Source organism: Pseudomonas sp. A014, assembly GCF_052378495.1.
Lineage (GTDB): Bacteria > Pseudomonadota > Gammaproteobacteria > Pseudomonadales > Pseudomonadaceae > Aquipseudomonas > Aquipseudomonas machongensis.
The window spans coordinates 1,802,047-1,859,717 of record NZ_CP199001.1 but is presented as its reverse complement, the minus strand read 5'-3'; the positions used below and the strand labels follow the sequence as shown (position 1 = coordinate 1,859,717).

The window sequence follows — 57,671 nt, the reverse complement described above, 5'->3', positions numbered from 1 at the left end:
TTGAGATCGAGCAGGCGCTTGGCCGAGATCAGGCCGAGGCGGTTGTCGATGTCGGCGCTGGCGACGATCAGCACGTCGCCGCCCAGCATCTGCCCGCCGCTGTTGAGCAGCCCGGCGGTGGTGATGTCGAGGCGATCGGCCTTGAGCTTGCCGCCGTTCTGGTTGTCCAGCAGCGCGCGGGTGGTCAGCTTTGCCTGCTTGTCGCTGCCGATCAGACCGTTGGCGCGGTTGTCCACCTGGGCGGCGGTGACCTGCAGATCCCCCTGGCCGACCACACGACCGCCACGGTTGTCGAGGTTGCCGGTGATATTCACCACGGCCTGGCCCTTGCCTTGCAGCAGGCCTTGCTCACGGTTGTCGATCGTACCGCCCGTGGCTTTCAGGGTGTCGTCGGCCAGCACCTGGCCTTTGCGGTTGTCCAGCAGGCCTGCGGTCAGCGTGGTGTTGCGGCCCTTGAGGCTGCCACCCTGGTTGTCGAGCGTGGCGCTGCTGTCGATCTCGAGGTTGCGGTTGGCGACCACGCTACCGCGGTTGTGCAGGGTCTGGCCCTTGAGGCTCACGTCGCCCTGGGCGTTGCGGCTGTTGTCTGGCTCCACGCCGGCTTCGATGATGCCCTGGTTGTCGATCCGCGCGCCCTGCACGCTGATGCTGCCCTTGGCGGCGAGGCTCTGGCCGACAGTCACATCGTCACGCACACGCACGGTGGCGCTGCCGGCGGTGTAGGTCTTGCCGGTCAGCTCGGCGCTTTGCGCGGCAATCTTCAGGTCGCCGGCGCTGGAGGTCTGTGCAAGCGTCACCTTGCCGTTGGCGTCCACCTGAATATCGCCGGTGGTAGCGGCCATGTTTCCAGCCAGCTTGACGCCCACGCCCTGCTCGGTGCCGACCAGGCGGATGGTGTTGGCATACATGCCGCCCAGCGCCGAGCTGTCGATGGCCAGCAGGGGCTTTTCGCTGCCGTCATCGGCACGCGGGGTGGCCTGCAGGGTATCGGCCTGGACGTCGTTGCGCCCGGTGACGATGTTCAACTGCTTGGCATGCAGCTCGGTATTGAGCTTGGCACTGCGGGTGATCAGGTCGAACTGGTCGAGGTTGGTGGCGTTGAGCGCATCGCCCTCGATGGCGATGTCGCCGCCATCGACCTGGAAGCGGTCCAGGCGCTCGCCGTCCATGATCGGCTTGCCGGTGGTGAGGGTCGCCCGTGGCGTGTTGATGAAGCCGCAGCCGTTGCAGGTGATGCCGTGGGGGTTGGCGACGATGACCCGGGCCGCCTGGCCCGCCACCTCGGTGTAGCCTTGCAGGGTACTGCGGTTGCCGCCGGTGACCTGATTGAGGATGACCTGGGCCGCCTGCCCCCTGAGATTGGGGTTGCCGACGATGATGCCGCCCAGTTGAGTCGACTGGGTCTTGCCGGTGGCGTTGTTGAGGATCAGCCCGTTGCTGCCGACGTTGTAGTCACGGAAGGTGTTGCTCGACAGGCCGCTGCCGTTGGGGGTGGCGATATTGACGATCGGCACCCCGTTGCCGGCCTGGTTGATGCTGGTGTTGGCATTGGCCGCCGCATCGACGGTCAGCTGTGCAGCCGTGCTGACGATGGGGTTGAGAAACATCACGCCAGCAACGATCAGGGCGATGCACTGGTTCAGTGGGGTGCGGATATCCATGTCGAACAAACTCCAGTCGCAGCTCAGGCCAGTTGCCGGCCTGCCCCGCAAGGGGCAGCGATGTCACGGGTAATGGGTAGGGGCGACGCTCAGAAGAAGGCGTCGACGCGGAAATAGATCGGGTGCTCGCGGCGGGTCACCGCATCGGGGCGCTCCAGCGAACGGGCAAAGGTTGCGCTGGCAGCGAAGTACTGGCCGCGCACATTGAACTCCAGGGCATTGCCGCTCAGGCGCCCATGGTCCTTGCCGTTGCCATGCTGGCCCTTGATCACACCGGCGTCGTAGGCGAACGCCATGCCGTATTCGCGCAGCCAGGGCTGCAGCGCAGCCCAGGTGACCGGCCGACGCCAGCGCAACTGGTTGCGCCAGTAGCCGCCGCTGTCGCCGGTGAGGGTCTGATCCTTGAAGCCACGCACCGAGGTCAGCCCGCCGACACTGATGCGCTGGGCACTGTAGAGCGCGTCCTCGCTGCGCTGGCCGGTGGCCAGGCTGTCGAAGCTGAACTGTTCGCCCCACAGCTGGAACGGCTGCAGGTAGCTCAGGGTCAGGGTGTACTTGTTGTAGCGCGACACCGGTTCGTTGCCGTGGGGGTCGCCTGCGCCCTGGGCGTCGAGCGCGCCGATGCCCTGCTGCCAGCCGGCATCGAGGTTGACGAAGGCATTGCCGATGCGTCGGCCGTGGTTGACGCCAAGCTGACGCTCGGTGATGCGGGTGCTGGAGACATCGATCAGGGTGTCGTCAAGGTAGTTGCGCGCACGCAAGTGGCTCACCCCGATATTCACCGCCGTCTTGCTCAGGCTGTCGCGGTGGATCACCCGTTCGGCCTGGAACTGGTGCACGCTGTTGTCGCCGTCGAGCTTGAAGGGAAAGCCGCTGGAGGTGTCGCGGGTGCGGTAGTAGTTGTGGTTGTAGCTGTAGTTGAAGGTCCACCAGCCCCACGGCAGGCTGTAGTTCAGGCCATGGCTGTCGGAATGGCGCCAGTGGTCGCTGACCACATCACGCCCGCCCCTGAGGCTCAGCTGATCGGCCAGGCCCAACGGGCTGTCCCACTCCAGGCCCAGGTTCATCTGCTGCTCGCCGCTGCTGGCATCACCATTGTTGTGGCGGCTGGCCGAGACTCGCCAGGGTTTGTCACGCTGGCCCTTGAGCTGCACGCGGCTACCGCCCACTTCCTGGCCTGGCACCAGCTCGACTTCGACCTGACGCGACGGCAAGCGACCAAGCTGGTCGACCATCTGCTCCATGTCGCGCAGGTTGAGCACTTCGGAGACCTGGCCGGGGAAGGTCATGGCCATTTCCCGTGGGCTGGCAAGCGCTGAGCTGTCCAGGCCTTCCAGGCGCCCTTCGACGATGATGATCTGCAGGATGCCCGAACCCAGATCCTGCTGCGGCAGGTAGGCACGGGTGGTCAGGTAGCCACGGTCGATGTAGTGATCGGTGATGCGCTTGAGCAGGCCGTTGAGCTCCCCCACTTGCAGGCACTTGCCTTCATAGTCCTCGACCAGTGCCTGGCGTTGCCGCTCGCTGAGCTGGGTCGCACCTTGCAGCTCGACGCTGCGGATCTGGAAGCACCGCCCTTGCTCCGCGGGCGCCACAGGGGCCTGTGGGGCCTGCTTGCCGGGTAATTGCTGCAGTTCCTCAAGGCGCTTGCGCTGCTCTTGCAGAAGGTTTTCCTGACGATCACGAATCAGGTCGCGGTCGCCGGGAGACTGGAAGGGGGCGGCACTGGCAAGCAGCGGCAGGAGCGCAAAGCCGGTCGCCAGCGCACGGAGGAAGAGGGACATGCAAGTAATCCGTCACTTGAGAACTGATCGCATCACTGCGAAAGGGTGCGCAGGATACAAGAGCAGAACCACGCCATCAACGCGCCACTCAGTGCTTTGCGACGAACGCTGATACGTTTCCATGCCTGGAATAGCGGAGGGATGCGGGACTGGGGGATCGGGCGGGGTTTCGGACAATTGCTACAGAATGAAAAAAGCCCGCCAGTGTGATAGCGGGCAAGGACCTACGAAGATTCTTCTAGCGACCAACTAGCTCCCACGATAGGTCGAATAGCTGTACGGCGAGATCAGCAACGGCACGTGATAGTGCTCCTGCCCTTCATCGATGCCGAAGCGCAGCACCACGACATCGAGAAACGCCTGGTCAGGCAGTGCAACACCTTTGGCCCGGTAGTAGTCCCCGGCGGCGAACTGCAACTGGTAGACACCAGTACGGTAGTCATCGCCCTGCAACAAAGGTGCATCGACGCGGCCATCGCTGTTGGTCAGTGCGCTGTTCACCAGCTCCAGTTGCTGGCCTTCGACACGGTACAGCTCGACCTTGATCGAGCTGCCCGGGCAGCCGTGAGCGGCATCCAGTACGTGTGTGGTCAAACGTCCCATTTGCTTGTCGCCTCTTGTCGTTTGCATGGGCAGAAAATACACGGCATGCACCAACACGAGGCTGACGAAATGCCGGAATGGGCTCATTAAGACACTTTCGATTCAGATTGTACACAATTTTTTGAACCCCGCTGCGCACCGCTCATGGCAGGCCTTGCGAGCACGAGCATCCGTCGCAAATACAGGGCCTGTGCAGCAGGCCGAGGTATTATCTGACCGATCAGGCAGGTTTCTTGCAGTGCTTTTCCAGCCTGAGTTTGAGGCGACAAGTGGGAAGAAATGCGGAAAAACGGGCTTACAAATGGTCAAATAAGTTGTATACAATCACCCCATCCGGTGCGTGCGACAACCCGCCGCGGTCCACCCACCACCCGCACCTACGAACATAAGGAAGACTGCAGTGAGCGCTGACTACCCTCGCGACCTGATCGGTTACGGCAACAACCCACCTCACCCGCAATGGCCGGGCAACGCCCGCATTGCCCTGTCTTTCGTGCTCAACTACGAAGAAGGTGGCGAGCGCAACATCCTGCACGGTGACAAGGAGTCCGAAGCCTTCCTCTCTGAAATGGTGGCTGCCCAGCCGCTGCAGGGCGTGCGCAACATGAGCATGGAGTCGCTCTACGAATACGGCAGCCGCGCCGGGGTGTGGCGCCTGCTCAAGCTGTTCAAGGACACCGGCGTACCGCTGACCGTGTTCGCCGTGGCCATGGCCGCCCAGCGCCACCCGGACGTGATCCGCGCCATGGTCGAGGCCGGCCATGAGATCTGCAGCCACGGCTACCGCTGGATCGACTACCAGTACATGGACGAGGCGCAGGAGCGCGAGCACATGCTCGAGGCCATCCGCATCCTCACCGAACTGACCGGCGAGCGTCCGCTGGGCTGGTACACCGGTCGCACTGGCCCGAACACCCGGCGCCTGGTGATGGAGGAAGGCGGCTTCCTCTATGACAGCGACACCTACGACGACGACCTGCCCTACTGGGAACCGAACAACCCCACCGACAAGCCGCACCTGGTGATCCCCTACACCCTGGACACCAACGACATGCGCTTCACCCAGGTGCAGGGCTTCAACTGCGGCGAGCAGTTCTTCCAGTACCTCAAGGACGCCTTCGACGTGCTCTACGAAGAAGGCGAGCACGCGCCGAAGATGCTCTCCATCGGCCTGCACTGCCGCCTGGTCGGCCGCCCCGCGCGCCTGGCCGCGCTCAAGCGCTTCGTCGAGTACGCCAAGAGCCACGAGCAGGTCTGGTTCGCCCGTCGCGTGGACATCGCCCGCCATTGGCACGCCACCCATCCGTACAAGAAAGAGAACGCCTGATGACCGCTTTCAACACCCTCAAGCCCTCGAGCCTCGGCCGTGACGCCTTCGTCGCGGCCTTCGCCGACATCTACGAGCACTCGCCGTGGGTCGCCGAAAAAGCCTACGCGCTGGGCAACCTGAGCGAGCTGGACGAGATCGAGGTGCTGCACCAGCGCATGAGCGACATCCTGCTCAGCGCCAGCCACGCCGAGCAACTGGCGCTGATCAACGCTCACCCGGACCTGGCCGGCAAGGCGGCGGTGCAGGGCGAACTGACCGAATCGAGCACCAACGAACAGGCCGGCGCCGGCATTCACCAGTGCACTGCCGAAGAGTTCGCACGTTTCACCGAACTCAACGACGCCTACAAGGCAAAATTCCAGTTTCCGTTCATCATGGCGGTCAAGGGCAGCAACCGGCACCAGATCCTGGCCTCCTTCGAAAAGCGCATCCACAACGACACCGATGCCGAATTCAAGGAAGCGCTGGCGCAGATCAACCTGATCGCCCTGTTCCGCCTGCTGCAGCTTTGAGGACCAAACCCGGACTGGCCCGAGTGCGTGACGCGACCGCACCCAGGGCCTGCCCGAACGAGGTCCGCCCTACATACCGATAACGAATACAGAAGAGATAACCGCATGCGCACCCTGATGATCGAGCCCCTGACCAAAGAAGCCTTCGCCCAGTTCGGTGACGTGATCGAAACCGATGGCAGCGACCACTTCATGATCAACAACGGCTCGACCATGCGCTTCCACAAGCTCGCCACGGTCGAGACCGCCGAGCCGGAAGACAAGGCGATCATCAGCATCTTCCGCGCCGACGCGCTGGAGATGCCGCTGACCGTACGCATGCTGGAGCGCCATCCGCTGGGCAGCCAGGCTTTCATTCCGCTGCTCGGCAACCCCTTTCTGATCGTGGTCGCGCCAGTTGGCGATGCACCTGTATCAGGTTTGGTCCGAGCCTTCCGCAGCAACGGCAGGCAGGGCGTTAATTACCATCGCGGCGTCTGGCACCACCCGGTGCTGACGATCGAAAAGCGGGATGACTTCCTGGTGGTTGATCGCAGTGGTTCCGGCAACAACTGCGACGAGCATTACTTCACCGAGGAACAGATGTTGATCCTCAATCCCCACCAATAAGAAAAGGTCGGTCATCCCGGGTCTCGGCCTGTCGGTGATCGGCAGAGGTACATACTGTGGAAGCACACCTTCACGAATGGCTGAACCTGAGCATTCGCTGGGTTCACATGATCACCGGCGTGGCCTGGATCGGTGCATCGTTCTACTTCGTCTGGCTGGAGAACCACCTGAATCGAAGCAACCCGCGCGATGGGTTGTCAGGTGACCTCTGGGCCATCCATGGCGGTGGTATCTACCACCTGGAGAAATACAAGCTCGCACCACCGAAAATGCCCGAGAACCTGCACTGGTTCAAATGGGAAGCCTACTTCACCTGGATGTCCGGGATCGCCTTGCTGTGCGTGGTGTTCTACTGGAACCCAACCCTGTACCTGCTGGCACCTGGCAGCACCCTGAGCGGCGCCGAAGGCGTGGCCATCGGCATCGGCTCACTGGTCGTCGGCTGGTTCGTCTACGACTTCCTCTGCGACTCACCACTGGGCAAGCGCCCCGCCCTGCTCGGCGCCGTGCTGTTCGTGCTGATCATCGCGGCATGCTGGGGCTTCAGCCTGGTGTTCAGCGGTCGTGGCGCGTACCTGCACACCGGCGCGATCATCGGCACCATCATGGTGGGCAACGTGTTCCGCATCATCATGCCGGCCCAGCGCCAGCTGGTGGCGGCGATCGAGAACAACCAGACCCCTGATCCGGTACTGCCGGCCAAGGGCCTGCTGCGCTCGCGACACAACAACTACTTCACCCTGCCGGTGCTGTTCATCATGATCAGCAACCACTTCCCGAGCACCTACGGCAGCCAGTACAACTGGCTGATCCTGGCCGGGATCGCAGTGGCTGCGGTACTGATCCGTCACTATTTCAACACCCGCCACGACAGCAACAAGTACGCCTGGACCCTCCCTGTAGGTGCCCTGGCGATGATCTGCCTGGCCTATGTGACCGGTCCCAAGCCGCTGCCGACCTCGCCCGAGCAGGCTGCTGCGAAGATCGAGTACCAGCCATTGCCCGCCACTGCAGTCGGCGGCAAGACCGCTGCCGAGCTGCGCGCCGAGGAAGCTGCCAAGGCTGCCCAGGCACCTGCCGAAGCGCCGGCCCAGGCCACCGCCCAGGCTGCGCCCGGCAACTTCGAGAAGATCCACAACGTCATCCAGGAACGCTGCACCGTGTGCCATTCGTCGAAACCGACCAGCCCACTGTTCAGCACCGCCCCGGGCGGCGTGATGTTCGACACCCCGCAGCAGATCCAGGCCCAGGCCGCGCGCATCCAGGCGCAGGCTGTCGCCAGCCAGATCATGCCGCTGGGCAACATCACCCAGATGACCGTCGAGGAACGCAAGCTGGTCGGCGACTGGATCGCCAAGGGTGCCCCGGTCAACTGACACCCCACATCCTGTTTGTGGGAGCGGGCTTGCCCGCGTAGAGGCCGGTGTTGCCGGCCTCGCTTCCAATGAAACACCGTAACAAGCAAGCATCGAGCGTACGGCTCCATCCGGAAACCCCAGGTCCTTCAACCGAAGCGCCTGCCGCCTGGAGCCGCCCGCTTGGATCCGAGAATAAAAACAAAACTCGAGGTGCTGCATGTCCGAGTCACCCAAGGCGTACATCCCCGTTGCGCCGCCACGACAGCCCCTGCCCCTGTTCCAGCTGATCCTGGTGGGCCTGCAACATGTCCTGCTGATGTACGGCGGCGCCATCGCCGTGCCGCTGATCATCGGCCAGGCCGCCGGGCTGTCCCGTGAAGAAGTCGCCTTCCTGATCAACGCCGACCTGCTCGTGGCCGGTGTCGCTACCATCATCCAGTCGTTCGGCATCGGCCCGGTGGGCATCCGCATGCCGGTGATGATGGGCGCAAGCTTCGCCGCCGTCGGCAGCATGGTGGCCATGGCCGGCATGCCCGGTGTGGGTTTGCAAGGGATCTTCGGCGCGACCATCGCCGCCGGGTTCTTCGGCATGCTGATCGCGCCGTTCATGTCCAAGGTGGTGCGCTTCTTCCCGCCGCTGGTCACAGGTACCGTGATCACCTCCATCGGCCTGTCGCTGTTCCCGGTCGCGGTCAACTGGGCCGGCGGCGGGCAACAGGCGGAAACCTTCGGCTCGCCGATCTACCTGATGGTCGCAGGCCTGGTGCTGGCCGTGATCCTGCTGATCAATCGCTTCATGCGTGGCTTCTGGGTCAACGTGTCGGTGCTGGTGGGCATGGGCCTGGGTTATGTGCTGGCCGGTTCCATCGGCATGGTCGACCTGTCGGGCCTGAACGAAGCGCCGTGGCTGCAGGTGGTCACGCCACTGCACTTCGGCATGCCGACCTTCAGCCTCGCGCCGATCCTGTCGATGTGCCTGGTGGTGGTGATCATCTTCGTCGAGTCCACCGGCATGTTCCTGGCCCTGGGCAAGGTGACCGACCGCGAAGTGACACCCGGCATGCTGCGTCGCGGCCTGCTGTGCGATGCCGGCGCCTCGTTCGTGGCCGGTTTCTTCAACACCTTCACCCATTCCTCCTTCGCCCAGAACATCGGCCTGGTGCAGATGACCGGGGTGCGCTGCCGCTATGTCACGGTGGTCGCGGGCGCGCTGCTGATCCTGCTCAGCCTGCTGCCCAAGGCGGCCTTCCTGATCGCCTCGATCCCGCCTGCGGTACTGGGCGGCGCATCCATTGCCATGTTCGGGATGGTCACCGCCACCGGCATCAAGATCCTCCAGGAGGCCGACATCAGTGATCGGCGCAACCAGTTGCTGGTCGCAGTCAGCGTCGGCTTCGGGCTGATCCCGGTGGTGCGTCCGGAGTTCTTCGCGCAGATGCCCCAGTGGATGGAGCCCATCACCCACAGCGGCATCGCCATGGCCACGCTCAGCGCCCTGATACTGAACGTGCTGTTCAACATCCTCGGGGGCGCCGAACGCGCGGCCCACAACGAGGCCTGTCACCCGCACTGAGTCAGCGGGCGGCGCCCTGGCCGCCCGTCTCGTCCAAGCAGTGAAACGCAGTACCGGCGGCCCACGGGAGCGGGCCGTCCGGGGCGCCTGCGCGCCGAAGAAACCTCGAACAACAACAAGAACACGGGAATTCGCACATGAAGCGCACCACCTCGTCCCTGCTGCTGGGCAGCAGCCTGCTGGCCACCCTCCCCGCGTTCGCGGGCGACTGGCTGCAATGGCACGGCGAAAGCCTGACCTACCTCTACGGCAAGGATTTCAAGGTCAACCCGGACATCCAGCAGACCATCACCTTCGAGCACGCCAACAAGTGGAAGTACGGTGACACCTTCCTGTTCATCGACAAGATCTTCTACAACGGCAAGACCGACGCCAGCAAAGGCGTGAACACCTACTACGGCGAGTTCAGCCCGCGCCTGTCGTTCGGCAAGATCCTCGACCGAAAACTGGCCTTCGGCCCGGTCAAGGACGTGCTGCTGGCCATGACCTACGAGCGTGGCGAAGGGTTGAACGCCGCCTACCTGATCGGCCCCGGGTTCGACCTGGACATCCCTGGCTTCAACTATTTCTACCTCAACATCTACCTGCGCAACACCGAGGGCAGTCGCCCCGGCGACAACGTCTGGCAGTTCACTCCTGGCTGGTCGTACACCATTCCCCTGGGCCGCTCCGACCTTCTGATCGACGGCTACATGGACTGGGTGACCGACAACGACCAGACCCGCCGCGGCACCTACCACGCCAACCTGCACTTCAACCCGCAGGTCAAGTACGACCTGGGCAAGGCCCTCAACCTGGGCGCCAAGCAGTTGTATGTCGGGTTCGAGTACAGCTACTGGAAGGACAAGTACGGCATCGACAGCCGCGGCAATCTGCAGAGCAACCAGAGCGTGGCCAGTGCGCTGGTCAAGGTGCATTTCTAAGAACCTGACCGAACGCCCAATTTTGTATCACCGCGCTCCAGGACGGAGCACTTGAGGACCGGCGCGCAAGCCAGTAATCTGCGCGCCCCCTCGCTCAGGGCAGGCCGGATCCTGCCCGCGTTTACTGACCGCTCAGTCAATGAATTCGGGCGGTTGGTCGATGTTTCGCCAGCCAGAAACACCCTTTTCATCCGTTCAGAACGACGTCGAGCAGGATGGTTGTGACCAACCCGGAAAGTTGGCGCAGCACTTGCCAGAGAGCTGTGGCCAACCCGAAAAAACTGACCCGAAAGACAAGAAAGGCGCCGACACGAGCGCTGACAGCAACATCCAATCAAGGGAGCGACACACGCAATGCGCATCATCAACAGCCTGATCCTCGCCGGCGGCCTGCTCGCCTGCGGCACCAGCTTCGCCGACGACCTGCTGCAGTGGCAGACCAACAGCCTGACCTACCTCTGGGGCAAGAACTTCAAGGTCAACCCCGAGACCCAGCAGACCGTCACCTTCGAGCACGCAGATGCCTGGAAGTACGGCGACAACTTCATCTTCGTCGACAAGATCTTCTACCAGGGCAAGAAAGACGCGAACAACGGCCCGAACACCTACTACGGCGAGATCAGCCCGCGCCTGTCGTTCGGCAAGATTTTCGACCAGAAGCTGGAGTTCGGCCCGGTCAAGGATGTGCTGCTGGCCATGACCTACGAGTTCGGCGAGGGTGATACCGAGTCCTACCTGATCGGCCCTGGCTTCGACCTGGCGATTCCTGGCTTCGACTATTTCCAGCTGAACTTCTACCACCGCACCACCGATGGCAGCCGCCCGGGTGATCACGTCTGGCAGATCACTCCAGTGTGGTCCTACACCATTCCCGTGGGCTCATCGGATGTGCTGATCGACGGCTTCATGGACTGGGTGGTGGACAACGACGAGAACAGCCGTGGCAGCTACCACGCCAACCTGCACTTCAACCCGCAGGTCAAATATGACCTGGGCAAGGCATTGCACCTGGGTGAGAAGCAGTTGTACGTCGGTATCGAGTACGACTACTGGAGCGACAAGTACGGGATCAAGGACAGCGATGCCTTCACCACCGACCAGAACACCATGAGTTTCCTGGTCAAGGTGCACTTCTGATCTGAGCGGTGGGTCTGCTTAGCGGGTAAAACCGCGAAGCAGAGTCACCGATGATCACGCTGCTGGCCGCAGCACCCGCCACAACTTGCCAACCACACTCACCACTGCCAGCACCGCCGCCCCGGCTACCACTCCCAGCACACCGTTGATCAACGCCCCGGTCAGTGCCCCGCCACGTCCGTCGGCAAAGGCCTCGATGGCATGGTGCAGCGGCGCGATGCCGTGCACGAGAATGCCGCCACCGACCAGGAACATGGCCGCGGTGCCGATCACCGACAGACTCTTCATCATGTAGGGGGCCGCACGCAGGATGCCATTGCCGACCGCTTGTGCCAGGCTCGAGCCCTTGCGGGTCAGCCACAGCCCCAGGTCATCGAGCTTGACGATTCCGGCCACCAGCCCGTACACACCCAATGTCATGACCACGGCAATGCCTGACAGCACGATGATCTGCTGGCTCAGCGGCGCATCGGCCACCGTACCGAGGGTGATGGCGATGATTTCGGCGGAGAGGATGAAGTCCGTGCGCACTGCGCCCTTGATCTTGTTCTTCTCGAAGGCGACCAAGTCGACATTCGCATCGGCCACGGCCTCCTTGCGCGCCGTGTGCTGCGCCTGATCCTCCTCCTTGCTGTGCAGGAACTTGTGCGCCAGCTTCTCGAAGCCCTCGAAGCACAGGTAGGCACCCCCAAGCATCAGCAACGGCGTGACCGCCCAGGGGATGAATGCACTGATTAACAGGGCAGCCGGCACCAGGATCGCCTTGTTCAGCAGCGAACCCTTGGCCACCGCCCAGACCACCGGGATCTCCCGCTCGGCCCGTACCCCGGTCACCTGCTGGGCGTTGAGCGCCAGGTCATCGCCCAGCACGCCTGCGGTCTTCTTCGCCGCGACCTTGGTCATCAGCGAAACATCGTCCAGCACCGTGGCGATGTCGTCGATCAACACCAGTAAGCTGCTTCCTGCCATGTCGTTGTGTTTCCAATGATTGCAAAGGTCCGATTCTAGCCCAATGCCGTCGCCTTGAGCCGCTCTCTGGGCCGGTGCTACCATGCCCGACGCTCTCAGGGTCTGTATGAAAAGCCTTGAGACGAAGGTCAGGCAAGGCGAAAACAGCCGAGGAAGCGGAGTTTACGGATTTGTAAATGAGCATTCCGAGGCTGTTTTCAACGCAGCATCACCGAGTATCAAGGCTTTTCGTACAGAGCCTAGAGGCGGCCAGTCACAGGAAGATCCATAGACCATGAGCACGATTCGCGAGCGCAACAAGGAACTGATCCTGCGCGCGGCCAGCGAGGAATTCGCCGACAAAGGCTTCGCCGCCACCAAGACCAGCGATATCGCTGCCAAGGCCGGTCTGCCCAAGCCGAACGTCTACTACTACTTCAAGTCGAAAGAGAACCTCTACCGCGAGGTGCTCGAGAGCATCATCGCGCCGATCATGCAGGCGTCCACGCCGTTCAACGCCGATGGCGATCCCAAAGAAGTGCTCAGCGGCTACATCCGCTCGAAGATTCGCATCTCCCGCGACCTGCCCCATGCCTCCAAGGTGTTCGCCAGCGAGATCATGCACGGCGCCCCGCACCTCTCGCCTGGGCAGGTCGAGCAGCTCAACGAGCAGGCGCGTCACAACATCGAGTGCATCCAGCGCTGGATCGAACGCGGCCAGATCGCCCCGGTCGATCCACATCACCTGATGTTCAGCATCTGGGCGGCGACGCAAACCTACGCCGACTTCGATTGGCAGATTGCCGTGGTGACCGGCAAGGCCAAGCTCGCCGACAGCGATTACGACGCCGCCGCCGAAACCATCATCCGCCTGGTGCTCAAGGGGTGTGAGCCCGAGGCGGCCTGACGGTCGGCGTACACCGCTCCCACCCGTGGCCGACGGGCCTTGGCGGGAGCGCAGGCCAGCGCAGTATCAGACAGCTACCCCAGCATCAGCCGTAAGCCCCAGCGCCTCGATGGCAGTGATTGCGCACTGCTCGTCGATGTCCGACGTGTCCCCGCTGATCCCCACCGCACCCAGCACTTTCCCCGCCTGATCACGGATCAGCACCCCACCTGGTGCGGGTACCACCGACCGCTCGCCCAAGCCGTTCAACGCCGCGAAAAACGCCGGTCGCTGCTGTGCATCCAGCGCCAGCAGGCGTGACCCCTTGCCCAGGGCCACAGCCCCCCAGGCCTTGCCCATCGCCACTTGCGGACGTAACAGACTGGCACCGTCCTCGCGTTGCAAGGCCAGCAGATGGCCGCCGGCATCCAGCACCGCCACCGTCAGCGGTGCGGCGTCGATCTTGCGCCCGGCGGCAAGGGCGGCGGCGACCAAGGTGTTGGCGACGTTGAGCGTCATTGCGTTCATGGAAAGGTCCTCTTCTTGTTGTGAGAAGCCCTGATGGGCAGTTGAAAACCGATAAGCAAATAGAACACAACAGAAAGATTTTTTGTATACAATATTTTTGAACGATCGTACTCCAACTGATAGAACGCCTTTTCTGTGGGGTTTCCAGCGAAAGCCAATCGACCCGATGAAAATGCATTGACCTGAAGCTCAGAGCGTGAATACACTTTGGCGCAAAGCAAGTTGTATACAATTACAAAATCGATGAGGCACAAATCATGAGCAAAATGAGAGCAATCGATGCAGCCGTTCTGGTCATGCGCCGTGAAGGCGTAGAGACGGCATTCGGCATTCCCGGGGCTGCCATCAACCCGCTGTACTCGGCCCTGAAGAAAGTCGGCGGCATCGATCACGTCCTCGCTCGCCACGTCGAAGGTGCCTCGCACATGGCCGAGGGCTACACCCGCGCCAACCCAGGCAACATCGGTGTGTGCATCGGCACCTCCGGCCCAGCCGGCACCGACATGGTCACCGGCCTGTACAGCGCCTCGGCCGACTCCATCCCGATCCTGTGCATCACCGGCCAGGCCCCCCGCGCCCGCCTGCACAAGGAAGACTTCCAGGCCGTCGACATCACCAGCATCGTCAAGCCGGTGACCAAGTGGGCCACCACTGTGCTGGAGCCGGGCCAGGTGCCCTACGCCTTCCAGAAAGCCTTCTACGAGATGCGTACCGGCCGCCCAGGCCCGGTGCTGATCGACCTGCCATTCGACGTGCAGATGGCCGAAATCGAATTCGACATCGACGCCTACGCGCCACTGCCGGTACACAAGCCTTCGGCCACGCGTATCCAGGCCGAGAAAGCCCTGGCCCTGCTCAATGACGCCGAACGTCCGCTGCTGGTTGCAGGTGGCGGCATCATCAATGCCGACGCCAGCGACAAGCTGGTCGAGTTCGCCGAACTGACCGGCGTGCCAGTGATCCCGACCCTGATGGGCTGGGGCACCATCCCTGACGACCACGAACTGATGGTCGGCATGGTCGGCCTGCAGACCTCGCACCGCTATGGCAACGCTACCCTGCTCAAGTCCGACCTGGTGTTCGGCATCGGCAACCGCTGGGCCAACCGCCACACCGGCTCCGTCGATGTCTACACCGAAGGCCGCAAGTTCGTGCATGTCGACATCGAACCGACCCAGATCGGCCGTGTGTTCACCCCTGACCTGGGCATCGTCTCCGACGCCGGCGCTGCGCTGGACGCCTTCCTGGAAGTGGCCCGCGAGTGGAAAGCGGCCGGCAAGCTCAAGTGCCGCAAGGCCTGGCTGGAAGATTGCCAGCAGCGCAAGTCGAGCCTGCAGCGCAAGACTCACTTCGACAACGTGCCGGTCAAGCCGCAGCGCGTATACGAAGAAATGAACCAGGTATTCGGCAAGGACACCTGCTACGTCAGCACCATCGGCCTGTCGCAGATTGCCGGCGCGCAGTTCCTCCACGTGTACAAGCCGCGCCACTGGATCAACTGCGGCCAGGCCGGCCCGCTGGGCTGGACCATCCCGGCGGCCCTCGGCGTGGTCAAGGCCGACCCGAAACGCAAGGTGGTGGCGCTGTCGGGTGACTACGACTTCCAGTTCATGATCGAGGAGCTGGCGGTCGGTGCGCAGTTCAACCTGCCCTACGTCCATGTGCTGGTGAACAACGCCTACCTCGGCCTGATCCGCCAGGCCCAGCGTGGCTTCGACATGGATTACTGTGTACAACTGGCGTTCGAGAACATCAACTCCAGCGAAGCCGGTAGCTACGGCGTGGATCACGTCGCCGTGGTCGAGGGCCTGGGCTGCAAGGCGCTGCGCGTGTTCGAGCCGGGCGAGATCGCCCCTGCCCTGCTCAAGGCGCAGAAAATGGCCGAAGAGTTCCGCGTGCCGGTGGTGGTCGAGGTGATTCTCGAGCGCGTCACCAACATTTCCATGGGTACCGAGATCAACGCGGTCAACGAGTTCGAAGACCTCGCGCTGGTCGGCAACGACGCGCCGACTGCCATCTCGCTGCTCGACTGATTGCCGACGCCCCCGCGCAGGCTGCCGGGGGCTTTCATCTGCAAGGAGACAACCATGCCTCGCTTCGCTGCCAACCTGTCCATGCTGTTCACCGAACAGGACTTCCTGGCCCGCTTCAAAGCCGCCGCAGATGCGGGCTTCAGCGGTGTCGAATACCTCTTCCCGTACGATTTCAGCGCCAGCGAGATCAAGCAGCAGCTCGATGCCCACGGCCTGACCCAGGTGCTGTTCAATCTGCCTGCAGGCGACTGGGCCAAAGGTGAACGCGGCATCACCTGCCACCCCGACCGCATCGAAGAGTTCCGCGCCGGCGTCGACAAGGCCATCGAATACGCCAAGGTGCTGGGCAACAAGCAGGTCAACGCCCTGGCCGGTATCCGCCCACAAGGCCTGCAGTGCGCCGAGGTGCGCAAGACCTTCGTCGACAACCTCAAGTACGCCGCCGACAAGCTCGAAGCCGCCGGGATCCGCCTGGTCATGGAGATGATCAACACCCGCGACATCCCAGGCTTCTACCTGAACACCACCGCCCAGGCCCTGGAGATCCAGGCCGAGGTGGGCAGCGCCAACCTGTTCCTGCAGTACGACATCTACCACATGCAGATCATGGAGGGTGACCTGGCGCGGACCCTGGAAACCCACCTCAAGCAGATCAACCACATCCAGCTCGCCGACAACCCCGGCCGTCACGAGCCGGGCACTGGCGAGATCAACTACCGCTTCCTGTTCGAGCACCTGGACCGCATCGGTTACCAGGGCTGGGTGGGTGCGGAGTACAAGCCCAAGACCACCACCGAGGCCGGGCTCGCCTGGCTGAAAACCCATAACGCGATCTAACGAACACAGTCGCTCCCTGTAGGAGCGGGCTTGTCCCGCGATGGCGCCCGCAAGGACACCTCCGTCGGCTGACCTGCCGCATTCGCGGGCAAGCCCGCTCCCACAAGGCGCTCAGTTCGCTTGAGATATCACAAATACAAAGAGGCACATTCTCATGGCTAAAATCGGTTTCATCGGCACCGGCATCATGGGCAAGCCCATGGCCCAGAACCTGCAGAAAGCAGGTCACAGCCTGTTCGTCTCCACCCACCACGACGCCGCTCCTGCCGACCTGGTCGCCGCAGGTGCCGTGGCCCTGGCCAACCCTAAAGAGGTGGCGCAGGAAGCCGAATTCATCATCGTGATGGTGCCCGACACCCCGCAGGTCGAGAGCGTGCTGTTCGGTGAAAATGGCGTCGGTGAAGGCGTCGGCCCGAACAAGGTGGTGATCGACATGAGCTCGATCTCCCCCACCGCGACCAAGGCCTTCGCCGAGAAAATCAAGGCAACTGGCGCCACCTACCTGGACGCCCCGGTATCCGGCGGTGAAGTCGGCGCCAAGGCCGCAACCCTGAGCATCATGGTCGGCGGCTGCCCGAAAGCCTTCGAGCGCGCCCTGCCGCTGTTCGAAGCCATGGGCAAGAACATCACGCGCGTCGGTGGCAACGGCGATGGCCAGACCGCCAAGGTGGCCAACCAGATCATCGTCGCCCTGAACATCCAGGCCGTCAGCGAAGCGCTGCTGTTCGCCGCCAAGAACGGCGCCGACCCGGCCAAGGTGCGCGAAGCGCTGATGGGCGGTTTCGCCTCCTCGAAGATCCTCGAAGTCCATGCCGAGCGCATGATCAAGGGCACCTTCGACCCGGGCTTCCGTATCAGCCTGCACCAGAAAGACCTCAACCTGGCCCTGCAGGGTGCCAAGGAGCTGGGCATCAACCTGCCCAACACCTCCAATGCCCAGCAGGTGTTCAACACCTGCGCGGCCCTGGGTGGCAGCAACTGGGACCACTCGGCACTGATCAAGGGGCTGGAGCACATGGCCAACTTCTCGATTCGTGACGACAAGTGATCTTGATGTAACCCTCAAGGGCCTCTTCGCGGGTAAACCCGCTCCCACAGGTACTCCACAGGCCTGAGGGCTGCGGTAATCCTGTGGGAGCGGGTTCACCCGCGAAGAAGCCTGCCCCGATGAGCCTGCGACCACAGGTTCATCAGGTGACACCGAGCAACACCCGCCCCTGGTTCGGCCTGCACGGAGGCAGTTCCAGGGGCGTTTTCGATTCTGCAGAACAACAAGAATTTTGGGAGCCTGCCATGTCGGTCGATCCACAGAAACTCCTGCGCGAGCTGTTCGACACAGCCATCGCCGCCGCCCATCCCCGTCAGGTCCTCGAACCTCACCTGCCCGCCGATCGCAGCGGCCGGGTCATCGTCATCGGCGCTGGCAAGGCCGCCGCCGCCATGGCCGAAGTGGTCGAGAAGAGCTGGCAGGGCGAAGTCTCGGGCCTGGTCGTGACCCGCTACGGCCATGGCGCCAATTGCCAGAAGATCGAGGTGGTCGAAGCCGCCCACCCGGTCCCCGACGCCGCCGGCCTTGCGGTCGCCAAGCGCGTGCTGCAACTGGTCAGCAACCTCGATGAAGACGACCGCGTCATCTTCCTGCTCTCCGGCGGCGGCTCGGCCCTGCTGGCACTGCCCGCCGAGGGCCTCACACTGGCCGACAAGCAGCAGATCAACAAGGCGCTGCTCAAGTCCGGCGCCACCATCGGCGAGATGAACTGCGTGCGCAAGCACCTCTCGGCGATCAAGGGCGGACGCCTGGCCAAGGCCTGCTGGCCCGCCACCGTCTATACCTACGCCATTTCCGATGTGCCGGGCGATCTGGCTACCGTCATCGCCTCCGGCCCCACCGTGGCCGACCCGAGCACCTCGGCCGATGCCCTGGCGATCCTCAAGCGCTACGACATCGAGGCGCCCAAGGCGGTCATCGACTGGCTGAACAACCCGGCATCGGAAACCGTCAAGGCCGATGACCCGGCCCTGGCGCGCAGCCACTTCACACTGATCGCCAAACCCCAGCAATCGCTCGAGGCTGCCGCGGTGAAAGCCCGCCAGGCCGGTTTCAGCCCACTGATCCTGGGGGATCTGGAAGGTGAATCGCGCGAAGTGGCCAAGGTGCACGCCGGCATCACCCGGCAGATCGTCCTGCATGGCCAGCCGCTGAAGGCCCCTTGCGTGATCCTGTCCGGCGGCGAGACCACCGTCACCGTGCGCGGCGATGGCCGTGGCGGGCGCAACGCCGAGTTCCTGCTCAGCCTCACCGAAAGCCTCAAGGGCCTGCCTGGCGTATACGCACTGGCCGGCGACACCGACGGCATCGACGGCTCCGAAGAAAACGCCGGTGCGCTGATGACCCCGGACAGCTTCAGCCGCGCACAGGCCTTGGGCCTGTCGGCCAGTGACGAGCTGGACAACAACAACGGCTATGGCTACTTCGCCGCGCTCGATGCCTTGATCGTCACCGAGCCAACCCGCACCAACGTCAACGACTTCCGCGCCATCCTGATCCTCGAGACCTCGCAATCATGACGCCCGATAAAAAAGTGAAAATCCTCGCCACCCTGGGGCCGGCGATCAACGGCATCGATGACATCCGCCAGCTGGTCGAAGCCGGGGTGAATATCTTCCGCCTCAACTTCAGCCACGGCGAACACGCCGACCACGCCCTGCGCTACCAGTGGATCCGTGAGGTCGAGCAGCAACTGAACTACCCGCTGGGCATCCTCATGGACCTGCAGGGGCCGAAACTGCGTGTCGGCCGTTTCGCCGAAGGCAAGGTGCAGTTGCAGCGTGGCCAGGCCCTGCGCCTGGACCTGGACAAGGCCCCCGGCGACAGCCGCCGGGTCAACCTGCCGCACCCGGAAATCATCGACGCGCTGGAGCCCGGCATGGACCTGCTGCTCGATGATGGCAAGCTGCGCCTGCGGGTAACCGCCAAGCACGCCGACGCCATCGACACCGAAGTGCTGGCCGGCGGCGAGCTGTCCGACCGCAAGGGCGTCAACGTCCCTCAAGCTGTGCTGGACCTCTCCCCGCTCACCGAGAAAGACCGCCGCGACCTGGCCTTCGGCCTGGAACTGGGCGTGGACTGGGTGGCGCTGTCGTTCGTCCAGCGGCCAGAAGACATCGTCGAGGCGCGCCAGTTGATCGGCGAACGTGCCTACCTGATGGCCAAGATCGAGAAGCCCTCGGCGGTCGAGCAACTACTGGCCATCGCCGAGCTGTCCGATGCGATCATGGTCGCCCGTGGCGACCTGGGCGTGGAAGTGCCGGCTGAAAGCGTGCCGCAGATCCAGAAGCGCATCATCAGTACCTGCCGCCAACTGGGCAAGCCGGTGGTGGTGGCGACGCAGATGCTCGAGTCGATGCGCTTCTCGCCTGCTCCGACCCGCGCCGAGGTCACCGACGTGGCCAATGCCGTGGCCGAAGGCGCCGACGCGGTGATGCTGTCGGCCGAGACCGCCTCCGGCGACTACCCACTGGAGGCGGTGCAGATGATGAGCAAGATCATCCGCCAGGTGGAAAACGGCCCGGACTACCAGGCCCAGCTCGACGTCGGCCGCCCCAAGGCCGAGGCCACGGTTTCGGATGCCATCAGCTGCGCGATTCGGCGCATCAGCGGCATTCTGCCGGTGGCGGTGCTGGTCAACTACAGCGAGTCAGGGGCCTCGACCTTGCGCGCCGCCCGCGAGCGGCCACGGGCCCCCATCCTCAACCTGACGCCGAACCTCAAGACCGCGCGCCGACTCAGCGTCACCTGGGGTGTGCATTCGGTGGTCAACGACCGCCTGCGCCAGGTCGATGAGATCTGCTCGACTGCGCTGGAGATCGCCCAGGCACAAGGCATGGCCAGCCGTGGCGACACCCTGCTGATCACCGCGGGGGTGCCGTTCGGCCAGCCGGGGAGCACCAATACCTTGCGGATCGAGACCTTGATCTGAAGACCGGCCCTGCAATTTTGTAGAAGCAACTGTCTTGTTCGAAATCTAAAGGCCAGCCCAATCCCTGTGGGAGCGGGCTTGTCCCGCGAACACGGGCGTAGCCCGTGCCAGGCAGCGCGGTGTCTTTTTCGCGGGCAAGCCCGCTCCTACAGAGCGCGCAGAGCCAATCCAATGGCGCACAACCGAGGCCCGAAGAGGCCCAGCGCCTTTCACTCACCTTGCCGACTGCCCATGTACACCAAGAATTTCATCAACCCGTGCCCCGACTGGGCCACGGCGCTGCTCAACGGCTTCAGCCAGGTGCTGCTGCTGCGCGATCCCCTGTGCGGCCTGTGCTGCCTGCTGGCCATCCTGCTCACCGCCCCGGACCTGGTCGGCGGCGCGCTGCTTGGCGCCCTCGCCGGCCTGCTCACGGCGCAGCGCCGCGGCTATGCCCGCGCTGATCGCCAGGCCGGCCTTTACAGCTACAACGGTGTGCTGATCGGCCTGCTGATCAGTGCGCTGGTGCCTTGGTCGGCGATCGTGCCTGCGCTGATCCTTGCTGCAGGCGGCCTGTCGAGCATCATCACCCACCAGTGGCGCAAGCGCGGCGGCCCTCTGCTGTTGGCCTACACCGCGCCTTTCGTGCTGCTGGGCTGGATCATGCTGCTGATCATCGAGCCCGGCGTCAGCGGCCAGGTCGAAGCCAGCCACGTGCACGGGGTGCTGCGTGGGGTCGGCCAGGTGTTTCTGCTCGATGCACCGCTGGCGGGCCTGCTGATCGTCGCCGGCATGTTCTTCGCCCATCCTCGTGCTGCGTGCTGGGCCCTGATCGGCTCAGCCATCGGTGGCGGTGCGGCCTTGCTCGCTGACCAGGCAGCTGCGGCCTGGATGGGCTTGTATGGTTTCAACACCACACTGGCCGCACTGGCCTTCAGCCGCCAGGGCGAACGCCCCTGGGTCCCGCTGCTGGCCATCGCCCTGGCCCTGCTGCTGCAGGCGCTGTCCAGTCTGTGGCCGCTGCCAGCGCTCACCGCGCCCTTCGTCCTCGCTTGCTGGTTGATGCACCTGGGCGGCCACCTCGTCCAGCAAGCCCGACAGCGCAGCGCGCAGCGCTTGCACGGCTGAGAGCCAGCCCCTAGGCTCTCACCGGCAACGTATAACGGAACGAGCCCATGGACACCCCTTCGAGCCTGCGCGAGCGGCTCTATGTGATCGTCTTCCAGACCGACACCGTCGCTGGAAGACGCTTTGACAAGATCCTTCTGCTGATCATCCTGGCCAGCCTGGTCACCGTCATCCTCGACAGCATCGACGATGTGCACCGCAATTATTCCGGCCTGCTGGCCGGCATCGAGTGGGCCTTCACGGCGATCTTCCTCGCCGAGTACCTCACCCGCCTGTACTGCTCGCCAAAGCCGCTGCGCTACGCGTTCAGCTTCTACGGCCTGGTCGACCTGCTGGCCATCGTGCCGGGGATCATCGCCCTGTACTACAGCGACGCCCAGTACCTGCTGATCATTCGGGTGATCCGCATGCTGCGGATCTTTCGCGTGCTCAAGCTCAGCCCCTACCTCAAGCAGGCGCACTATCTGCTCGAGGCGTTGCGCGGCAGCAAACAGAAGATCATCGTGTTCCTGGTCAGCGTTTCGACCCTGGTCACCGTGTTCGGTACGCTGATGTACGTGATCGAAGGGCCCGAGCACGGGTTTACCAGCATTCCCAAGGGCATCTACTGGGCCATCGTCACCCTGACCACGGTCGGCTTCGGCGACATCGTGCCCAAGACGCCGTTGGGCCAGGTACTGTCATCGCTGGTGATGATCATCGGCTACTCGATCATCGCCGTGCCCACCGGGATCTTCACTGCCGAGCTGGCCAACGCCATGCGCGGCGAACAGTTGCGCCACGATTGCCCGACCTGCGCCAAGAAAACCCATGAGCCGACGGCAGCATTCTGTTCGCGCTGTGGCAATGCGCTGTTTCCCAAGGCAGCGACCAAGCAGGCATAAGCAAAGTCTGTTTTGATCTTTAATGGCTCAAGAACCAAAGGTTATAGTTACTGGCACATTGCCAAACTTTCACTCACAACAAGGAACGCCTCTGTGAAAAAACTCTTCAGCGCCTCGCTGCTCGCCGCAGGCCTGGCCCTCGGCAACCTGGCCCAGGCCGCGCCGACCCTGCTGAACGTCTCGTATGACGTGATGCGCGACTTCTACAAGGACTACAACCCGGCGTTCCAGAAGCATTGGGAAGAAGAGCACAAGGAAAAGGTCAATGTGCAGATGTCCTTCGGCGGCTCGAGCAAGCAGGCGCGTGCCGTGATCGATGGCCTGCCGGCCGATGTCATCACCATGAACATGGCCACCGACATCAATGCCCTGGTCGACAACGGCAAGCTGGTGCCGGACAACTGGGTTACCCGCCTGCCGAACAACAGCGCGCCGTTCACCTCGGCCACCGTGTTCATCGTGCGCAAGGGCAACCCGAAGGCGCTGAAAGACTGGCCGGATCTGCTCAAGGATGGCGTGCAGGTGATCGTGCCCAACCCCAAGACCTCGGGTAACGGCCGCTACACCTACCTCTCGGCCTGGGGCTACGTACTCAAGCAAGGCGGCGACGAAGCCAAGGCCCGTGATTTCGTCGGCAAGCTGTTCAAGCAGGCACCGGTGCTCGACACTGGCGGTCGCGCTGCCACCACGACCTTCATGACCAACCAGATCGGCGACGTGCTGGTCACCTTCGAGAACGAAGCCGAGATGATCGCCCGCGAGTTCGGTCGTGATCAGTTCGAAGTGGTCTATCCGAGCGTGTCGGCGGAAGCCGAGCCACCGGTGAGCGTGGTCGACAAGGTGGTCGAGAAGAAGCAGACCCGCGCCGTGGCCGAGGAATACCTCAAATACCTGTGGTCGCCGGCGGCCCAGGAAATCGCTGCGCAGAACTACCTGCGCCCGCGTGATGCCACCGTCCTGGCCAAGTACACCGACCGTTTCCCGAAAGTCGACTTCCTCTCGGTGGAGAAGACCTTCGGTGACTGGCGCACCGTGCAGAAGACCCACTTCAACGACGGCGGCGTGTTCGATCAGATCTACACCAACAAGTAACTGGCTTGGGGCGCGCTGCGCGCCCCAATCACACCGACCACCCCATCTGTATCTTCAGGAGCGGCGGTTCGCCGCTGCGACTTGTCCCGCGAACACGGGCGTAGCCCGTGCCAAGCAGCGCGGTGTCTTTTTCGCGGGTAAACCCGCTCCCACAGGTACCGCACCGGTGCTGAGGGCCGTGCGCCGGCTGCCCCAACGCTTACAGCGAGATAGGACGGCGCCCGGCAAAGGCATGCGCAAGCGTGCCACCGTCCACCAGCTCCAACTCCCCACCCAGCGGTACGCCATGGGCGATACGCGAGGCAGTCAGGCACTTCTCGGCCAGCAACTGGGCGATGTAGTGCGCTGTCGCCTCGCCTTCCACCGTGGGATTGGTCGCCAGGATCACCTCGCTGAAGGTGCCCTGCTCCTCGATCCGCGCCATCAGTTGTGGAATACCGATCGCCTCGGGGCCCAGGCCGTCGAGCGGAGACAGGTGCCCCTTGAGCACGAAGTAACGGCCACGGTAGCCGGTCTGCTCTACCGCATACACATCCATCGGCCCTTCCACCACGCACAGTTGCGTGTCGTCGCGGCGTGGATCGGCACACTGCGGGCACAGCTCCTGCTCGGTCAGGGTGCGGCACTGGCGGCAATGGCCAACACCTTCCATGGCCTGGCTCAGGGCCTGTGCCAGGCGCGTGCCTCCGCTGCGGTCGCGCTCGAGCAACTGCAGGGCCATGCGCTGGGCGGTTTTCTGGCCGACACCCGGGAGCACACGCAGGGCATCGATCAGTTGGCGGATCAGGGGACTGAAGCTCATGTAGGCAGGCCTGTCAGTGGTACAGAATGAAGAAGGGAGCAGCGATCAGTCGATCGTGCTCCCCATGTGCTGCAAACCGTCGATCAGAACGGCATCTTGAAACCAGGCGGCAGCTGCATGCCGGCAGTCATGCTGCCCATCTTGTCCTGGCTGTTCTGCTCGACCTTGCGCACGGCGTCGTTGAGTGCCGCGGCGATCAAGTCCTCGAGCACTTCCTTGTCGTCCGGATCGGTCGACATCAGGCTGGCGTCGATGTTGACGCGCTTGACATCATGACGACCGGTCATCACCACGCTGACCAGACCTGCACCGGACTGGCCGGTGACTTCTGCATTGGCCAGCTCTTCCTGCATCTTGGCCATTTTTTCCTGCATCTGCTGAGCCTGCTTCATCAGGCCGGCCATGCCACCTTTCATCATGGGAGAATCCTCGATTGGGTCATGTATGCGGCCGGCACGAGGCCGGGCGCAAGGGGTTCGCTTCACTGCCCCGGGGTTGCCAGGGCCGCGTCTACAGGTTCGATTGTATCGTGCCGCACCCGGGCGCCGAACTGCTTGATCATCTGCTGGATGAGCGGGTCCTGCTCGATCGACAGCTCCGCGTCATGCTGGCGCTCGGCGCGCTTGCGCGCGGCGGCCTGCGCGGGGGTTTCCTGCTCGGGGCGGATCAGCTCGATCTGCAGGCGTAGCGTACGCCCCAGATGCTGGTTGAGCGCCTCGTTGAGTCGACGTTGCTGGGTGCTGTTGAACAACGCACCCTGGCCTGGGTCCAGGTGCAGCAGCCAGTCATCGCCATCGGCGCTGATCAGCGTACAGTTCGCGGCGATGTTGCCTGTCATACCGGAGACAGGCAACTGTGGGAATAATTCCAGCCATTGCAGGGCCAGGCCCGTGGCCGGCTGCGCCGCAGGCAGAGGCTCGGGCGCCGCCGCAGGCGCGTCCTCCTGGATATGCTCGGCGAGCTCGTCCAGGTAGCTGAAACCTGTCGGATCGGCTTGCGGCACGTAGTAATCGTCATCCGCACCGTCGTCGTCGCGCTCCATGCCGACCGACGCATACGCCGACGGATCGAAGGGAGGTTCGTCGTAGTCCGGCTGATCGTCAGGCGGCTGCGCGACGACGGCCGGGATGACCGGCGCCGAGGGCGCGACCGTTGGGGAAGGCTCTTCCCACGGCAGATCGACGACTGTCTCTGGCGGTGCAACGGCGTGCACGGGCTCGGGCTCGATCGAAGGCACCGCTTCCGGAGCCACGGCGGACGCAGCAGCAGCGACCGGCTCGACGGCGGGTGCCTTATCGACCACAGGTGCGGGCGGCGCAACAGGCTCAGGCGCAGCGGCAACCACGGAGGGCTCGGCCACCACGGTCGCAGCTGCCACCGGTCTGGCTGGATCAGCTGTGGCCTGGCTGATCCCCACCGGCTTTAGCGCAGGTTTCGGCGCGTCATCCGTGTCGGCCGGGCGGAAGGCGAGCATGCGCAGCAGGACCATCTCGAAGCCGCCCCGCGGATCCGGCGCCAGCGGCAGGTCGCGCCGACCGATCAGGCCCATCTGGTAGTAGAACTGCACATCCTCGGCCGGCAACGCAGCCGCCAGCGCGAGCACCTTGTCGCGATCGCCCTGGCCGTTGTCCACCGCCTCCGGCAAGGCCTGGGCGATGGCGACCCGGTGCAGCACGTTGAGCATCTCGGACAATACGCCATTCCAGTCAGGCCCCTGCTCGGCCAGGGCGCGCACCGCCTCGAGCAGCGCCCGGGCGTCACCTTCGAGCAAGGCCTGCAGCACACCGTACACCTGGCCATGATCGAGCGTACCGAGCATGGCCCGCACATCGGCGGCCAGTACCTTGCCCTCGCCGAAGGCGATGGCCTGGTCGGTCAGGCTCATGGCGTCGCGCATCGAGCCGTCGGCGGCGCGGCCCAGCAGCCACAGGGCATCTTCCTCGAATGGCACGTTTTCGGCGCCGAGCACGTGGGTAAGGTGCTCGACCACCCGCTCCGGGCTCATGTTCTTCAGCGAGAACTGCAGGCAGCGCGAGAGAATGGTTGCCGGCAACTTCTGCGGATCGGTGGTGGCGAGGATGAATTTGACGTAGGGTGGCGGCTCTTCCAGCGTCTTGAGCAAGGCGTTGAAGGAGTGGGTGGACAGCATGTGCACTTCGTCGATCAGGTAGACCTTGAAGCGTCCGCGGCTGGGCGCGTACTGCACGTTGTCGAGCAGTTCGCGGGTGTCTTCGACCTTGGTGCGGCTGGCGGCGTCGATCTCGATCAGGTCGACGAAGCGGCCTTCATCGATTTCCCGGCATACCGAACAGGTGCCGCAAGGTGTGGAGGTGATACCGGTTTCGCAGTTCAGGCACTTGGCGATGATCCGCGCGATGGTGGTCTTGCCGACCCCTCGGGTGCCGGTGAACAGGTAGGCGTGATGCAGCCGCTGGTTGTCCAGGGCGTTGATCAATGCCTTGAGCACATGGGTCTGGCCTACCATCTCGCGGAACGAGCGCGGGCGCCATTTACGTGCAAGAACCTGATAACTCATCAAAAAACCATCGCAGCCTGATCGAGCGGAAGATCGCTAATGCTAGCGGAGCGGGGGCAAAATTGCACCCTGCCCGGCTCGTCTAGACTATGGGCGCTGCCGGTGAACATGGAAAGTCCAAGGAGGATAGACGTGCGGCGACTTCTCGCCATCCTGTTGCTATGGAGCTCAAGCGGCCTTGCCGAGCAGCCGGTGCTGCGCTTTTCCGTCGCGGAGAGCTGGAGCATGCCGTTGATGCGCACCGAGGGCGACGTGCCGGTCGACGGCATTCTCTTCGACCTGATCCAGGCCCTGGCCCGCGAAGCCGGGGTACGCCCGCAATACCACGTGATGGCGCGCCTGCGCCTGGAGCAGGCCATGGCCGCTGGCGACATCGACGTGCGCTGCTACGTGGCCAGCAACTGGCTCAACGAACGGCCCGGTGAGTTCATCTGGAGCGTGCCGCTGATCCACCAACGCGACCTGCTGGTCGGGCGTGCTGGCGATGGGCTGCCCGGCGGCCTGGCGCAACTGCCCGCACAAGCCATCGGTACAGTACTGGGCTACACCTACCCGACCCTGGACCCGATGTTCGCGCAGCGTCTGCTGACGCGGGAAGACAGCCGCAACCAGGACCTGGCCCTGCAGAAACTGCAAGCCAGCCGTTATCGTTATGCGGTGAGCAACCAATTGTCGCTGCAATGGTTCAACCGCCAGCAACCCCGGGAGCAGCGCCTGCGCCCGCTGGCCCTGCTGGAAGAGCAGGACCTGGGCTGCATGGTGCGCAACGACCCGGCCATTCCCGCTCAGCAGGTGCTGCGGGCCTTGGTGCGCCTGAAGCAGTCCGGCGAAATCAATCGGATCATCGAGCGCTACACCCAGGTGCAAGGGACGCTGTCGGCCGATCAGTAGCCGTGTGACTCGCGGAATTTCTGGCCCTTGTGGTACGCCACCCACTCGTCCACATCGTAGGGCAGATACAGATGGCGCCGGGCACGTGACAGCGCGATATAGACCGCGCAGACCCGGTTGTCGAAGGCGTAGGCATCTTTGAACGGATTCAGCGCCATCAGCTCCTGGGTCAACAGCACGTGATCGAACTCCTGCCCCCCGGCCTCCTGCGCCGGCATCAGCAACAGGCTGCCCGGCTCATTGGAGAAGCGTGCCGACAAGGCGTTGAGCTCGGCAATCCGAAAACCGTCCTGCAGCCGCGCCTCGACCCACAGGAATGACTCGTCGAAGCGATTGTCCTCCTGCACTTGTCGCCAGTTCAGCGCGTGGGCGAAATAGGCGTGCGTGTCCTGGCCATCGCTGCCCGCGCCATAGAGGTCGGCACGGAACAACTGCACGGCGCTGGACATGAAACGCTGCATCCCGACGTTATCGGAGAAGCCCACCCGGCACTGGTTGTCGGCCAGTTGCATGGCCCACTTCATCGAATCCCAGGGCGACGCGGTGAGCACTACACAGCCTTGCGGTGGCACGAAATCGAGGGGGTAGTGCTCGATGCCGACATCCACGCTGCCGGCGCCTTCGAAGGCGAGCTTGGATTTCTGCGAATGCACACCGATCAGCGGGTTGATCAGCCGCTCCACTTTCGGCCCGCAGCGCACCGAGAAGGCGATGTCGCGCTGGCGCACCTGACGCGCGCGGCGCAGCCCGGGCCCGTCGGCACGCTGGTATTCGTCACCCAGCGTGATCAGCACCTGGCGGCCACGCTCGATGATCTGCAACAACGGGCCAGGCATGTCCTGGCTCTCGTCGACGATCACATGGCTGTAGCGGCTCGGCACACTGTGGCCAGCGAGGCTGGCGCGCTTGAGCAGCAGCAACGTGGGGAAGCCGGTCTGGCGATCCCAGGCAGGGTTTTCCTGCAGATAGGCCCACAGGCGGCTGGCGTATTCGAGCAGCACCTGGCTATCCAGCCGCGACAGCGCCTGGGCGAAGTGCGGAAGGTGGCGCACGGTGAGGCTGTGATCGCGGGACTCACAGTAGTTTTTCAGCAGCTCCAGGCAGATATCCAGGGTCTTTTCGCCGTCGTATTGGCGAAAGCCCAGGATGTTCAGGGTTTCGGCCACCGCGCGCTTGCTCGGCAGGCGTGCCGATGCGCGTGCGGCAGGCCGCCCAGGCACGCTCAGCAGGGCCTGGGCAAACTCGGCGAACGTCTTGCCAGCCTTGGAGCCTTTTCCGATACGCCGCCGCAGGGCGTCGAGCTTGCCGGGCGTGCGCGCCAGTGCCAACACCCGCCCCCTGGGCAGGCAATCGATCAGCGCTCCCAGCAGGTAGCTCTTGCCGATGCCCGCATAGCCCTGCACATGCAGGTCTTCGTCAGGATTGGCGCGCAGCACCCGCAGCAACTTGTCTTGCTCGCGGGTCAGCCAGCGCTCTTTATTGAAGCCGGTGAGGGCCTGCTGGCTGAACGGATTGTGGCGCGGGTGGCGAAGCGACCTGAAGCGCATGTCCCAGGTACCGTCATCCAACAAGTACTCGCGCTGCGCCACCTCCTCGGCCCCCAGCAGTTGCAAGCGCGAGCCCTTGATGACTTCCAGGCCGAAATACAGCTTGCGTGCATCGAACAGCCGCCGCGCCTCGGACCTCAGCCCCACGCCCGGCGCATGCGGCCCTCGGACCGACCACTGCAGCAACTTGGCCAGCACCTTTTCCGCCGCTGCAGGGTCGAGCACCTGCTCGCGCGCCTGGGACAGGTTCTGGATCACCAGCACCGCCGCCAGCTCCGGATCGCTCAACCCTTCGAGCCCGGAGGCATCCTCGAGCAGGCCTTGGCAGACTTCCAGGGTGACGGGAAGAAACACGGTGTCGGCGAAATCGTAATGTTCAGGTTGCATGCGCGCAGGTCATTCGCTGGTGTCGGGATTGGCTTCAAGTTCATAGGCGTAGGCGCCCAGCGAGCCGGACATGCCGCCCGGGTAGACGCGCCGCACGTCATCCTCGCAGCGGGCTTCGGCAGCCAGCGCGCTATCGAGCTCGTGCAGCGCCATCTCCAGCAGCTTGCGCAGGTCCTGGGCATTGCGCGCCGAGACGCTCAGGCGAAAATCCAGCCCCGGTGCCTGATCGACCGCTGCTGGGGTGTCGGCTGCGGGCGTGGCTTCGCCAAGGATGCGTTCGTGTTCCTCTTCCATCTGGTCGAGTACTTTCGAAAGCTCAAGGGTGCGCTCGGGGTGCGAGGCCATCTGGTCCTTGATCTCCAGGCGGCGCGCTTGCCAGTCGCGGATGCGCTGGCGGGTCAGATCGTCAACCTGATCCATGCTGATGGCCTCTCTCAGAAATGGGTGGGCTGCGAGAGGCGCATCATAAGCCTGTTTGCCGATAAATGCAGGTGCGGCGGGCTCGGCTCGTCACCCGAGCACAGCTTCAGCCCTTGGGCGCAACGAGTCGGCGGTATTGATCCTGACTGATCCAACCCGTGAACGAGCGGTCGTCCTGGTTGATGAACTCGACCTTGGCCCAGCCGTCCTTGAACGCCAGCACGCCCACTACATCGCCTTTGACGATATAGGGTCGTTTGCTCGCGCTGCTGCCCGCCTGCTTGCGCAGATAGGCCTTGTCAGCAGTGACCGTCAGCAGCGCGATCCAGGGCTTTTCCGCATAGCGACTGAGCTCCAGCCCCGTGGCGATCTCCGGCATCAGCACACTGACGCAGCCGGGATGCTCGCGGCCTCGTGCCACAGTGAGGGTAACGCCATCGCCCGTGGCCGCCAGGCTGCCGGGGAAGGCCTGGTCTTCCCAGGTGGCCAGCGCAACCGCCCCATCGCCGCTGATCTGCCCCTTGAGGTAGAAAGTGCAATGCCGGGTCACACCTTCGCCAAGGACCTCGGAATAGTAGCCCTCCACCTGGCGATCCGGCGTGACCGCCAGCATCAGCGCATCGTATTGCCCGGGCTTCAGTACGGCGGCGTCTGCATGAACAGCCCCGGACAATCCCAGCAGTGCGGTGGCCAGAACAGTCAGTCGCCGCGAGAAACTCTTTGCCATGTCACTTCTTCCCTTCAAGTGCTTCGTAGGCCTTCTTGATACGCACGTCATAGTCACCATAATCCTTGCCGTTGTAACTGGCGGCCATGCCGGCGTAGTCCTTGTTCTTCGCCGCCTTGATAAACGACGGGTTCTTGCTGCAGAAACCGAGGAAGGCCTTGAGTTGCTGCCCGGCATTGAGTTTCATGGCCGCGACGAATTCAAACACATTCGCGTGCCCGCAATCGGCGAAGTTGAAACCCATGATCTGGAACATGCCCCAGGACGCAGACTTCAATGCCGCCTCCTGATCCAGCCCGAATGCCGTGGCCATGGTTTCCCAGGCCTTGGCCTGATCCTTGTTGTTGGCTTGCCACTGCGGGCCGGCTTTCTTCTTGTACTTGTACGAGAGCAGCGGATGAGTCTGGTCGTACTTGTGCTTGGTATAGCGCTGGAAGTGATGCCCCTCGAAGGCGATCACCGGCAGCTTGGCCGGCCCGAAACCCGAACGACCACCCGACTCCACCGTGGCGAATGCCTTGATCAGGTTGGCTGAAATGCCGTTGCCCAATTGAGTGGCGGCGTTCTGGAAGTCGCTGTCGCTGAGCGTCATGCCGCCATCGCAGGTGACCTGCAGCACCATCTGCCGATTGCGCCGCTCGGCTTCGATCACCGCGCGCATCCGGTCCAGATAATGATTGACCGTGGCCTGCACCTGGGCATCGACATTATTGGCGAAGACATTGATGAAGGTGGGCAGACGCAGTGCTGGAATCAACTTGACCGGCACTCGAACAGCCTCCTCGACCAGGCTGTTGAAGGTGCGCCCATTCGGATCGACGACCCCATCGGGATGCGCGTACTTCAGATGACGAAACTGGTACTGACTGATGCGCTGCACCAGCTGCCCATCGCAACGGCCATTCTCGGGCAACGGAAAACCGAGCCGCGGGATGAGTAGGTTGAACAGGTACTGGATGCACTGAACATCGGCGGGCAAGTTTCGGGCTTTACCGGGCGTGCCGACCGAAGCGCTGATAAGACTGGGCAAACCTTGCAGGCTTTTCATTCAATGCGTCCTTGCTCGTCATAAATTGATATCAAATCAATATCACTTAAGTGCCACTGTCATATTTTGAAATATATGGCGGATGCAAACTAACAAGCGTGTTTTCAGTTGTCCAGAACCGGACTCCAAGGCTGTGAAGCAGTCTTCACCCGCAGCGAACCGCCCATGAGCCAGCGAATGGTTGCACAATACAACCAGATATGGTTGTATTGCGCAACCATTCCTGATGAGACCTTGAAAATGATCGACCCTTCGGTCGTGGAGCAAATCCGCTCCGCCTCACGCACGATGATCCGTGAACTGGGCTTCATGCGCACGACGCTGGCAGGCACGGAGTACTCCCCCTCTGCCGTTCACACGCTGCTTGAGCTAGGCGAGCATGGGGAACGGACTGCCGCTCAACTGGTGCAGGCGCTGGGGCTCGAGAAGTCCAGCGTCAGCCGCATGGTTGCGAAGCTCGTTCAACTGGGTGAACTGCAAGAGCATGAAAGTGAGCAGGATGGCCGTACGAAGCAACTGCGCCTGACCGAGCAAGGGAAACGCACCCTCGAAGAGATTCATACCTACGGGCAAATGCAGGTCAGCTCAACGCTGGCCCCACTGCCCCCGCAAGAACAGCAGGTCATCGCCCAAGGTCTGAATGCCTATGCCCAGGCGTTGAAGGCTTCCCGCCAACAGCCCACCGAAACAGCGGCCTCCAGGGTTCAAATCACCCTCGGATACCGTCCCGGCCTGATCGGACGCATGACGCAGATGCATGCAAGCTACTACTCGCGCCATGCCGGTTTCGGCCAGTTCTTCGAGAGCAGAGTTGCAACCAACATTGCCGAGTTTGCAGGACGGCTGGGGAATCCGCGCAACGCGGTCTGGGTCGCTGAAAATGCTGGCCGAATCGTAGGGTCGGTGGCTATCGACGGCGAGGACCTCGGGAACGATGAAGCTCACCTGCGCTGGTTCCTGCTGGATGATGGCTGCCGTGGTGGCGGTGTAGGTCGCCGGCTACTCACCGAAGCAGTCGCTTTCTGTGACCGGCAGAACTTCTCGGCAATCCAGTTGCACACGTTCAAAGGACTGGAAGCCGCCCGGCACCTCTACGAATCGCTGGGCTTCGAACTGACTCATGAAGAGCAAGGCAGCCAATGGGGCTCGACGGTTACGGAACAGCAGTTCACGCGTAAACGCTGACGATGGGACCAAGTGGCGGGATAAGCAAAGGCAGGGAGGGCTAGGCGTACGGTGCGTCACGCTTTGGATCACCAGGCGGTGAAGAGCGAAAGCCGTTCGAGAGCAGGACTTCGAGAGAAATGGAGGCAGCCCCACCAGCCACACCCCGGCACTCGATGTTCCCGCTGTGGCTGCTCCCTTCCGGGCCTGACCAGGTTAACGGGTAATCAATGCGGGGGGACCGGTGGGGCCACCATAACGCAGCTCATCAGGTGACGAGCCGCGCCATTGTACCGTTACGGGGGGAAGTTACAACCTTTGATGGCAAAAAAACCATCATTTCTCAAGGACTTGTCCGCCAGGGATGAGGTTCTCGGGAATTTGTGCCGGCCTCATCGCGGGACGAGCCCGCTCCCACAGGATAAATGCAAAGGCGCACCTGTGGGAGCGGGCTCGTCCCGCGATGAGGCCAGGGCAGGCAACATCAGACCGTGATGCCCTGCCCCGCCAGGAACGCGACGAAGGCCTCTTCGTCCAGCACCTTGACCCCCAGCTCACTGGCCTTGGCCAGCTTCGACCCCGCCCCCGGACCTGCCACCACGCAGTGGGTCTTGCCGGACACCGAACCCGCCACCTTGGCGCCGAGGCTTTCCAGCTTGTCCTTGGCGATGTCGCGGCTCATGCGCTCCAGGGTGCCGGTCAGCACCCAGGTCTGACCGGCCAGGGGCAGGCCCTCGGTGGTTTTCTTCTCGCTGTGCCAGTGCATGCCGAACGCTTGGAGCTGGGCTTCGATGGCGCGGGCGAGTTGCTGGTTGGCCTCGACCTTGAAGAACTCGCGCACGGCATCGGCCTGCTTGGTATTCAGGGCCTGGCGCAGGTCGATACCGTCGGCGGCGATGATCTTGTCGAGGGTGCCGAGCTTGTCCACCAGCTTCTCGGCGCCGGTCGGGCCGACCGAGGGGATGTCGAGTTTGGCGATCATGCCAGCGAGGGTGGTGCTGGCGGCGAACTCCGCCGCCAGCTCGCCCTGATCCTGTAACTGCATGCCGCTGTCGAGCAACTGCTGGATGACTTCGCGGTTGTGCGCATCCTCGAAGAAGTTGTGGATCTCGTAGGCGACTTCAAGGCCGATGTCCGGCAGGTAGGTCAGCACCTGCGGTAGCGCCACCTGCACCCGCTCCAGGCTGCCCAGGGAGCGGGCCAGGACCTTGGCGGTCTCCTCGCCGACATCTGGGATGCCCAGGGCGAAGATGAAGCGCGCGAGCGGCGGGCGCTTGCTCGCCTCGATGGCTTCGAGCAGCTTGCGGCTGGAGACTTCGGCGAAGCCCTCCAGGTCGACGATCTGCTCGAACTGCAGCTTGTACAGGTCTGCCGGGGAACCGATCAGGCCTTCGTCGACCAATTGCTCGACGCTCTTCTCGCCAAGGCCGTCGATATCCATCGCCCGGCGCGACACATAGTGAATGATCGCCTGCTTGAGCTGGGCGCCACAGGCCAGGCGGCCGACGCAGCGATATACCGCCCCTTCGCTGGTGGTCTCCTTGCCCTTGCTGCGCTTGACCAACTGCGTGCGCTCGACCTGCGAGCCGCACACCGGGCAGGCGCTCGGCACCTCGACCGGGCGGGCGTCATCAGGGCGACGATCGAGCACCACCTGCATCACCTGCGGGATCACGTCACCGGCACGGCGGATGATCACCGTGTCGCCGATGCGCAGGCCCAGGCGGGCGATCTCGTCCATGTTGTGCAGGGTGGCGTTGGATACGGTCACCCCGGCCACCTTGACCGGCTTGAGACGGGCGACCGGAGTCACCGCACCGGTACGGCCGACCTGGAACTCGACGTCCAGCACCTCGGTGAGTTCTTCCATGGCCGGGAACTTGTGGGCGATGGCCCAGCGCGGCTCACGCGCACGGAAACCCAGCTCGCGCTGCGCCGCCAGGCTGTTGACCTTGAACACCACGCCGTCGATTTCGTAGGGCAGCGCGTTGCGGCGGGCGCCGATGTCCTGGTAATAGGCCAGGCATTGTTCGATACCGGCGGCGTGCTTGAGCTCAGGGCTGATTGGCATGCCCCAGACCTTGAGCTGCTCGAGGATGCCGATATGGCTGTCGCCGACGCTCGCTGAAGTCTGGCCGATGCCATAGCAGCAGAATTCCAGCGGGCGGCTGGCGGTGATCTTCGAGTCCAGTTGACGCAGGCTGCCAGCGGCAGCGTTGCGGGGGTTGGCGAAGGTCTTGCCGCCGATTTCGGCCTGAGCGGCATTGAGCCGCTCGAAGCCCGCCTTGCTCATGTACACCTCGCCACGCACTTCGAGCACTTCAGGCCAGCCGCTGCCATGCAGCTTCAACGGGACGTTGCGGATGGTGCGCACGTTGGTGCTGATGTCTTCGCCGGTCGTGCCGTCGCCACGGGTGGCGCCCTGCACCAGCTGGCCGTCGCGATACAACAGGCTCACCGCGAGGCCATCGAGCTTGGGCTCGCAGCTGTAGTCGACCGCCTCGGCCTGGTCGAGCCCTTCGACCACGCGCCGCCCGAACTCACGCAGGTCGGCCTCTTCGAAGGCGTTGCCCAGGCTGAGCATCGGGATCTCGTGGCGCACCTGGGTGAAGGCCGCCAAGGCTGCACCGCCGACGCGCTGGGTGGGCGAGTCGGGGGTGACCAGGTGTGGGTTCTCGGCTTCCAGGGCCTTGAGTTCGTTGAACAGCCGGTCGTATTCGGCGTCGGGCACACTGGGCTCGTCCAGCACGTAGTAGCGATAGTTGTGCTGGTCGAGTTCGGCGCGCAGTTCGTGGATTCGGTTTTCGGCGTTCATCTTTCAGGTCTCTTGCAAAGCAAAAGAGCAGCCTGGGTGATGCCGGCGCGGATCGGGATGCTGTTCAGCATGTACTGACCTCATCACCGGACAAGCCGGACGCCGCACCGCCGTTCCCACAGACAATCGTGTATCTGTGGGAGCGGCGGTGCGGCGTCCCGCTTGTCCGGCAATGGGGCCGGCACAGGCAACGTCATCTGCCGAACCGACCAGCAATCCCATGGGCTGCTCTTGAGTCTGGATCTATCAGCGCTTCTGGGTCAGCGCACGGCGCTCGAACTCGACGATACGCTGGCGGTAGTGCTCGATGGTCTGCGCGGTCAGCACGCTGCGCTGGTCATCCTTGAGCTCACCGTCGAGCTCGTGGGCCAGCTTGCGCGCGGCGGCAACCATCACGTCGAAGGCCTGCTTCGGATGACGCGGGCCAGGCAGGCCAAGGAAGAAGCTGACCGCACGGGTGCTGAAATGGTCGATGTCATCCAGGTCGAATATGCCTGGCTTGACCGCGTTGGCCATGGAGAACAGCACCTCGCCGTGACCGGCCATGCTTTCGTGACGATGGAAGATGTCCATCTCGCCGAAACGCAGGCCGCTTTCCAGGATGTTCTGCAGCAACGCCGGGCCCTTGAAGCCACCTTCGTCACGGGAGATGACGCTGATCACCAGCACCTCTTCGACCGGAGGCAACTCCTTGGCGGCGTTGTTGCTTGTGGCGAAACCGCTGTTGCGGTTGTTGTCGGCGCTGAAGTCGTCATCGCTGTCGGCGAACAGATCGGGCTCGCGCGGTTCAGCGACCAGATTCAGGTCGCCCTGCTGCGACTCGGCAGCAGCACGCTTGCCACGCTTGGGCGCCTTGGCCGGCTTTGGCTCGCGCTCGCGTTCACGGGCCGGGGCGCTCATCGACGGCAGGTCGGTTTCGTCCAGCTCCGGCTCTTTATGCGTGTCCAGGACGCGCGCAGGGCCGAGCACCTCGGCACTGCCCTCGTCGTCCGGGAGGTTGGAATAGCTACGATCCAGACGGAACTTCAACTTGCCCTTGCCGCCGCGCATGCGGCGCCAGCCGTCGAAAAGAATACCGGCGATGACAATGATGCCGATGACGATCAGCCACTCGCGCAGACCGATTTCCATGTAATCCCGTGCCTCTATAAAAATATGCTTGAAAACAAAGGCTTCAAAGCCCTTTAACACGTGGCGCCAACTCTATGTTCTGACAGGCGTTTTACCCACGCAAAAAACGAGTGACATTAAGCTAGCACGACCAAAGACAACTTTACACCGTCTGTCGCACATGCAAGGCGCATTTGCCTACAGATATCGCCCAATCTTCGCGCATCAGGCGTCAACCATGGCCATCGCCTCCTCCACATCAACTGCAACAAGACGTGAACAACCGGGCTCATGCATGGTGACCCCCATCAATTGATCAGCCATTTCCATGGCAATCTTGTTATGCGTAATGTAGATGAACTGCACGGTCTCGCTCATTTCCTTCACCAACCGGGCGTAACGCCCGACGTTGGCATCGTCCAGCGGCGCATCGACTTCGTCGAGCATGCAGAACGGTGCCGGGTTCAGCTTGAAGATGGCGAACACCAACGCCAATGCGGTCAGTGCCTTCTCGCCGCCGGACAGCAAATGAATGGTGCTGTTCTTCTTGCCCGGCGGGCGCGCCATGATCGTCACCCCTGTATCGAGTAGATCTTCGCCCGTCAGTTCCAGATAAGCGCTGCCGCCACCGAAAACTTTTGGGAAAAGTGCCTGTAATCCGGCATTTATCTGATCAAAGGTATCCTTGAAACGGTTTCGGGTTTCCTTGTCGATCTTGCGGATGACGTTCTCGAGCGTCTCCAGCGCCTCGACCAGGTCAGCGTTCTGGGCATCGAGATAGCGCTTGCGCTCGGACTGCTGCTCGTACTCCTCGATTGCCGCCAGGTTGATCGCACCCAGGCGCTGGATACGCGCTTCAGTCTGCTCCAATTCCTGCTCGGTACCCTGCTCGCTGGCCTCGGGCTCGAGCGTGGCGAGCACACCCTGCAGGTCGTAACCGTCGGCGAGCAACTGCTCTTGCAGGGTCTTGCGCCGCACATCCAGCCCCTGGGACTCCAGACGTGACTGCTCCAGTTGCCCGCGCAACAACTGGGCCTGCTGTTCAGCCTGGGCACGGCGTTTTTCGACGTCGCGCAGTTCGCGATCGGCCTCGTCCATGTGCAGGCGCGCCTGGCGCATTTCCTCATCGACACTCATGCGCCGTTCGAGCAGCTCTTCGAGCTTCAGGCGCAACTCTTCCAGCGGGGCCTCGCCCTCTTCAAGATTGAGGCTCAACTGCTCCTGGCGCTCGCTCAGACGCGCGGCCTGCTGCTCAAGACGCTCCAGGGCCTGGCGCGTGGAGTCGTGCTGGGCGCGCAGGGAACCCAGGCGCACTGCCAACTGGTGGGCATGGTCCTTGTGCTGGCGGGCCTCCTGGCGGACGCGATCGAGGGTTTCGCGCAGGGTGTCGCGACGGGCCATCAGTTGTTCACGCTGCTCGGTGTCCTGGGCCATGAGATCCAGGGCTTCCTGCAGCACCAGGCGCGCTTCGCCCAGTTGCTCATGCTCCAGGGCGCGTTGCTCCTGGAGTTCGGCCAGTTCTTCCTGCAAGCGGCGGCGGCGCAGCTCCAACTGCTCCGCACGTGCACGCCCGGCAGACAGGCTCGCCTTCAGCTCGCCAAGCTGCCGGTTTTCGTCCTGGCTGCGGCGGCGCAGTTGCTCGCGCTGTTCTTCCTGGTCGAGCTGTTGCTCGCGAAGGTCTTGCAACTGCTGCGTGAGCTGTTCGAGCAACGCCTCGTGCTCCAGTTGCTCTTGGCCGAGGCGCTCGATCTCCTGCCCTCGCGCCAACACGCCACCCTGGGACTCGCCACCGCGGCTGACCCGCAGGAAATGCCGGCCCACCCAGTAGCCATCGCGGCTGACCAGGCTGTGGCCCTCTTCAAGCGTGACGCGCAGGGCCAGGGCCTGCTCCAGGGACTCGACCGGCTTGACCTGGCCGAGCCAGGGTGCCAGATCGATGCGTCCGTCGACCTTGTCCAGCAGGCTGCCGGGCAGGTGCGCCCCCTCGCCGCTCGCCAGCAGCAGGCGCAGGTCACCCTGCTCCAGGGGGGCAAAATCAAGTGCAGCAAAATCGTCCACCAGCACCGCCTGCAGGTCGGCACCCAATACGGTCTCCACCGCCAGCTCCCAGCCGGGCTCCACACGCAGCCCTTCAGCCAGGCGCGGACGGCTGCCCAAGCCCTGCCCCTGCAGCCATTCAGCCGCGCCGCTGCCGGGCTCGAGGGCCGCTTGCTGCAGGGCCTCCAGTGACGCCAGACGCCCGCCCAGGCGCTGCAATTCACCCTGCTGTTGTTGCTGGGCCTGGGTCGCCTGCTGCAGTTGCTCGCGCACAGCCTCAAGCCGCTCGACCACCTGCTGCTCCTGCAACTGCAACGCTTCGAGCTGCAACTCGCTGCCAGCCACCTGCTCCGACAGTTCGAGCATGGCGGCGTCCTGGGGATCGGCGCCCAGTTGCTGGTTCTCTTCGCTCAGCTTGCGCTGGCGCTCGGCCAGACGTTCCAGGCTGCTCTCCAGCTGCTGCAGGCGTGCCTGCTGGACCTCGGCCTGACGCCGTGGCTCGGCGGAGCGGGTATTGAAATCGTCCCACTGAGCCTGCCAGCCGTGCATGCCCAGCTCGGCCTCCTCGAGCGTCGCAGCGGACTCTTCGGCGGCGGCGAGGGTCATTTCCTGCTCGGGCTCGAGCATCGCGAGATCTTCGGCCAGGGTCGCCAGCAGGGTGCGGTCGTGGCCCAGGTGCGACTCGGTTTCCAGGCGCGTGCGCTCGGCTTCCTTGAGATCATCCTGCAACTGGCGCAGGCGCTGCTGGCCGTGCTGGATGCTCTGCTCGACCCGGGCGATATCGCCCGCTACGGAATAGAAGCGCCCCTGCACCTGGTTGAACCGCTCGGACAGCTCATGGTGCCCGTCGCGCAGGCGTTCGATGCTGGCATCGGCATTGCGCTGCTCGGCCACCAGTGCCTCGAAGGCCACTTCCTGGTCACCGATGATGCTTTCGCGCTGGCGCACGCGCTCATCCAGTGCACGCCAGCGCAGTGCCGACAAGCGCGCCTTGAGTTGGCGCTCCTGGGCCTTGTATTCGCGGTATTTCTCGGCGGCCTGGGCCTGGCGATGCAGGCGTTCGAGCTGGCGCTCCAGCTCTTCGCGCAGGTCGGTCAGGCGCGCCAGGTTCTCCTGGGTGCGGCGGATGCGGTTCTCGGTCTCGCGGCGACGCTCCTTGTACTTGGAGATGCCCGCCGCTTCCTCGATGAAGTTGCGCAGCTCCTCGGGCTTGGCCTCGATCAGCTTGGAGATCATGCCCTGCTCGATGATCGAGTAGCTGCGCGGGCCCAGGCCGGTGCCAAGGAAGATGTCAGTGATGTCGCGGCGGCGGCACTTGGTGCCGTTGAGGTAGTAGGTGTTCTGCGCGTCGCGGGTCACCTTGCGACGGATAGAGATCTCGGCATAGGCGGCGTATTCACCGACCAGGGTGCTGTCGCTGTTGTCGAACACCAGCTCGATGCTCGCCTGGCTCACCGGCTTGCGCCCGGAGGAGCCGTTGAAGATGACATCGGTCATCGACTCGCCACGCAGGTTCTTCGCCGAGCTTTCGCCCATCACCCAGCGTACGGCGTCGATGATGTTGGATTTGCCACAGCCGTTGGGCCCGACCACCGCCGCCATGTTGCTGGGGAAATTGACCGTGGTGGGGTCGACGAACGACTTGAACCCGGCCAGGCGAATGCACTTGAGGCGCATCGGTCAGGCCTGCGCCAGCGCAGCCAACACCAGCTCGCAGCTGCGTTGGCAATAGGCGATCAGCACCTCGCGGATACGCGGCAGGTCGCGCAGCAATACTGCCTCCAGCAGGCGGGCGAACAGGTCGACATAGTCGTCCATGCTGGCCTGGCGTTGATCCAGCGCCAGGTAGTAGGCGCGGCTCATGGCCGGCTGCAGGTTCTCCACGGTCTCCTGCAGGTAAGGGTTGCGTGCAAAGGGGAAGGCAGCGCGCATGACGGCGAAACTTTCGGCGACGAACGCCTTGATGTCCAGGTTGTTGCGGGCCTGGTGCAGGCGCTGCTGGATCTCCAGGAACGGCAGCAGGTCGGTCTCGCTGCGCCACTGCTGGGCGACGGCGTTGCCCAGCAGGATGTACAGCTCGCCCATGAGGCTGCACAGGCTGCGCACACTGTGCTCGTCGAGCTCGGTGACGTGGGCTCCGCGGCGCGGCAGGATAGCCACCAGATGACGACGTTCAAGAATCAGCAGCGCTTCGCGTACCGAGCCGCGGCTGACATTCAGGGCCTGGGTGACCTTCTGCTCCTGGATGCGCTCGCCGGGTGCAAGCTCGCCGCGAATGATCCGCTCGGCCAGGTAGTGGGCAATTTGCTCGGAGAGGCTGTCCGGCGCCTTGAACGTCATGATTTTCCTTCGGAATCGAAAACGGGGCACGAAAGGCGCGATTGTAGCGCACTCGCCGGGCTTGCGCGCAGCGGCGCGCGAGGCTTTGTGCGACCTGTCGGTCAGTTGCCATGCCCGGCGCGATCTATGCTTGTAAAGAGACAGGGTTGGGCGGCCAGAACCCGGCACGGGCAAAATCTTGACCTTTGAGTCAGAAAAATATTGACCTCAAGGTCAGCCCTTGCTTAGAGTCCGCCCAACAACAATAAAACCATTACGAGGCCTTCCCCGTGATCCAGTTTCTCGTCAACCAGGAGCTGCGCAACGAGCACGCCCTGGACCCGAACATGACGGTGCTGCAGTACCTGCGCGAGCACCTGGGCAAACCCGGCACCAAGGAAGGCTGCGCCAGCGGCGACTGCGGCGCCTGCACCGTGGTCGTGGGCGAACTGACCCCGGATGACCTGGGCCAGCCGACGCTGCGTTATCGCAGCCTCAACTCCTGCCTGACGTTCGTTTCCTCCTTGCACGGCAAGCAACTGATCAGTGTCGAGGGCCTCAAGCACCAGGGCGAGCTGCACAGCGTGCAGAAGGCCATGGCCGACTGCCACGGCTCGCAGTGCGGCTTCTGCACTCCAGGCTTCGTCATGTCGCTGTTCGCCCTGCAGAAGAACAGCAGCGGCCACGACCTGCACCAGGCACAGGAAGCCCTGGCCGGCAACCTGTGCCGCTGCACCGGCTACCGGCCGATACTCGACGCCGCCAAGCAGAGTTGCGCCCGCCCCTGCCAGGACCAGTTCGACGCCCAGCAGGCGCAGACCATCGCCCGTCTCCAGGCCATCGCCCCGCAGCAGACTGGCGAGCTCAACAGTGGTGACAAGCGCTGCCTGGTCCCGCTGACCGTCGCCGACCTGGCCGACCTGTACAGCTCGCACCCCGAGGCACGCCTGCTCGCAGGCGGCACCGACCTGGCACTGGAAGTCACCCAGTTCCACAAGACCCTGCCGGTGATGATCTATGTCGGCCATGTCGCCGAGCTCAAGCGCATCGACAAGACCAGCAGCCACCTGGAAATCGGCGCCGCCACCCCGCTCACCGACTGCTATGGCGCGCTGAACGAGGAATACCCCGACTTCGGCGCCCTGCTGCACCGCTTCGCTTCGCTGCAGATCCGCAACCAGGGCACCCTGGGCGGCAACATCGGCAACGCCTCGCCGATCGGCGACTCGCCACCCCTGCTGATCGCCCTCAACGCACAGATCGTCCTGCGCCAGGGCGATCGCCAGCGCACCCTGGCGCTGGAAGACTATTTCATCGACTACCGCATCACTGCCCGCCAGGACAGCGAGTTCATCGAGAAGATCCTGGTGCCACGCGCCAGCAACGACTGGACGTTCCGCGCCTACAAGGTGTCCAAGAGACTGGACGATGACATTTCTGCGGTATGCGCAGCGTTCAACCTGAACATCGAGAACGGCGTGGTCGGCGGCGTGCGCATCGCCTTCGGTGGCATGGCAGCGATTCCCAAGCGTGCCCGTGCCTGCGAGGCGGCGCTGCTTGGCAAGCCCTGGAACCAGGCGAGCATCGAGCGCGCCTGCCAGGCACTGGCCGAAGACTTCAGCCCCCTGACGGATTTTCGCGCCAGCAAGGAATACCGCCTGCTGACCGCGCAGAACCTGCTGCGCAAATACTTCATCGAACAGCAATCGCCGTACATCGAGACCCGGGTGACCGCTTATGTCTAACCATCGCGCCGTCAAGAGCCAGGCCGAGATGGCCGAACTGTTCAGCCAGGACCTGACCAGCGGGGTCGGTCGCAGCGTCAAGCACGACAGCGCCGACAAGCACGTGTCAGGTGAAGCGGTGTACATCGACGACCGCCTGGAATTCCCCAACCAGTTGCACGTCTATGCGCGCACCGCCGACCGTGCTCACGCGCGCATCCTGCGCATCGACACGTCCCCCTGTTATCAGTTCGAAGGCGTGCGCATCGCCATCACTCACGAGGACATCCCTGGGCTCAAGGATATCGGCCCGGTGGTCGCGGGCGATCCGCTGCTGGCCATCGACAAGGTCGAGTTCTTCGGCCAGCCGGTGCTCGCCGTCGCCGCCCGCGACCTGGACACCGCTCGCCGCGCCGCCTTGGCGGCCATCGTCGAGTACGAGGACCTGGAACCGGTGCTCGATGTGGTCGAGGCCTTGCGCAAGAAACATTTCGTGCTCGACACCCACACCCACCAGCGCGGCGACTCGGCCAAGGCCCTGGCCAGTGCCCCGCATCGCCTGCAAGGCACCCTGCACATCGGCGGCCAGGAGCACTTCTACCTGGAAACCCAGATTTCTTCGGTAATGCCTACCGAAGACGGTGGCATGATCGTCTACTGCTCGACGCAGAACCCCACCGAGGTGCAGAAGCTGGTCGCCGAAGTGCTCGACGTGCCGATGAACAAGGTGGTGCTGGACATGCGCCGCATGGGCGGCGGTTTTGGTGGCAAGGAAACCCAGGCCGCCAGCCCCGCTTGCCTGTGCGCGGTGATCGCGCGCCTCACCGGGCAGCCGACCAAGATGCGCCTGCCGCGGGTCGAGGACATGACCATGACCGGCAAGCGTCACCCGTTCTACGTCGAATATGACGTCGGCTTCGATGATGAAGGCCGCCTGCACGGCATCGAATTCGACCTGGCCGGCAACTGCGGTTATTCGCCGGACCTGTCCGGCTCGATCGTCGACCGCGCCATGTTCCACTCCGACAACGCCTACTACCTGGGCGATGCCACGGTGAACGGCCACCGCTGCAAGACCAATACCGCGTCGAACACCGCCTACCGCGGCTTCGGCGGCCCGCAGGGGATGGTCGCCATCGAGCAGGTGATGGACCACATCGCCCGCCACCTGGCGCTCGACCCGCTGGCGGTGCGCAAGGCCAACTACTACGGCAAGACCGAGCGCAACGTCACCCACTACTACCAGACCGTCGAGCACAACCTGCTCGAGGAAATGACCGCCGACCTGGAAGCCAGCAGCGACTATGCCGAGCGGCGCAAGTCTATCCGCCAGTTCAATGAACACAGCCCGGTGCTGAAGAAGGGCCTGGCTCTGACCCCGGTGAAGTTCGGCATCTCGTTCACGGCCACCTTCCTCAACCAGGCGGGCGCCTTGATCCACATCTACACCGACGGCAGCATCCACCTCAACCACGGCGGCACCGAGATGGGCCAGGGCCTGAATACCAAGGTCGCCCAGGTGGTCGCGCAGGTGTTCCAGGTCGATTTCAACCGCATCCAGATCACCGCCACCAACACCGACAAGGTGCCCAACACCTCGCCGACGGCGGCATCCAGCGGTGCCGACCTGAACGGCAAGGCGGCGCAGAACGCGGCCGAAATCCTCAAGAAACGCCTGACCGAGTTCGCCGCCCGGCACTACCAGGTCACCGAGGAAGATGTCGAGTTCCGCAACGGCCATGTACGCGTGCGCGACCAGTTGCTGAGCTTCGAGCAACTGGTGCAACAGGCCTACTTCGCCCAGGTGTCGCTGTCGAGCACGGGCTTCTACCGCACGCCGAAGATCTTCTACGACCGCAGCCAGGCGCGCGGCCGACCGTTCTACTACTTCGCCTTTGGCGCCGCCTGCGTCGAAGTGATCGTCGACACCCTGACCGGCGAGTACAAGATGCTGCGCGCCGACATCCTGCACGACGTCGGCGACTCGCTGAACCCGGCGATCGACATCGGTCAGGTCGAGGGTGGCTTCATCCAGGGCATGGGCTGGCTGACCACAGAGGAACTGGTGTGGAACGCCAAGGGCAAGCTGATGACCAACGGCCCGGCGAGCTACAAGATCCCGGCGGTGGCCGACATGCCCCTGGACCTGCGCGTGAAGCTGGTGGAGAACCGCAAGAACCCCGAGGACACGGTGTTCCACTCCAAGGCAGTGGGCGAGCCGCCGTTCATGCTCGGTATCGCCGCCTGGTGCGCGATCAAGGATGCGGTGGCGAGCCTTGCCGACTATCGCGTGCAGCCGCATATCGACGCCCCGGCCACCCCCGAGCGGGTGCTGTGGGGGTGCAAGCAGATGCGCAAGGCAGCGGCGCAACAGCAGCCGACCGAACAAGAACTGGAAACCGTCACCCACTGACAGCGAGGGATTCCCTGGGAGCGGGCTTGCCCGCGAATGTGAAGATGGCCTTACCGCCCTCTTCGCGGGCAAGCCCGCTCCTACAGGGCCCTCAGCATGGTTTAGAGAGGCTACATCATGCACCAATGGATCAATGCCCTCGCCGACCACCAGTCCCGCGGCGAACCCTGCATCCTGGTGACCATCATCGAGGAGCGCGGCTCGACGCCACGCAACGCTGGCTCGAAGATGGTGGTCAGCGCCAGCAACCTGTTCGACACCATCGGTGGCGGGCACCTGGAGTTCAAGGCCCTGCACATCGCCCGGCAGATGCTTGCCGAGCAGCGCAGCACACCGCATCTGGAGCGCTTCAGCCTGGGCGCGAGCCTGGGCCAGTGCTGTGGCGGCGTCACGGTGCTGTTGTTCGAACCCATGGCGCCGGTGCAGGCGCAGATCGCGGTGTTCGGCGCGGGCCATGTCGGCCGGGCTCTGGTACCCTTGCTCGCCGCATTGCCCTGCCGGGTGCGCTGGATCGATTCGCGCGAGCAGGAGTTCCCGCCGCTTATCCCCCACGGGGTGACCAAGGTGGTCAGCGAGGAGCCGGTCGACGAAGTGGCCGAACTGCCGCCAGGCAGCTACTGCATCGTCATGACCCACAATCACCAGCTCGACCTGGAACTGACCGCCGCCATCCTCAAGCGCAACGACTTCACCTGGTTCGGCCTGATCGGCTCGAAGACCAAACGGGTCAAGTTCGAACACCGCCTGCGCGAACGCGGCTACGACGATGCCATGCTGGCACGCATGCGCTGCCCCATGGGCCTGCCGGAGGTCAAGGGCAAGCTGCCCATCGAGATCGCGGTGTCCATCGCCGGCGAAATCATCGCCACCTACAACGCCTGCTTCGGCCAGCATGACGCTGGCGCCAATGCAGGCCCCATTGCCCAGTTGCTGCCGCCCTCCCGGCGCAGCCAAGCCATTTGACGAGCGCTTTATGACTGCAACCCGCAAAGCCTACCGAGCCGCCATCCTGCACAGCATCGCCGACCCTGCCGAGGTCGGCCTGGAGGCCTCCCACGAATACTACGAAGACGGCCTGTTGGTGGTCGACGAAGGCCGCATCAGCGCCCTGGGGCACGCCAGCGACCTGCTGCCGACCCTCGACGCCGGTATCGAGGTGGTGCACTACCAGGATGCCCTGATCACCCCGGGCTTCATCGACACCCATATCCATTTCCCGCAGACCGGCATGATCGGCTCCTACGGCGAGCAACTGCTGGACTGGCTGAACACCTACACCTTCCCTTGCGAAAAGCAGTTCGCCGACAAGGCCCATGCCGACAAGGTGGCGAAGATCTTCCTGCAGGAACTGCTGCGCAACGGCACCACCACCGCGCTGGTGTTCGGCAGCGTGCACCCGGAGTCGGTCAATGCCCTGTTCGAGGAGGCCGAGCGCCTGGACCTGCGCCTGATCGCCGGCAAGGTGATGATGGACCGCAATGCCCCTGACTACCTGACCGACACCGCCGAGTCGAGCTACAGCGAGAGCAAGGCGCTGATCCAGCGCTGGCATGGCAAGGCTCGCCTGCACTATGCGGTGACGCCGCGCTTCGCGCCCACCAGCACGCCCGAGCAATTGGCCATGGCCGGGCAACTGCTCAAGGAGCATCCGGGCGTGTACCTGCACACCCACCTGTCGGAGAACCTCAAGGAGATCGACTGGGTCAAGGAACTGTTCCCCGAGCGCAAGGGCTACCTGGACGTCTACGACCACTTCGAACTGCTGGGCGAGCGCTCGGTGTTCGCCCACGGCGTGCACCTGTGTGACGAGGAATGCCAGCGCCTGGCCGAGACCGGCTCGGCCGTGGCCTTCTGTCCGACGTCCAACCTGTTCCTGGGCAGTGGTCTGTTCAACCTGCCCCAGGCCGAGCGTTTCAAGGTCAATGTCGGGCTGGGCACCGATGTGGGCGCTGGAACCAGCTTCTCGCTGCTCAACACGCTGAACGAGGCGTACAAGGTGATGCAACTGCAGGGTGCGCGCCTGCACCCGTACAAGTCGCTGTACCTGGCAACCCTCGGCGGCGCCCGCGCCCTGCGCCTGGACGACCGCATCGGCAGCCTGCGCGCCGGCAACGATGCCGATTTCGTGGTGCTCGACTACAAAGCCACGCCGCTGCTGGACTACCGCATCCAGCAATCCAACAGCATCGAGGAGACCTTGTTCGTGCTGACCACCCTGGGCGATGACCGTACCGTGCGGGAGACCTTCGCCGCGGGGCGCTCGGTGCATCGGCGCTGATGCACAAAGGGCCGCTGCGCGGCCCATCGCGGGACGAGCCCGCTGCCACAGAGAAAGCACCAGGCCCGAGGGGTGTGCTGTACCTGAACTGCCGCAAAGGTTGGATTCATGTCCAACTTGGCAGCAGTCCAACCTGTGGGAGCGGGCTGGTCCCGCGATGGGCTGCACAGCAGCCCTCGGTCATTCATTCAGGCAAACGATCAACCCTTGGCGGCAGCCTTGGGCTTTTTCAGCAGGTGCGAGAACACCGCATGCAGGTCGTCGGACGCGCTGTCTTCGTCAAGGTTGAGCTTGCTGTCGATATGGTCCATGTGATGCATCATCAGGCTCACCGCCTGCTCGGCATCACGCGCCTCGATGGCGTCGATCAGCTGCATGTGTTCATCGTACGAGCAATGCGAGCGGTTGCCGCTTTCGTACTGGGCGATGATCAACGACGTTTGCGACACCAGGCTGCGCTGGAAGCTGACCAGCGGTGCATTGCCGGCCGCCTCGGCCAGCTTGAGGTGGAACTCGCCGGAAAGACGGATACCGGCGCCACGATCGCCACGCGAGAAGCTGTCGCGCTCCTCGCGGACCATCTGGCGCAGTTCGTTGAGTTGCTCGCCGGTGGCGTGCTGCACCGCAAGCTCGGTGATGGCGCGCTCGACCATGCGCCGGGAGAAGAACACCTGGCGCGCCTCCTCCACCGTGGGGCTGGCCACGACCGCACCACGGTTGGGTCGCAACAACACCACGCTTTCATGGGCCAGACGCGACAAGGCGCGGCGAATGATGGTGCGGCTGACGCCGAAGATCTCGCCCAGCGCTTCCTCGCTCAACTTGGTGCCCGGCGCCAGGCGCTGTTCGAGAATGGCCTCGAAAATGTGCGCATAGACGATGTCGTCCTGGGTACCGCTGCGGCCGGCCTTGGCTGTGCGCGCAGGTTTCTTCAGAGGTTGCAGCTGTTCGTTCATGGGCACTCGAGCACAAGGGATCGGCCAGTGGAACCTCGACTGTAATACCTGTCAGAGGGTGGCTGGCAAGTCCTGGGGTGAAAAAAGGGATCAAGGTATCTGCGCATTGTACACAGGCTGAGCCGTTTCTGCAGGTGGCCAATTCCCATATAGCTGCGCTGACGCAGATTGTGCGCACAAAAGATAAAACATTATTTGCATTCTTTGTACACAAAAGCATAATCCATCGAGCAACTTCCTGACCCAAAAGTCAACAAAGCCGTCAGGCGTCTGCCACCCCCTCGCGGAGCCGCCAAGTGCATGCGCAGGACCAAGGCTCCAGAACAACAAGAAAGACTTGAGGAGTACTCGCTGTGGAAAGCCGCAAATCCGAAGCCCCAACGCTGGATCTCGCTGCGTCGCCCCGACCGGGATGGCTGGAGCGGATCTTCAAACTCCGGCACCACGGCACGACCGTCAGGACCGAAATGATCGCCGGGATGACCACCTTCATCACCATGGCCTACATCATCTTCGTCAACCCCAACATCATGGCCGACGCCGGTATCGATCACGGTGCCGCCTTCGTCGCCACCTGCATCGCAGCCGCCCTGGGCTGCCTGCTGATGGGCCTGTACGCCAACTGGCCGGTGGGCCTGGCACCGGGCATGGGGCTCAACGCCTTCTTCACCTACACCGTGGTCGGCACCATGGGCTACACCTGGGAGGCCGCGCTGGGCGCCGTGTTCGTCTCGGGCGTGCTGTTCATGCTGCTGACCCTGTCGCGGGTGCGCGAGTGGCTGCTCAACAGCATTCCGGTGAGCCTGCGCCATGCCATGGGTGCCGGGGTCGGGCTGTTCCTCGGGCTGATCGGCCTGAAGACCGCCGGCATCATCGTCGACAGCCCGGCGACGTTGATCAAGCTCGGTTCGCTGCATGAACCCGGACCGCTGCTGGCGGCCGTGTGTTTCCTGATGATCGCGGTGCTGAGCTACCACCGGGTGTTCGGCGCCATTCTCATCAGCATCATCGCCGTGACCCTGGCCGGCTGGGGGCTGGGCCTGGTGCAGTATGGCGGGGTGTTCTCGCTGCCACCGAGCCTGGCACCGACCTGGATGGCCATGGACGTGGCCGGTGTCTTCAACGTCAGCATGATCAGCGTGGTGCTGGCCTTCCTGTTCGTGCACATGTTCGACACCGCCGGCACCTTGATGGGCGTGGCGCAGCGGGCGAACCTGGTGGCCCCGGACGGTCGCATCGAGAACCTGTCGCGTGCCCTCAAGGCCGACAGTGCCTCCAGCGTGTTCGGCGCCGCAGTGGGTGTACCGCCGGTGACCAGCTACGTGGAAAGTGCCGCCGGGGTCGCCGCGGGCGGGCGCACCGGCCTGACGGCGGTGGTGGTCGGCCTGCTGTTCGTCGCGGCGATGTTCTTCGCCCCGCTGGCCGGGATGATCCCCGCCTACGCCACGGCCGGCGCGCTGATCTACGTGGCGATGCTGATGATGGGCAGCATGGCGCACATCAACTGGGACGAGGCGACCGACAGCATTCCGGCGATCGTCACCGCGATCATGATGCCGTTGACCTTTTCGGTGGCCGACGGCATCGCCCTGGGCTTCATCAGCTACGTCGTGCTGAAGGCCGGGACCGGCAAGTACAAGGAAATTTCCGCAAGCCTGTGGGTGCTGTGCGTGATCTTCATCGCCAAGTTCGTGTTCCTCTGAAACGTCGCCGGGCCCGCAACGGGCCCGGCCCACCGCAGCCGTCAGGAATTTTTCGGAAACCCAATTGGTCGGCGCACCCCTGGATGGATTAAAGTATCACCCCCTGCCCGGCAACCGCCCTCCCCCAAGCGCCCGGCCCATTTCCAGGAACCGCCGACGATGGAACACCGTGAAGCGCTGATCGCGCTGCGCACCTTTCTCTCCTCCCAGATCCTTGGCCAGGAGAAGCTGGTCGAGCGCCTGCTGATCGTCCTGCTCGCCGACGGGCATATGCTGGTCGAGGGTGCACCGGGCCTGGCCAAGACCAAGGCCATCAAAGAGTTGGCCGAGGGTATCGAGGCGCAGTTCCACCGTATCCAGTTCACCCCCGACCTGCTGCCGGCCGATATTACCGGCACCGAGATCTATCGTCCGGAAACCGGCAGCTTCGTGTTCCAGCAAGGGCCGATCTTCCACAACCTGGTCCTGGCAGACGAGATCAACCGCGCCCCGGCCAAGGTGCAATCGGCACTGCTCGAGGCCATGGCCGAGCGCCAGGTCAGCGTGGGCCGCAGCACCTACGAGCTGTCGCCGCTGTTCCTGGTCATGGCCACGCAGAACCCGATCGAGCAGGAAGGCACCTACCCGCTGCCCGAAGCGCAACTCGACCGTTTCCTCATGCACGTCAAAATCGGCTTCCCCGACGCTGCCGTCGAACGTCGTATCCTCCAGCAGGCCCGTGGCGAGGCGCTGGGCGGCGAGGTCAAGCCGGAGCGCCAGGTCAGCCAGCAGGCGATCTTCGCCGCACGCAAGGAAATCCTCGGCCTGTACATGGCCGATGCCGTGGAGGAATACCTGGTGCAACTGGTCATGGCCACACGCACCCCGGCCAAGTTCGACAGCGAACTGGCCGACTGGATCGCCTACGGCGCCAGCCCCCGTGGTTCGATCGCCCTGGACCGCTGCGCACGTGCCCATGCCTGGCTGGCCGGGCGCGACTTCGTCAGCCCGGAAGACATCCAGGCCGTGCTGTTCGACGTGCTGCGCCACCGCGTCATCCTGTCGTTCGAAGCCGAAGCTGCGGGCATCGACCAGGACCGAGTGGTACAGCGTATCCTCGACGTCGTCGCCGTCGCCTGACCCCATGCCCGCCACGCACCTCGCCGAACCCGGCATCCGCATCGGCCTGGCCGAGCTGATCGACATGCGCCACCGCGTGCGCGAGATCCAGCTGTTCTCCCGGCCCGGCCAGCGCAGCCCGCTGGTGGGCCTGCACCATTCCAAGCTGCGCGGACGCGGGGTCGACTTCGACCAGGTGCGCGTGTACCAGGCCGGCGACGACGTGCGCAACATCGACTGGCGTGTCACCGCTCGCACGCAGGAACCTCACACCAAGCTGTTCCATGAAGAGCGTGAGCGGCCGATCTTCATCATGGTCGAGCAGAGCCAGCGCCTGTTCTTCGGCTCGGGCCTGATGTTCAAGTCAGTGCTCGCGGCCCAGGCGGCGGCATTGTTCGGTTGGGCGGCGCTGGGCCATAACGACCGCATCGGCGGCCTGGTGTTCGGCGACAACGAACACCACGAGATCAAGCCCCGGCGCAGCAAGCAGAGCCTGCTGCAACTGCTCAACCGCCTGGCCAAGGTCAACCAGTCGCTGCACACCGAAGCGTTGCCCCAATCCGACAGCCTGGGCCTGGCCTTGCGCCGCGCACGCGAAGTGCTGCGCCCCGGCAGCCTGGCCATCGTCATCTGCGACGAACGCGCACTCACCCCAGCCGTCGAACAGCACCTGGCGATGCTCTCACGCCACTGCGACGTGCTGCTGATGCCGGTCTCCGACCCTCTCGACCACGCCCTGCCCGCCGCTGGCCTGCTACGCTTCGCTCAACGCGGCGCGCACCTGGAGCTCGACACCCTGGACGCCAACCTGCGCCAGCTCTATCGCCAACAGGCCGAAGCACGTATCGAACGCTGGGAACTGCTGGCGCAGAAAATGCGCGTGGTGCTGATGCCGTTGAGCACCCAGAGCGAAATGATCGAGCAGTTGCGCGAGTACCTCAACCAGCGTCCGGGAAGCGGCCAATGAACCCGCTCGACCAACTGCAACCCCTGATCGCCCCGCCGGCCATTGGCCTGTGGCCACCGGCGCCGGGCTGGTGGCTGTTGCTGGCCCTGCTGCCGCTGCTCGGCTGGGGGCTGTGGCGCCTGCGCCGCTGGCGGCCAGGCCGACGCCAGGCGCCGCCCGCCGAACAGCCGCTGGACCCGATCCGCGTCGAAGCCCTGGCCGAACTCGCCCGCCTGCCGCGCCCCTACGACGGCGCACCGGCGGGTGCCTGGCTGCAGCAGATCAATGCCCTGCTCAAACGCCTGTGCCGCAATCACTACCCTGGCGCCAACAGCCACACGCTCAACGGCCGTCAATGGCTGGCGTTTCTCGACAACCGCTGTCCGGCCGCCGGCCTGACCCGCTGGATGGTACTGGTCGAAGGCGCCTACAAGCCCGAGTGCAAGCTCGACGACAAGGCCATCGCCGGGCTCGCCCAGGCGGTCGAGACCTGGATTCGCAAACATGTTTGACCTGGCCTGGCCGTGGATCTTCGCCCTGCTGCCGCTGCCCTGGCTGATGCGCCTGCTGCTGCCTGCCGCCGACAGCGGCGAGCCGGTGCTCAAGGTGGGCTTTCTCGATGAGCTTGAAGGCCTTGCCGGGCGCCGCGCCCGCCTCAACCTGCCCACCTGGCGCCAGCAGGCGCCGTTCGTGGTGATCTGGCTGCTTCTGCTGCTGGCGGCCGCCCGGCCACAGTGGTTGGGCGACCCGGTACCAATCGCGGCCAGTGGCCGCGACCTGTTGGTAGCGGTGGACGTGTCGGGCTCGATGGACTTCCCCGACATGCAGTGGAAAGGCGACGAAATCAGTCGCCTCGATCTGGTCAAGGCGCTGCTCGGTGACTTTCTCCAGGACCGTGAAGGCGACCGGGTCGGGCTGATCCTGTTCGGCAGCGAGGCCTACCTGCAAGCCCCGTTGACCTTCGACCGACGCACCGTGCGTACCTTCCTCGACGAAGCGCAGATCGGCATCGCCGGCAAGAACACCGCCATCGGTGATGCCATCGGCCTTGCGGTCAAGCGCCTGCGTCAGCGCCCGGCACAGAGCCGGGTGCTGGTGCTGGTGACCGATGGCGCCAACAACGGCGGGCTGATACATCCCCTGACGGCCGCGCGCCTGGCGGCCCAGGAAGGCGTACGCATCTACACCATCGGCATCGGCGCCAACCCCGACGCCAGTGGTACTCCAGGCCTGCTCGGCCTGAATCCGAGCCTGGACCTGGACGAAGCTTCGCTCAAGGAAATCGCCGAGCTCACCCATGGCGCCTATTTCCGCGCCCATGACGGCGCCGAGCTGAACAGCATCGGTGACACCCTCGATCAGCTCGAACCAGTGGCCCAACAACCCACCCAGGCGCGCACCGCCAGGGAGCTGTATGCCTGGCCGCTGGCCCTGGCGCTGCTGCTCAGCGTCCTGTTGGTGATCGCCGTGCAGTGGCCTGACAATCTGCTGCAACGCGCGCTGCGTCGACCACGCTTTCTGCAGCCCCACCCCGAATGGCGCCAGCGCCTCAAGCGCCTGCGCCTGAGGAGGCGGCGATGATCGAACTCTGGCCACAATGGCTGCGCCCACTCTGGCTGCTGGTGGTGCCCCTGCTCGGCTGGCTGCTGTTCAAGCTCTGGCATCGACGCAAACGTGCCGGACGCTGGCAGATGATCCTGCCGCCGCAGTTCCATGCAGTGTTGCTCGGGGGCGGCAATGGCAGCACCAGCAAGCTGCCGTGGATCGCCCTGGGCCTGGCCTGGCTGCTGGTGCTCCTGGCCCTGCTCGGACCCAGCTGGCAGCGCCTGGAAGAAACCCGCCAACGCCCGGCCGACCCGCTGGTGATCCTGCTCGAACTGACCCCGCAGATGCTCGCCGAAGACAGCCCGCCCAACCGTCTGGAACAGGCCCGACGCAAGGTGCTCGACCTGCTCGAACACCGTCGCGACAGCCAGACCGCGTTGATCGTCTATGCCGGCAGCGCGCACACCCTGGTGCCACTGTCGGATGACCTGGGCACCACACGCAACCTGCTCGAGGCCGTCGACCCCTCGATCATGCCGCAGCCCGGCCACCGCGCCGACCTGGCAGTGCAAAAGGGCCTGGCGCTGCTCGCTCAGAGCGGCCTGGGGCAAGGCCGCGTGCTGCTGATCGGGAGCTCGCTCAGCCAGCAGGAGCGCCAGGGTATCGTCCAGGCCCTGGGTCGCCAGGGCCCCTCTTTGTTGATGCTCGGCGTCGGCACCGCCGAGGGCGCGCCCGTGCGCCAGGCCAGTGGCGAGTACCTCAAGGATGACCAGGGCGCCATCCTCGTCCCACGCCTGGACAGTGCCGAGCTCAAGCGCTTCATCGTCGGCACGGGCGGACGCTACCGGCATGCCCGTATCGACGATCTCGACCTGCGTGGTCTGGGCCTGTTCGACTCCCCCCGCGCCCTGCGCAACGACGGCCAGACCCTGCAACTGGACAGCTGGGCCGACCAGGGCTACTGGCTATTGCTGCCCCTGTTGCTGCTGGCCGCCTGCGCCGGTCGTCGCGGCTGGCTGTTCTGCCTGCCACTGCTGCTGGCCCTGCCCCAACCGAGCCAGGCGTTCGAATTCCAGGACCTCTGGCGTCGCCCCGACCAACAGGGCCAGCACCTGCTGCAACACCAGCGCCCGGCCGAAGCCGCCCAGCGCTTCGAGGATCCGCAGTGGCGCGGCATGGCGCTGTACCAGGCGGGCGACTACACTGGCGCCGCCCAGGCCTTCGCCCAGGGCAACAGCGCCGCGGCCCACTACAATCGAGGCAACGCCCTGGCCCGCGCCGGCGAACTGGATGCCGCTCTGGATGCCTACGAGCAGGCACTGGAGCGCCAGCCCGACCTGCAACCGGCGCTGGACAACCAGGCACTGGTGCAACAACTGCTGCAACAACGCGAGGGCCGCGCCGAGCAAAAACCGGACACCAGCGACGCACAACCGACGCCGAGCCGCGACACCGACGGCAACAGCAGCTCGGCCTCCAGCAGTGCCCAGGGCACGCCCGGCAACGACGAACAGAGCCCAGCGCAGGACGGCGGCGACAGCACCAGCAACAGCAACAACCAGGCGTCGTCCGGCAACCAGGGCGGCGATGATGACAGCCTCACCCAGCCGCCGCAGCGGCCCACCTCTACCAGCCTCGACGCCGAACAGCGCCAGGCCCTGGAGCAGTGGTTGCGGGAGATCCCCGACAACCCGGCGCAGTTGCTGCGACGCAAATTCTGGTACGAACAGCAATTGCATCAGGAACCCCAACGATGAGTCGCCTCGGCGTCTTCTTGCTCAGCCTGCTCTGGCTCACCCTGGCCCAGGCCCAACCGGCGCTGCAGGCGAGTGTCGATCGCACCCGCGTGGAAGCCGGCGAAACCCTGGAGCTCACGCTGGAAAGCCAGGATGTCACCCAGTTCGGCAAACCTGACCTGCGCGCCCTGGAGGGCGACTTCGAAGTGCGCGGCACCCGCCAGCTCAACAGCCTGCACACCCTCGATGGCGAAACCCGTGCCAGCACCCGCTGGATCGTCACCCTGCTGCCACGGCGCAGCGGCAGCCTGCAGATCCCGGAGTTGCAACTGGGGCAGTCGCGCAGCCAGGCCATCGAATTGCAAGTGGTACAACCCGACCCCAATCGCCCGGACAGCGCCTCGCAGGTGTTCATCGAGGCGACCCTCGACAACCCCGAGGTCTACGTCCAGGCCCAGGCGGTACTGACCCTGCGCATCTACCATTCGGTGTCGCTGTACGACGACAGCAACCTCAGCCCGCTGCGCCTTGAGAACGCCAAGGTCGAGCCGCTGGGCGAGTCGCGCACCTACGAGAAAGAAATCAACGGCGTGCGCCATGGCGTGATCGAAACCCGCTACGCGCTTTATCCGCAACAGAGCGGCGTACTGCAAGTGCCTCCCCTGACCTTCACCGCCACCGCTGCCGACAGCACTGAACCGCCTGCCGGCGGGGCACGCAGCGGGCGCCAGGTGCAGGTCAGCTCGCTGCCGCTTGACCTGCAGGTCAAGGCCATCCCTGCGACCTGGCCTGCTGGTGTGACCTGGCTCCCGGCCCGCAGCCTCAGCCTGGAAGAACGTTGGAACCCCGACCCGAACCAGCAGCCGACGCAGATCGGCGATTCCCTGACGCGCAGTATCACCCTGCGCGCCGAGGGGCTGTCCAGCACGCAGTTGCCACCGCTGCCGGCTACCGAGGTCACTGGCCTGCGCCGCTACCCGGACCAACCCCTGCTGCGCAACGAGATCAACGAACGCGGGATGACCGCCAATCGTGAGGAGCGCGAAGCGCTGGTGCCGATCCACAGTGGCAACCTGATGCTGCCTGCGCTGGAGGTCACCTGGTGGAACACCCTCGAAGACCATCTGGAGCACAGTAGCCTGCCGGCGCGAAGCATCAAGGTCGAAGACAACCCGGCGTTGAGCGCCGACACGCCGGTGGGGGATGTCAGCAGCGGATCTGCGCTGCTCTGGCCGTGGCAACTGGCAACGATGATATTGGCGCTGACCACGCTGCTGGGCTTTGCCCTCTGGTGGCGGGCGCGTTCGCAACCGGCGGTATTGCGCGCATCGCAGAGTGGGCCCAGCCCGCGTACGCTGCTCGACGATCTCAAGCGCGCGACCCTCGCCAACGATCCCCAGGCCACGCGCCAGGCGCTGGATGCCTGGGCGCGGCAGCAACCCGAGACCCTGGCGGAGATGGCGGCGCGCTTCGTGCCCTTGTCCAATGCCCTGGATGGGCTCAATGGCGCGCTCTACAGCGAGGCGGGGCAGCATTGGCAGGGGGATGAGTTGTGGCGGGCGATCGGAGATATTCCTTCGGCTCAGCAGGGGTTGCCTGTGGGTGGGGATGGTGGGGGTTTGCCGCCGCTTTATCCCAAGTGAGTTTTCAGGTGCTTGCCGACAGATTTTCAGCGCCCATGAGA

General features: G+C 64.1%; 46 protein-coding genes and 1 other RNA gene (1 of these 47 running past the window's edge). 29 read left to right on the top strand and 18 right to left on the bottom strand.

The window, feature by feature from the left end:
- The 3 genes from ACTYOL_RS08755 to uraH form a co-directional block, all read right to left on the bottom strand.
- Positions 1-1,661 carry the 5' portion of a two-partner secretion domain-containing protein gene (locus tag ACTYOL_RS08755; RefSeq protein WP_444757786.1) on the bottom strand. Its footprint begins 9,103 nt before the window's first position, so 1,661 of the gene's 10,764 nt are visible here — the first part of the coding sequence; its start codon is at positions 1,659-1,661; its stop codon lies beyond the left edge, outside the window.
- An 89-nt stretch (positions 1,662-1,750) separates the two neighbouring features.
- Complete coding sequence (locus ACTYOL_RS08750) at positions 1,751-3,445, bottom strand: ShlB/FhaC/HecB family hemolysin secretion/activation protein (protein WP_112897795.1); 1,695 nt, start codon at positions 3,443-3,445, stop codon at positions 1,751-1,753.
- Positions 3,446-3,694: 249 nt separating this feature from the next.
- On the bottom strand, positions 3,695-4,048 hold the full coding sequence (uraH, locus tag ACTYOL_RS08745) for a hydroxyisourate hydrolase (protein WP_054893660.1): 354 nt from the start codon (positions 4,046-4,048) through the stop codon (positions 3,695-3,697).
- Positions 4,049-4,448: 400 nt separating this feature from the next.
- On the opposite strand from uraH, the gene puuE reads away from it, so the two are divergent.
- The 7 genes from puuE to ACTYOL_RS08710 all read left to right on the top strand — a co-directional run bounded on the left by puuE (position 4,449) and on the right by ACTYOL_RS08710 (position 11,490).
- Complete coding sequence (gene puuE / locus ACTYOL_RS08740; RefSeq protein ID WP_054893659.1) at positions 4,449-5,375, top strand: allantoinase PuuE; 927 nt, start codon at positions 4,449-4,451, stop codon at positions 5,373-5,375.
- On the top strand, positions 5,375-5,890 hold the full coding sequence (uraD, locus tag ACTYOL_RS08735) for a 2-oxo-4-hydroxy-4-carboxy-5-ureidoimidazoline decarboxylase (protein ID WP_197892486.1): 516 nt from the start codon (positions 5,375-5,377) through the stop codon (positions 5,888-5,890). The genes puuE and uraD overlap by 1 nt, the downstream gene beginning before the upstream one ends.
- Positions 5,891-5,995: 105 nt before the next feature.
- Entirely contained in the window at positions 5,996-6,499 is a 504-nt protein-coding gene (locus ACTYOL_RS08730; protein WP_054893657.1) for an ureidoglycolate lyase, read from the top strand.
- 56 nt (positions 6,500-6,555) lie between these two features.
- Positions 6,556-7,875, top strand: coding sequence for a urate hydroxylase PuuD (locus ACTYOL_RS08725; protein WP_063543975.1), 1,320 nt, complete (start codon positions 6,556-6,558; stop codon positions 7,873-7,875).
- A gap of 199 nt (positions 7,876-8,074) precedes the next feature.
- Positions 8,075-9,430 carry a nucleobase:cation symporter-2 family protein gene (locus ACTYOL_RS08720; protein ID WP_112897792.1) on the top strand — a complete coding sequence of 452 codons (1,356 nt, stop codon included), beginning with the start codon at positions 8,075-8,077 and terminating at the stop codon, positions 9,428-9,430.
- Between the two features lie 137 nt (positions 9,431-9,567).
- On the top strand, positions 9,568-10,353 hold the full coding sequence (locus tag ACTYOL_RS08715) for an outer membrane protein OmpK (RefSeq protein ID WP_063543971.1): 786 nt from the start codon (positions 9,568-9,570) through the stop codon (positions 10,351-10,353).
- 354 nt (positions 10,354-10,707) lie between these two features.
- Positions 10,708-11,490, top strand: a complete 783-nt coding sequence (locus ACTYOL_RS08710) for an outer membrane protein OmpK (RefSeq protein WP_054893653.1) — start codon at positions 10,708-10,710, stop codon at positions 11,488-11,490.
- Between the two features lie 54 nt (positions 11,491-11,544).
- Here the strand turns inward: ACTYOL_RS08710 and ACTYOL_RS08705 are convergent, their stop codons facing one another.
- Complete coding sequence (locus ACTYOL_RS08705) at positions 11,545-12,459, bottom strand: DUF808 domain-containing protein (RefSeq protein ID WP_444757785.1); 915 nt, start codon at positions 12,457-12,459, stop codon at positions 11,545-11,547.
- 274 nt (positions 12,460-12,733) lie between these two features.
- Here ACTYOL_RS08705 and ACTYOL_RS08700 point away from each other — a divergent pair, with 274 nt between their 5' ends.
- Entirely contained in the window at positions 12,734-13,345 is a 612-nt protein-coding gene (locus tag ACTYOL_RS08700; protein WP_054893651.1) for a TetR/AcrR family transcriptional regulator, read from the top strand.
- Between the two features lie 66 nt (positions 13,346-13,411).
- On the opposite strand, the gene ACTYOL_RS08695 is transcribed toward ACTYOL_RS08700, so the two are convergent.
- Positions 13,412-13,852: a GlcG/HbpS family heme-binding protein gene (locus tag ACTYOL_RS08695; RefSeq protein ID WP_054893650.1), complete on the bottom strand. Its 441-nt coding sequence runs from the start codon at positions 13,850-13,852 to the stop codon at positions 13,412-13,414.
- 257 nt (positions 13,853-14,109) lie between these two features.
- Here ACTYOL_RS08695 and gcl point away from each other — a divergent pair, with 257 nt between their 5' ends.
- The 8 genes from gcl (at position 14,110) to ACTYOL_RS08655 (ending at position 23,785) form a co-directional block, all read left to right on the top strand.
- A complete protein-coding gene (gene gcl, locus ACTYOL_RS08690; RefSeq protein ID WP_063543967.1) occupies positions 14,110-15,885 on the top strand; it encodes a glyoxylate carboligase in 1,776 nt (591 codons plus the stop codon).
- Positions 15,886-15,939: 54 nt separating this feature from the next.
- On the top strand, positions 15,940-16,722 hold the full coding sequence (hyi, locus tag ACTYOL_RS08685; RefSeq protein WP_063543965.1) for a hydroxypyruvate isomerase: 783 nt from the start codon (positions 15,940-15,942) through the stop codon (positions 16,720-16,722).
- Between the two features lie 154 nt (positions 16,723-16,876).
- Positions 16,877-17,770, top strand: a complete 894-nt coding sequence (locus ACTYOL_RS08680; RefSeq protein WP_197892482.1) for a 2-hydroxy-3-oxopropionate reductase — start codon at positions 16,877-16,879, stop codon at positions 17,768-17,770.
- 245 nt (positions 17,771-18,015) lie between these two features.
- Positions 18,016-19,290, top strand: a complete 1,275-nt coding sequence (locus tag ACTYOL_RS08675) for a glycerate kinase type-2 family protein (protein ID WP_153773395.1) — start codon at positions 18,016-18,018, stop codon at positions 19,288-19,290.
- Complete coding sequence (gene pyk, locus ACTYOL_RS08670) at positions 19,287-20,702, top strand: pyruvate kinase (protein ID WP_444757784.1); 1,416 nt, start codon at positions 19,287-19,289, stop codon at positions 20,700-20,702. Before ACTYOL_RS08675 ends, pyk begins: the two co-directional genes overlap by 4 nt.
- 231 nt (positions 20,703-20,933) lie before the next feature.
- Complete coding sequence (locus tag ACTYOL_RS08665; protein WP_054893644.1) at positions 20,934-21,809, top strand: urea transporter; 876 nt, start codon at positions 20,934-20,936, stop codon at positions 21,807-21,809.
- Positions 21,810-21,856: 47 nt separating this feature from the next.
- Positions 21,857-22,693, top strand: a complete 837-nt coding sequence (locus tag ACTYOL_RS08660) for an ion transporter (RefSeq protein WP_063543957.1) — start codon at positions 21,857-21,859, stop codon at positions 22,691-22,693.
- A 93-nt stretch (positions 22,694-22,786) separates the two neighbouring features.
- On the top strand, positions 22,787-23,785 hold the full coding sequence (locus tag ACTYOL_RS08655; protein ID WP_054893642.1) for a sulfate ABC transporter substrate-binding protein: 999 nt from the start codon (positions 22,787-22,789) through the stop codon (positions 23,783-23,785).
- Positions 23,786-23,984: 199 nt separating this feature from the next.
- Here ACTYOL_RS08655 and recR read toward each other — a convergent pair whose 3' ends face one another.
- The 3 genes from recR to dnaX all read right to left on the bottom strand — a co-directional run bounded on the left by recR (position 23,985) and on the right by dnaX (position 27,123).
- The gene (gene recR / locus ACTYOL_RS08650) at positions 23,985-24,587 is read right to left on the bottom strand and encodes a recombination mediator RecR (protein WP_444757783.1); all 603 of its coding nucleotides are present in this window, start codon (positions 24,585-24,587) and stop codon (positions 23,985-23,987) included.
- A gap of 83 nt (positions 24,588-24,670) precedes the next feature.
- Positions 24,671-25,006 carry a YbaB/EbfC family nucleoid-associated protein gene (locus ACTYOL_RS08645; RefSeq protein WP_054893640.1) on the bottom strand — a complete coding sequence of 112 codons (336 nt, stop codon included), beginning with the start codon at positions 25,004-25,006 and terminating at the stop codon, positions 24,671-24,673.
- Positions 25,007-25,068: 62 nt separating this feature from the next.
- Positions 25,069-27,123: a DNA polymerase III subunit gamma/tau gene (gene dnaX, locus ACTYOL_RS08640; protein ID WP_197892475.1), complete on the bottom strand. Its 2,055-nt coding sequence runs from the start codon at positions 27,121-27,123 to the stop codon at positions 25,069-25,071.
- Positions 27,124-27,255: 132 nt separating this feature from the next.
- Here dnaX and ACTYOL_RS08635 point away from each other — a divergent pair, with 132 nt between their 5' ends.
- Positions 27,256-28,014, top strand: a complete 759-nt coding sequence (locus tag ACTYOL_RS08635; RefSeq protein WP_444757782.1) for a substrate-binding periplasmic protein — start codon at positions 27,256-27,258, stop codon at positions 28,012-28,014.
- Here the strand turns inward: ACTYOL_RS08635 and ACTYOL_RS08630 are convergent.
- The 4 genes from ACTYOL_RS08630 to ACTYOL_RS08615 form a co-directional block, all read right to left on the bottom strand.
- Positions 28,008-29,948, bottom strand: coding sequence for a hypothetical protein (locus ACTYOL_RS08630; RefSeq protein ID WP_444757781.1), 1,941 nt, complete (start codon positions 29,946-29,948; stop codon positions 28,008-28,010). The genes ACTYOL_RS08635 and ACTYOL_RS08630 overlap by 7 nt on opposite strands.
- 9 nt (positions 29,949-29,957) lie before the next feature.
- Positions 29,958-30,368 carry a hypothetical protein gene (locus ACTYOL_RS08625; RefSeq protein ID WP_444757780.1) on the bottom strand — a complete coding sequence of 137 codons (411 nt, stop codon included), beginning with the start codon at positions 30,366-30,368 and terminating at the stop codon, positions 29,958-29,960.
- Positions 30,369-30,474: 106 nt separating this feature from the next.
- Complete coding sequence (locus ACTYOL_RS08620) at positions 30,475-31,095, bottom strand: hypothetical protein (RefSeq protein WP_232233557.1); 621 nt, start codon at positions 31,093-31,095, stop codon at positions 30,475-30,477.
- Between the two features lies 1 nt (position 31,096).
- Positions 31,097-32,143 (bottom strand): N-acetylmuramidase family protein, encoded by a 1,047-nt coding sequence (locus tag ACTYOL_RS08615; protein WP_054893635.1) that lies wholly within the window; start codon positions 32,141-32,143, stop codon positions 31,097-31,099.
- Between the two features lie 240 nt (positions 32,144-32,383).
- On the opposite strand from ACTYOL_RS08615, the gene ACTYOL_RS08610 reads away from it, so the two are divergent.
- Complete coding sequence (locus ACTYOL_RS08610; RefSeq protein ID WP_444758135.1) at positions 32,384-33,328, top strand: bifunctional helix-turn-helix transcriptional regulator/GNAT family N-acetyltransferase; 945 nt, start codon at positions 32,384-32,386, stop codon at positions 33,326-33,328.
- Positions 33,329-33,457: 129 nt separating this feature from the next.
- Here the strand turns inward: ACTYOL_RS08610 and ffs are convergent.
- The 5 genes from ffs to ACTYOL_RS08585 form a co-directional block, all read right to left on the bottom strand.
- Positions 33,458-33,554, bottom strand: an RNA gene (ffs, locus tag ACTYOL_RS08605) — signal recognition particle sRNA small type.
- A gap of 237 nt (positions 33,555-33,791) precedes the next feature.
- The gene (ligA, locus tag ACTYOL_RS08600; protein ID WP_112897785.1) at positions 33,792-36,122 is read right to left on the bottom strand and encodes an NAD-dependent DNA ligase LigA; all 2,331 of its coding nucleotides are present in this window, start codon (positions 36,120-36,122) and stop codon (positions 33,792-33,794) included.
- 246 nt (positions 36,123-36,368) lie between these two features.
- Positions 36,369-37,253 carry a cell division protein ZipA gene (gene zipA, locus ACTYOL_RS08595; RefSeq protein WP_054893632.1) on the bottom strand — a complete coding sequence of 295 codons (885 nt, stop codon included), beginning with the start codon at positions 37,251-37,253 and terminating at the stop codon, positions 36,369-36,371.
- 204 nt (positions 37,254-37,457) lie between these two features.
- Positions 37,458-40,946, bottom strand: coding sequence for a chromosome segregation protein SMC (gene smc, locus ACTYOL_RS08590; protein WP_444757779.1), 3,489 nt, complete (start codon positions 40,944-40,946; stop codon positions 37,458-37,460).
- A 3-nt stretch (positions 40,947-40,949) separates the two neighbouring features.
- Positions 40,950-41,609, bottom strand: a complete 660-nt coding sequence (locus tag ACTYOL_RS08585; protein WP_063543931.1) for a GntR family transcriptional regulator — start codon at positions 41,607-41,609, stop codon at positions 40,950-40,952.
- A 269-nt stretch (positions 41,610-41,878) separates the two neighbouring features.
- On the opposite strand from ACTYOL_RS08585, the gene xdhA reads away from it, so the two are divergent.
- The 4 genes from xdhA to guaD all read left to right on the top strand — a co-directional run bounded on the left by xdhA (position 41,879) and on the right by guaD (position 48,003).
- Positions 41,879-43,333 (top strand): xanthine dehydrogenase small subunit, encoded by a 1,455-nt coding sequence (xdhA, locus tag ACTYOL_RS08580; protein WP_200603187.1) that lies wholly within the window; start codon positions 41,879-41,881, stop codon positions 43,331-43,333.
- Positions 43,326-45,725 carry a xanthine dehydrogenase molybdopterin binding subunit gene (gene xdhB, locus ACTYOL_RS08575; RefSeq protein WP_444757778.1) on the top strand — a complete coding sequence of 800 codons (2,400 nt, stop codon included), beginning with the start codon at positions 43,326-43,328 and terminating at the stop codon, positions 45,723-45,725. Before xdhA ends, xdhB begins: the two co-directional genes overlap by 8 nt.
- 117 nt (positions 45,726-45,842) lie before the next feature.
- On the top strand, positions 45,843-46,688 hold the full coding sequence (gene xdhC / locus ACTYOL_RS08570) for a xanthine dehydrogenase accessory protein XdhC (protein WP_444757777.1): 846 nt from the start codon (positions 45,843-45,845) through the stop codon (positions 46,686-46,688).
- Positions 46,689-46,698: 10 nt separating this feature from the next.
- On the top strand, positions 46,699-48,003 hold the full coding sequence (guaD, locus tag ACTYOL_RS08565) for a guanine deaminase (RefSeq protein WP_153773405.1): 1,305 nt from the start codon (positions 46,699-46,701) through the stop codon (positions 48,001-48,003).
- A gap of 200 nt (positions 48,004-48,203) precedes the next feature.
- On the opposite strand, the gene ACTYOL_RS08560 is transcribed toward guaD, so the two are convergent.
- On the bottom strand, positions 48,204-48,959 hold the full coding sequence (locus ACTYOL_RS08560) for a GntR family transcriptional regulator (protein WP_054893625.1): 756 nt from the start codon (positions 48,957-48,959) through the stop codon (positions 48,204-48,206).
- A gap of 467 nt (positions 48,960-49,426) precedes the next feature.
- On the opposite strand from ACTYOL_RS08560, the gene ACTYOL_RS08555 reads away from it, so the two are divergent.
- From ACTYOL_RS08555 to ACTYOL_RS08525, 7 genes are all read left to right on the top strand, one after another.
- The gene (locus ACTYOL_RS08555) at positions 49,427-50,662 is read left to right on the top strand and encodes an NCS2 family permease (protein WP_371105597.1); all 1,236 of its coding nucleotides are present in this window, start codon (positions 49,427-49,429) and stop codon (positions 50,660-50,662) included.
- Between the two features lie 159 nt (positions 50,663-50,821).
- A complete protein-coding gene (locus tag ACTYOL_RS08550) occupies positions 50,822-51,781 on the top strand; it encodes an AAA family ATPase (RefSeq protein WP_054893623.1) in 960 nt (319 codons plus the stop codon).
- A 4-nt stretch (positions 51,782-51,785) separates the two neighbouring features.
- Positions 51,786-52,727: a DUF58 domain-containing protein gene (locus ACTYOL_RS08545; RefSeq protein ID WP_186666749.1), complete on the top strand. Its 942-nt coding sequence runs from the start codon at positions 51,786-51,788 to the stop codon at positions 52,725-52,727.
- Positions 52,724-53,218 carry a DUF4381 domain-containing protein gene (locus ACTYOL_RS08540; RefSeq protein WP_063543917.1) on the top strand — a complete coding sequence of 165 codons (495 nt, stop codon included), beginning with the start codon at positions 52,724-52,726 and terminating at the stop codon, positions 53,216-53,218. The genes ACTYOL_RS08545 and ACTYOL_RS08540 overlap by 4 nt, the downstream gene beginning before the upstream one ends.
- Positions 53,211-54,287 (top strand): vWA domain-containing protein, encoded by a 1,077-nt coding sequence (locus ACTYOL_RS08535; protein WP_054893620.1) that lies wholly within the window; start codon positions 53,211-53,213, stop codon positions 54,285-54,287. Before ACTYOL_RS08540 ends, ACTYOL_RS08535 begins: the two co-directional genes overlap by 8 nt.
- Entirely contained in the window at positions 54,284-56,008 is a 1,725-nt protein-coding gene (locus tag ACTYOL_RS08530; RefSeq protein ID WP_197889824.1) for a tetratricopeptide repeat protein, read from the top strand. The genes ACTYOL_RS08535 and ACTYOL_RS08530 overlap by 4 nt, the downstream gene beginning before the upstream one ends.
- Positions 56,005-57,630 carry a BatD family protein gene (locus tag ACTYOL_RS08525; protein ID WP_444757776.1) on the top strand — a complete coding sequence of 542 codons (1,626 nt, stop codon included), beginning with the start codon at positions 56,005-56,007 and terminating at the stop codon, positions 57,628-57,630. The genes ACTYOL_RS08530 and ACTYOL_RS08525 overlap by 4 nt, the downstream gene beginning before the upstream one ends.
- Positions 57,631-57,671: the final 41 nt, after the last annotated feature.

Excerpts from the sequence above, each read along its gene's own strand:
- ACTYOL_RS08750 (WP_112897795.1), bottom strand. The coding sequence starts at position 3,445 with ATGTCCCTCTTCCTCCGTGCGCTGGCGACCGGCTTTGCGCTCCTGCCG.
- uraH (WP_054893660.1), bottom strand. The coding sequence starts at position 4,048 with ATGGGACGTTTGACCACACACGTACTGGATGCCGCTCACGGCTGCCCG.
- uraD (WP_197892486.1), top strand. The coding sequence starts at position 5,375 with ATGACCGCTTTCAACACCCTCAAGCCCTCGAGCCTCGGCCGTGACGCC.
- ACTYOL_RS08730 (WP_054893657.1), top strand. The coding sequence starts at position 5,996 with ATGCGCACCCTGATGATCGAGCCCCTGACCAAAGAAGCCTTCGCCCAG.
- ACTYOL_RS08720 (WP_112897792.1), top strand. The coding sequence starts at position 8,075 with ATGTCCGAGTCACCCAAGGCGTACATCCCCGTTGCGCCGCCACGACAG.
- ACTYOL_RS08715 (WP_063543971.1), top strand. The coding sequence starts at position 9,568 with ATGAAGCGCACCACCTCGTCCCTGCTGCTGGGCAGCAGCCTGCTGGCC.
- ACTYOL_RS08710 (WP_054893653.1), top strand. The coding sequence starts at position 10,708 with ATGCGCATCATCAACAGCCTGATCCTCGCCGGCGGCCTGCTCGCCTGC.
- ACTYOL_RS08705 (WP_444757785.1), bottom strand. The coding sequence starts at position 12,459 with ATGGCAGGAAGCAGCTTACTGGTGTTGATCGACGACATCGCCACGGTG.
- ACTYOL_RS08700 (WP_054893651.1), top strand. The coding sequence starts at position 12,734 with ATGAGCACGATTCGCGAGCGCAACAAGGAACTGATCCTGCGCGCGGCC.
- ACTYOL_RS08695 (WP_054893650.1), bottom strand. The coding sequence starts at position 13,852 with ATGAACGCAATGACGCTCAACGTCGCCAACACCTTGGTCGCCGCCGCC.
- gcl (WP_063543967.1), top strand. The coding sequence starts at position 14,110 with ATGAGCAAAATGAGAGCAATCGATGCAGCCGTTCTGGTCATGCGCCGT.
- hyi (WP_063543965.1), top strand. The coding sequence starts at position 15,940 with ATGCCTCGCTTCGCTGCCAACCTGTCCATGCTGTTCACCGAACAGGAC.
- ACTYOL_RS08680 (WP_197892482.1), top strand. The coding sequence starts at position 16,877 with ATGGCTAAAATCGGTTTCATCGGCACCGGCATCATGGGCAAGCCCATG.
- ACTYOL_RS08675 (WP_153773395.1), top strand. The coding sequence starts at position 18,016 with ATGTCGGTCGATCCACAGAAACTCCTGCGCGAGCTGTTCGACACAGCC.
- pyk (WP_444757784.1), top strand. The coding sequence starts at position 19,287 with ATGACGCCCGATAAAAAAGTGAAAATCCTCGCCACCCTGGGGCCGGCG.
- ACTYOL_RS08665 (WP_054893644.1), top strand. The coding sequence starts at position 20,934 with ATGTACACCAAGAATTTCATCAACCCGTGCCCCGACTGGGCCACGGCG.
- ACTYOL_RS08660 (WP_063543957.1), top strand. The coding sequence starts at position 21,857 with ATGGACACCCCTTCGAGCCTGCGCGAGCGGCTCTATGTGATCGTCTTC.
- recR (WP_444757783.1), bottom strand. The coding sequence starts at position 24,587 with ATGAGCTTCAGTCCCCTGATCCGCCAACTGATCGATGCCCTGCGTGTG.
- ACTYOL_RS08645 (WP_054893640.1), bottom strand. The coding sequence starts at position 25,006 with ATGATGAAAGGTGGCATGGCCGGCCTGATGAAGCAGGCTCAGCAGATG.
- dnaX (WP_197892475.1), bottom strand. The coding sequence starts at position 27,123 with ATGAGTTATCAGGTTCTTGCACGTAAATGGCGCCCGCGCTCGTTCCGC.
- ACTYOL_RS08630 (WP_444757781.1), bottom strand. The coding sequence starts at position 29,948 with ATGCAACCTGAACATTACGATTTCGCCGACACCGTGTTTCTTCCCGTC.
- ACTYOL_RS08625 (WP_444757780.1), bottom strand. The coding sequence starts at position 30,368 with ATGGATCAGGTTGACGATCTGACCCGCCAGCGCATCCGCGACTGGCAA.
- ACTYOL_RS08620 (WP_232233557.1), bottom strand. The coding sequence starts at position 31,095 with ATGGCAAAGAGTTTCTCGCGGCGACTGACTGTTCTGGCCACCGCACTG.
- ACTYOL_RS08615 (WP_054893635.1), bottom strand. The coding sequence starts at position 32,143 with ATGAAAAGCCTGCAAGGTTTGCCCAGTCTTATCAGCGCTTCGGTCGGC.
- ACTYOL_RS08610 (WP_444758135.1), top strand. The coding sequence starts at position 32,384 with ATGATCGACCCTTCGGTCGTGGAGCAAATCCGCTCCGCCTCACGCACG.
- ligA (WP_112897785.1), bottom strand. The coding sequence starts at position 36,122 with ATGAACGCCGAAAACCGAATCCACGAACTGCGCGCCGAACTCGACCAG.
- zipA (WP_054893632.1), bottom strand. The coding sequence starts at position 37,253 with ATGGAAATCGGTCTGCGCGAGTGGCTGATCGTCATCGGCATCATTGTC.
- smc (WP_444757779.1), bottom strand. The coding sequence starts at position 40,946 with ATGCGCCTCAAGTGCATTCGCCTGGCCGGGTTCAAGTCGTTCGTCGAC.
- ACTYOL_RS08585 (WP_063543931.1), bottom strand. The coding sequence starts at position 41,609 with ATGACGTTCAAGGCGCCGGACAGCCTCTCCGAGCAAATTGCCCACTAC.
- xdhB (WP_444757778.1), top strand. The coding sequence starts at position 43,326 with ATGTCTAACCATCGCGCCGTCAAGAGCCAGGCCGAGATGGCCGAACTG.
- xdhC (WP_444757777.1), top strand. The coding sequence starts at position 45,843 with ATGCACCAATGGATCAATGCCCTCGCCGACCACCAGTCCCGCGGCGAA.
- guaD (WP_153773405.1), top strand. The coding sequence starts at position 46,699 with ATGACTGCAACCCGCAAAGCCTACCGAGCCGCCATCCTGCACAGCATC.
- ACTYOL_RS08560 (WP_054893625.1), bottom strand. The coding sequence starts at position 48,959 with ATGAACGAACAGCTGCAACCTCTGAAGAAACCTGCGCGCACAGCCAAG.
- ACTYOL_RS08555 (WP_371105597.1), top strand. The coding sequence starts at position 49,427 with ATGATCGCCGGGATGACCACCTTCATCACCATGGCCTACATCATCTTC.
- ACTYOL_RS08550 (WP_054893623.1), top strand. The coding sequence starts at position 50,822 with ATGGAACACCGTGAAGCGCTGATCGCGCTGCGCACCTTTCTCTCCTCC.
- ACTYOL_RS08545 (WP_186666749.1), top strand. The coding sequence starts at position 51,786 with ATGCCCGCCACGCACCTCGCCGAACCCGGCATCCGCATCGGCCTGGCC.
- ACTYOL_RS08540 (WP_063543917.1), top strand. The coding sequence starts at position 52,724 with ATGAACCCGCTCGACCAACTGCAACCCCTGATCGCCCCGCCGGCCATT.
- ACTYOL_RS08535 (WP_054893620.1), top strand. The coding sequence starts at position 53,211 with ATGTTTGACCTGGCCTGGCCGTGGATCTTCGCCCTGCTGCCGCTGCCC.
- ACTYOL_RS08530 (WP_197889824.1), top strand. The coding sequence starts at position 54,284 with ATGATCGAACTCTGGCCACAATGGCTGCGCCCACTCTGGCTGCTGGTG.
- ACTYOL_RS08525 (WP_444757776.1), top strand. The coding sequence starts at position 56,005 with ATGAGTCGCCTCGGCGTCTTCTTGCTCAGCCTGCTCTGGCTCACCCTG.